Here is a 57,671-nt window from a genome sequence, read left to right as displayed (position 1 = left end):
CAGGCTGCACCCAGATGACTGGGCCAAAGTGCATCTGTAAAGAAGGTACAGTATCTAGGCGGCTTTTGGTATCTACGAAGAAAGTTGCTTCGGCAATGTTACTAGTTGGGGCAATTTGCAAATCTTGAGTCGCTTGGTAAGCTACATGAACTTGGGGATGATCTTGAAGATTTTGACCGACACCAGGCAAATCAATGACTACAGGAATGTCAAATGCACGCAGATGTTCAGCTGGGCCAATTCCAGAGAGCATCAGCAGTTTTGGTGAATCGAACGCGCCAGCAGAAAGAATGACTTCTTGATTTACGCGAACTTGGTGTAGCGTTCCGTTGTGCAGATACTCCACCCCAACTGTGCGTGTCTCCTCAAATAGTAAACTAGTTGCGATCGCATGAGTGGTGACAGTCAAATTGGGGCGATTGAGAATAGGTACTAAAAAAGCTGCTGCTGTACTGTGTCGCTTGCCGTCTTTAATATTTAACTGGGGCAATCCTACACCCTGCTGTTCTGCACCATTGAAATCAGGATTATGCCTGTAACCCAATGCTACTGCGGCTTTAATAAAGCGATCGCACACCACATTTGGAGCCACGGCATCGGTCACACTCAGGAGTCCCCCGACTTCATGAAATTCATTTGCTCCATGCTGCTGATTCTCAGATTTCTTGAAGTATGGCAATACATCCTCGTAGCTCCAGCCTGGATTGCCTAACTCTTGCCAGTGGTCATAATCGCGGCGATTACCTCGCATATAAACCATGCCGTTGATGGAACTGGTACCACCTAGAACTTTACCACGTGGAGAAAATAGTTTACGTCCGTTGAGGTGCGGTTCTGGTTCTGTGAAATATGCCCAGTCTACTTCGCTACCTATTAAGTTTGGAAACTCTACAGGAACCTGAATCTCTGGTTTGGTGTCAGGGCCACCAGCTTCGAGTAATAATACAGTTGTTTCACTATCTTCTGTGAGGCGGTTGGCGACAACACAGCCTGCCGAGCCTGCACCAATTACAATATAATCATATTCAGTCATGAGCTTCTTAATTAATTGCAAAATTTCTAGAAAAATACTGTTGTCATCTCTGCTCTAAACTTGAGTCATTTGGATTGGCTGACCAAGTACCTGTTCCACAATCTGAGGCTGAATGGATTGCAAATATTGAGTTGCAAGTACAGGAGTCTTACAAGGATAATGTTGTCAGCGCTGACTGTGTATCAACTTGTAATGGATTTGTCGATTGATTAATTAGGGTAACTTCTCCCTGTGCATTTCTATTCACCAAGTAGTTAATTCCTCGATAGCTCAATTTATAAGTTGTTGGTGGTAAAGGAGCTTCCGCAGACTTGGCATTGGGATCAACACGATAAGTAACCCCACGATAAATCAGATTATAAGCTGCTCCAACACTAGGTGTTGATTGAAAAGGTTTTTCTATTGTTCTGCCAGCAATTTTTGAGGAATCTAATTCGTAGCCCAGACCGCGATAGTAAAGTTTCATATTTTGCCTCGTGGATTGTGAATAAAGATGTGGTTATTTGTGTAATCAAAGGTATCAATTAAGAGTTAGTACTTTAGATTTTTGCTAGCTGCATGATAATCAAACTGTCTAACTTACTAACAAAATTACTAAAATGCATAATTTTGTACCTTTAGAAGGTAGAAATAAACTTAGGATACTAAAGCGAAGTCCATGCAATACTGAGATATTAGCTGTTCGCTTTCGTTCCATATTCTCAGAATAGATAGATTTAATTAGAAATGCATCGTTAAGTTAGGAAACTAGTTTTCCAATTTTGGAAATTTACTAAGGCGGATTTACCGCAGGGTAGCAAGTGGCGTGCAACTAGCGTGGGCTAGGGGAGATATAAGTTTCAGGCTTCAGTGCGAACTGCCACCAGAGTTATTGCCATAAGCACTCCCGCCGCCAGGGCGATTCAGTATGAGCCAATTCGCGCCAATGCCCTCAGTGCCTTAGCTTCTGGTCTATTACAAATGCCGCTGGCCAAACTTTTCCCGCTTTGGCAAGATACCCTTGATGAGTTATCTTTTCGCACTCGCCCTAACTTTCTACAAGATATTAAAGCATTGTTTCCAGTTATATTTGCATTAGGTGGTGAAGTTGCAACGGCAGAACTTGCCCGTGCGATCGCAGATGTAGCGCGATGGTGGAAATAATTCGTAATTCGTAATACACTGCGAGAAGGCTTGTAAACCAAGCGATCGCTCCTCGTCTTCTAAAAAACTAATTGGCAAGTGATCGCTCAAATTTATCTTTCATGAAACGCAAAGTGCGATCGCCTACGCAGCCCGTGTTATCGTAAGAAATATTTGGAATTCACAATTACCAAAGCCAATGGCTATTACTGTCAACGTTGCTGAAGCAACCGCCAAATTTACTGAACTTCTCAATCAAGTATTGCTAGGTGAAGAAGTTGTGATTGCTGAACAGGGGATTCCAATTGCACGTCTAGTCGCGCTCACAAATACTAATTCTCCTCGCATTCCGGGCTTAGATAAAGGTAAAGTATTTATTACATCAGATTTCAACGAGCCTTTACCAGAAGAAATCTTAAGTGATTTTGAAAGTTCTAACTTTGTTTCTTAATGAGAGCTTTACTGGATACCCATGCATTCATTTGGTGGGTAACAAACGACCCTCAATTATCTGCTAACGCTCGTAATGCGATCGCTGATTCAGGTAACATCCTATTTGTGAGCGTGGTAAGCGCTTGGGAAATTATCATCAAAAACAAATTAGGGAAACTGACTTTACCTGAACCTGTAGAACAATATATTCCCAGTCGTTTAGCGATCAATCGCTTTGAAAATTTACCTATTCAAATGAGTCATGTTTTGCAAGTTGGTAGTTTACCAAATATCCACCGAGATCCATTCGATCGGATTCTGATTGCCCAAAGCCAAGTAGAAAATTTGCCAATTGTGACAATTGACCAGCAAATCACACAGTATTCAGTGCAAATTATATGGTAAAGGCGATCGCACAGTTTCTTTTTCAAACTCTGATCGCTCAAATTTAGCTTTCATGAAACGCAAACTGCGATCGCCTACGCAGGTAATATCTACGCAAAATCAGCTTTCTTTACCAAAATCACCTCATCCATAGAGAACCTCATCGCATTTGTGACCAACCAGATCGGGTTGTCTATCAACGAGTACTCATCCATAGAGAACTCGATCGCATTCACAACCAACGAGATCGGGTTGTCTATCAATGAGTACTCATCCATAGAGAAGGCGATCGCATTCATGACCAACGAGATCGGGTTGTCTATCAATGAGTACTCATTCATCAAGAACCTCAACTCATTTGTAACCAACGAGTTAATTTTCTGCGTTAAGAGGCTGCACCAAGTGATGAGAAATTGCGCTGCTCCAAGTTGGGGAACTCCAAGGAGCGATCACTATATAGCAGTTCTTATTTGGGTGCAATACATTTTGACCTCTCTCCAAACCTCTCTCCTAAAAGGAGAGAGGCTTTGAATCTTACTCCCCTTCCCTATAAGGGAAGGGGCTGGGGGTTAGGTCTGTATTGCACTCAACAGAGAAGCGCTATCGATTACGCATAATTACAGAATTATATCCCTAAAATATTCTTAAAAAAAGCCAAATATTTGTGATTTTCCCTGAGCCGGAATACTGCTGTTTTAAGACAAGCTAACAGTAGTACCGCGAAGCGAAATTCAAAATTAAAAATAAAGTTGATTTTTTAACGCCGTGCTGTACAAAAAAAGTTCATGAGGAATAATCTATGACTCTACCCAAACGTTCATCTCGCATTCTCGAAAAAGCTCAACAGAGAGTTTCTGGAATGCAAACTATTGATCCGACTCTTGACTTTGGCAATTTTAATAGCTTGCAAAATATGCTACAACAAATTGAGCAATTACGCGCCAAGCTGAACACTCATAATACTGCTCTGGCTGTAATTGATGCTTCTAGAACTGATATTGAACAGCTAGAAAAAAGCTTGAGCGTGCTGTGTGAAAATATGCTGATGTCAGTTGCAGGCAGATACGGAAAAGACAGCGCCGAATATGTCAAAGCTGGTGGTGTGCGTAAGAGCGATCGCATCCGCAAAGGCATTAACACTCGGATAAAAACTGGTGCAGAGCAAACGGCTGTTAAGTCTGATGCAATTACATAGTATCATTCCATTTTGACGAAGAAGCGATCGCCCAATTAAAGCTAGTTATTGCCTACTATGGTCAAATGAACGAACCGATCAAGGTAAGACGGATGCGGATAAAACAGGCCCAACTCTAACCTTGTAGGCTAACTATCTTCTTAATTAACAGCCATGACGTTCTTTGCTGGGTTCTGGACTTCCATCAGTATCATCCATTAGCGTCTCGTAATTCAAGATTACTGATCGTCCAGAAAAGAGATATACATATTGCCAATGATCGCTGCTTGAGTGCGATCGTCACCTCCAACAACTGACCTTGTAAAGGATCTGCTCGCATATCTGCAACCGATTTGCGAACGGCGTTCAAAGCCTGATGGTAATAAAATACGTAAACTTGATGAGCATAGGCGTAGCCTGCTGTAGACATCGCTTTTTGGGAAAACTTTTTGGTTTACTGGTTATGCGATGTCTAATAGCAAGCCCTTTAGGTTCGGGGGTTTACAATCGAATGGCACTAAGTTAAGCACAAACTCTTGATATAACTGGATGAGAGGGTGTGGGGTGTAGGGTGTGGGGTGTGGGGAATTAAGAAGATGTTAAACTCCGCCGCGCAACTAAAATTTAATTGTCTTAAACACGAACCTGCAACCCTACCCCCAACAAAGAGCCCTGACAAGGTTTTACATGAGTCTTAGTGCCATTCGGTTTACAATCTACATCTCCGAAAAATAAAGAAGACCCCTCTCCAAACCTCTCCCCGAAGCGGAGAGAGGCTTTAAAATCCCCCTTCCCTTGTAGGGAAGGGGGCAGGCTGACAGGTGTAGGTTTATTACATAGATGTGAGTGTTTATTAACAGCTTGGAGAAAATAAAGTGTAGAACGAGTGTAGGTAAACAAGGGAGATGCTGAAGAACAAGTATCTCAAACAGTGGTCTTGTATAGTGTCAGAACACATGGTTCATTTATCGATACCTGAAGCAGTGGGACTGGCAACATGGAGTTTTGGCATGGTGATGACAAAATCGAGTAGCTTGACACAAGTATCAAGATTTATCGCCAGTATCAATCAGGAAAAACCAAATACAGTACGTCAACGCTTAAAAGAATGGTATCAAGAAGCCGAAGCTAAAAAAGGAGACAAGCGTTGTAGTCTTGATGTCAGCAGTTGTTTTGCACCATTGCTGTTGTGGGTAATGAGTTTACTACCAGCAGATATAAAGCAAGTAGCTCTGGCGCTTGATGCAACTAGTATTAGTAACAAGTTTACGGTCTTGTCAATCAATGTATTGCTTGCAGGGTGTGGAATCCCGATTGCATGGTGTATTGTTGCGGCAACTGAACCAGGTAGTTGGAAAGGGCATTGGCACAAACTCATTGAACTTCTCAAAGGTGTGATTCCCCAACAGTGGAATGTGATTGTTGCTTGCGACCGAGGACTGTATGCAGATTGGCTCTATGAACTGATTGTTAGCGCTGGCTGGCATCCATTTCTACGTATTAATCATCAAGGAACTTATCAAATACCACCAGACCGTAGTTGGCGACCTCTAACAGAAGTTGTTAAAACACCTAGACAATCTTGGTCTGGTCGAGTTGTAAGATTTAGAACTAACCCGCTTGAATGTACCCTATTGGCCCGTTGGGATATCGGCTACAAAGACCCTTGGTTAGTTTTAACCGACCTTGAACCAAGCCAAGCTGATGCTTTATGGTACGGTTTACGTCCCTCGACTGAATGCGCTTACCGCGATATTAAATCCGACGGTTGGCAATGGCACAACACCCGTTTGCTCTCACCACAACGTGCTGAACGTCTATGGTTGGCGATTGCTGTTTCCACATTATGGATGCTCATGCTTGGTGGCGAAGCTGAAAATCAATCTCCTCCCTCAAACTACCAACAACTCCCTAACAAGCATATCGTTTTTTCTAAACCAATAAACCCAAAACCACTACGCCAAATTTCTTGTTTCCTTCTGGGTTTTATTACTCTGATTGCTGATTTGCTTAACGGTTTCTCGATTCATCTTCCGAGGTGGAGTGCTTTCCCTCCCACCCCAGTTGATGCTTTCTATTACTCAAACTCCTCCTAATCGTAAAATACCTACACCTATAAGAAGGGGGCAGGGGGGTTAGGTCTGCATACAAAGAAAGCGGTCTCAAAATCTTTTCCAGAGATGTCTAATCGACATAAACCCCCTTCGCGGAGCGTCTCGTAGAGAAGACTGCGATCTCTTCAATGCTCTACATCTATGCAGTCGTTAAAGATAGTTGCTCTGCAACACGACCTACAGCTTTAATCAAATCGGCTGCCTTTTCGCCAATCATAATTGTGGGTGCGTTAGTGTTTCCCGTGGTGATGGTTGGCATAATTGAAGCATCCACGACACGCAACCCTTCAACTCCATATACCCGCAGTTCAGGATCTACTACTGAATCAGCATCTGTTCCCATTTTGCAAGTGCCGACTGGGTGCCATACAGCATCACACGTTTCTCTGACGTAAGCTTCAAGGGCTTCATCACTAGTTACATCAATACCGGGAGCAGCTTCCTCACCTCGGAAGTCATCAAATGCAGTTGATTGGAATATCTGACGGATAATTTTGATTCCTGCAACCAGCTTTTGCAAATCGGATTCACTTTGGAGATAATTCATCCGTATTACAACTGGGTCATGGGGTGAAGCAGAACAGAGGGTGAGATTTCCACGGCTGTCGGGATTAGTTATACAGGCTGTAGCTGCAAATCCAGGGCCTTCGCGGGCGTATGCAGGATGCGTCCACAAAACAGGGCCAGAGAAAAACTGCAAATCTGGTGCAACATCTAAACGACCTTCAGTATGCAAGAACAATCCAGCTTCGGCAATATTACTAGTTGGGGCAGGTTGCACATCCTGAGTTGCTTGGTGTGCAACGGCGACATTAAGATGATCTTGGAGGTTTTGACCAACGCCTGGCAAATCAACAACTACAGGAATACCTAGCGATCGCAGATGTTCTGCATTGCCAATCCCAGAGAGCATCAGTAGTTTGGGCGAATCAAACGCGCCAGCAGAAAGAATTACTTCCTGATTTATAAAGGTTTGGTGTATCGTTCCTTCGTGCAGATATTCCACTCCAACTGTGCGCGTTCCCTCAAACAATAACCGAGTAACTAATGCACCAGTGGTAACTGTTAAGTTGGGACGATCCAAAATGGGTACTAAAAATGCTGCTGCTGTACTGTGCCGTTTACCATCTTTAATAGTCAACTGGTAAAGTCCGGCTCCTTCCTGTTGTGCGCCATTAAAATCAGGATTGCGCTCATAACCAAGTTCTACTGCTGCTTCTACAAATTTATGTGATGTTACGGCAGGTGCTAAGGGATCTGTCACACTCAGCAATCCATCGACCCCGTGAAATTGAGATGCGCCATGCTGCTGGTTTTCAGATTTCTTGAAATATGGCAACACATCTTGGTAACTCCAGCCAGGATTGCCTAATTCTTGCCAGTGGTCATAATCATGCCGACTGCCTCGAATATAAATCATGGCGTTGATTGAACTGGTTCCACCCAAAGCTTTCCCGCGTGGACAATAGATTTTGCGGTTATTAATGTACGGTTCTTCTTCCGTAAAATATGCCCAGTCTACCCCAGTACCCCAGAGTTTTGTCCAGTCTAGAGGAACTTGATGCTCTGGTAAGGTAGGTGGATTGCCTGCTTCTAGTAATAATACGGTTGTTTTACCGTCTTCTGTGAGGCGATTGGCGACGACACAGCCCGCCGAACCTGCACCAATCACAATATAATCGTATTTAGTCATGAGATTTTTCTTGTTAATTGCAAAATTTGTAGAATAATACTGCTTTTAGCGATCGCTAATCATAAATCTGCTCTAAACTTGCGTCATTTGGATTGGCTGACCAAGCACCTGTTCCACAATCTGAGGCTGAATGGATTGCAAATACCCAGTTGCAAGTTCAGGGGGCAAAAACTCCAACATCAGCCAGTTCTCCACCCAAAACTCAATCACTTTAAACGCACCGCGGTCGCAAAGTGCAACTTGCCAACCCTCACGCCTACCGATTTGCTCAATCTGCTGTTGGCTAGCAGGGACAGAAATCGCGGCGTGAGTTGCTACAAAATCAGGTGAACTGGAAGTTTGGATAACTTTGCTCGGTTCTGTGTCGGAACCTGGAACACACACAGTTCCTAAAGGAAAGACTTCAATTCCAGTGCCATATTCATCAAACGCAAACACGGCGTAACTTCCGGGATTTGGAAAATTAAAGACTTTACCTTGACAAATTTCTGCTAGCACACTAGCAACGCGAAGGGGGTTTTGAGCGGCGATGGAAAAGTGATGAATCATCAGAATAACTCCATTAAGGGGCCCGTGCAAAAATAAGTTGGTCAGGCTTGGCACACGCCTATATAGGCGTGTGCCGCTTCCATGAGAGATTGTGAATGATTGATAAATATAAGCTGTAAAGCAACTTATGAGAGCGGGGGTGCTAATATATTCAATCAAGAAAGTTAGGCGATCGCTGAAAAAATTCTAGTTATTGGTTTTCGCCACCTTCATCGCCTTCCTCGCCTTCATCGCCTCCATCGCCTTCATCGCCTCCATCGCCTTCATCGCCTCCATCGCCTTCATCGCCTCCATCGCCTCCATCGCCTCCATCGCCTTCATCGCCTCCATCGCCTCCATCGCCTTCATCGCCTCCATCGCCTTCATCGCCTTCATCACCTTCCTCATTTGGATTGCCTTCCTCATTTGGATTGCCTTCCTCCTTTGGATTGCCTTCCCCATTTGGATCAGAATCAGGATTATCGCTCTCGCCAATAACCTTGTAATCGTATTCACCAACTAACATCTGTTTTCCATCCAAGTCTTTCGTGACTGGAAAAATCATTGTCGTTTCATATTCTTCACAGGAGACATCAAATTCGCCATTTCCCAACCTAAATTCCTTGCATACTTCCGTAGTGCCAGTTGATTTAAAAAATTGAGGTGTGAATGTCGCTACCGCTTTTTTCCCTGGTGGAACATTAACACTCATAGTCACTTCAGAGGTAATGGTTTCTCCTACAGAAATGCCCACATTCATTGACAGGTTGTTAATTAAATTTAATGGGATGTCTACCCCTCCCCCAATACTCACCTCTACTGAACGCGATACTGATTTGGTAATTGCTATTGAGCCTCCCGATGACCCTCCGTCAACAGAACCATTGCTTATCTGGATAGGTTCACCGTTATAGATTGGGCCACGCGATTTTTCCTGATACTTAGCCGAAATAATTCTTGGGTTTGCCATGACTTTTGCTCCTTTGATTCAATGTAAATTTGATTCTTACCCGACTAGTCTTACTCGTATTTGAGTGTTTTAATTTGTTGTTCTGTTTGAGAGTTTTAACTCTATCTGTCACATCCCAATTCTTAAATAGCAGACAGATATAGATGGAAAGTTATATTAGGTTAATGTTGTCAAATTGGCAGTGTGCTGACCTGTAATGAGTTTGCTGATTGAGTCATTACGGTAACTTTTCCTTTTGCATTTCTATTTACCAAGTAATTAATTCCTCGATAGCTCAATTTATAAGTTGCTGGTGGTAAGGTAACTTCAGCAGACTTGGCATTGGGATCAACACGATAAGTAGCCCCACGGTAAATCAGATTGTAAGCTGAGCCAACACTAGGTGCTGGTTGAAAAGGCTTTTCTGTTGTTCTGTTTGCAATTTTTGAAGAGTCTAATTCGTAGCTAAGACCGCGATAGGAAAGTTTCATATTTCGCCTCGTGAATTGTGAATAAAGATGTGGTTGTTTTTGTAACGACTTGAGAACTATTAGTGATTAGAAAATCCTTCGATGTAATTTCGTAAGGTTTAGTAGACAAAATATTTGTCTACATCCACCAATAAGTGCAGCTTTTCGTTGTTAGAGGTCTCTTGTTGATTTCTTGTGATTGGCAATCATCTAGTTTGCTTGTCAAATCTGTTTTATTTAATACATTAGGCAAATATACAGATAGACTAGTATTTGAGCTTGAAATATTGATATCTTCATGCTTTGACAATTTACTTTTTTTGAATTGTTTAGTGCCTTGATAAAACAATTGAATAGATGACACAATAGATGATTTATTAGAATTACTCAGGTTAAACAGCATAAGTTTTCTCCTTAAAATAGAAATGGCTATAGATTGATAACTGACCTAGAGATAGAAATAAACTAAAGTATCAAGTTAGATACTAAGGTGAAGTCCATGCAACACTGGCGTACTAGCTGTTCGCTTTCGTTGCATAATCTCAGAATAGATAGATTTAATTAGAAATACATCGTTAAGCCAGGAAACTAGTTTTCCAATTTTGGAAATTTACTAAGGCTTATCTGCAAACTGTTTTATTGAAAAAATGTCAACTAGTCACGGCGTTAACAAAGCAGTAGCGAGGTACAAGCATCAGAGCTTTCCGTATACATTGTGTTAACGGTGGAAAGAACACTGCTCTGGTACTCGAGGCTAGGAAAACATTCTTAAATTTATCTGTAGGTATAATCGAATGTCATGCTTGAAAACGTGAAACCTCGCGCTTGGCTATCTTGTTGGGAGTAGGGTTGCAGGTTCGTGTTTAAGAAAATTAAACTTTAGTTGCGTCAAGGAGTTCAACATTTTCTTGATTTCCCACACCCTACACCCCACACCCCACACCCTCTCATCCAGTTATCTCAAGGGTTTACGCTTAACTTAGTGCCATTCGGGTATAATCCCCAATCCTTTTTACTTGCTGCTTTAAGCAAACTCATCCTGTAAAATTCACTGGTATAGTTTCCCTTATGCCATCATGCAACGCTTGCCATACCGTATTCGTCGCGTTTGGGTAGTTCTCTTCGTCACAACACTAACCTTATGCTTGTGGTTAGCGCATCCTTCCTTAACAATTGGGCATAAAGGAATATTAGAAAAAGCAACAGCCCAATCAATAACTTTAGCGCAGTCAGTACAGCAAGGACTTGAATTATACCAAGCAGGCAATATTCAAGGGGCAATTAAGTCTTGGCAAACAGCCCTCTCTAATCAACAGCGTGGCAGTGATGATGCAGAGAATATAAGTATCAGGACATATCTTGCTAGAGCATACCAACAGGTAGGTCAAATAGCTGAAGCGATCGCTCAATTAAAGCAAGTTATTGCCTACTATCGTCAAACAAACGAGCCGATAAAAGTAGGACGGATGCTGACAGAACAGGCTCAACTCTACAGTAGCTTGGGACAGCAGCGACGCGCAGTTAGCATTTTGTGCGGTCAAAAGCAAAGCAATGCAGCTTGTAGCCAAGATAGTGCCATAGAAATTGCCCGTAACCACTCAGATCAACTGGGGGAAATTGCCGCTTGGGGTAGTCTGGGAAATGCTCATCGTCTCCAAGGCGAGTATGAACAAGCTATTTCTAATTTTGAACGTAGCAATGAAATTGCCAAGCGCCTCGATAATCAAACTTATCTAGTGTCTAACCTGAATGGTTTAGCTAATACCCACGCTACTCTTGCAAACCGCAATCAGCGCCGTGCCGAATTTGCCTCGGAGGTAGGTGATAAAAAAGCTGCCCAAAAATTTCAGCAATACACTGTTGGTTATGATAACCAAGCTGTACAGTATTTTGAGCAAAGCCTCAATCTAGCGCGTAGTCAAAACGACAAAGTAAACGAACTGCGATCGCTATTAGGTCTAATTAGGCTTTATTACCACCAACGTAGTCAAAACCAAGCGGTAGTTAACAATACATTACAACAAGCACTAGTTGTGTTGGAACAATTACCCGACTCCCGCGAAAAAGTCTACGCAGAAATTCAACTCGCTAATCTTTTACAACTCGTCAGTCAAAAAGGTGAGATGGTAAGTAATGACCCAGCAACTCAATGTTTAGATTCACAATTATCACCTAAATCTTTTGAGTTGCTCAATAAAGCTTTGTCCGCAGCTCAAAAAATACAAGATTGGGAAGCAGAATCCTTTGCTAAAGGTAGAATAGGACACGTTTATGAATGTCGTCACGACTATCAACAGGCTATAAATTTTACCCAACAAGCACTTGTTAGCACAGTTACTAACGAAAGCCTTTACTTGTGGACGTGGCAAGCAGGACGCCTACTTAAAACCACAGGTCGAGGCAGAGAAGCGATTAATTTTTATGAAAAGTCTGTTGACAGCCTCAAAAGCATTCGCAATAACCTGAGCCTGCAACAGCGAGATTTACAGTTTGATTTTCGAGACAATGTTGAACCAGTTTATCGCCAATTGCTAGAGTTACGCCTAGAAGAAAGCCAGCATCTTGTTGGAGAATCAAATATTGAAAATAACTTAGACTCAGTGCTTCCAATAGTAGATGAGTTAAGGTTAGCAGAACTGCAAAATTATTTAGGAAATAATTGCGATTTAGCACTTATTCAGAAACCAGTGCCACTAGTAGGGAAAAACACTGCCGTCTTGAGTTCGATTATCTTAAAAGACCGTCTTGCAATCATTCTCACGTTATCTGATAGTAATCAAAAACTTAAATCAAAGCTTTCTTGGCTACCTGTTAAAAGTCAAGAAGTCAAAGATATTATTAATGATTTACGAGTCAAACTAGAAAAACGCTCTGACTTGGAAAATAGTTATCAAACCAGAGCTAAACAAGTATATGACTGGTTTATTCGTCCTTTCATTAGTGAATTAGAAAAAGAAAGAATTGAAACTTTAGTGTTTATTCAAGACGGAATTCTTCGGAGTATCCCAATAGCTGCACTGTTTGATGGTAAAAAATTCTTGATTGAAAAATATGCGATCGCCTTTGCTCCAGCATTAACTTTGACAAATCCTCAACAGTCCAACCCCAAAAAGTTACAGGTATTGGCTTTCGGTTTGACACAACCAGCTACCATCGAAACAGATACTGGGTCAAAGTTTTTTGAGCCGCTTACACAAGTGCAATCCGAGCTGAAAATGATTACAACGAGCCTACCTAAAAGCAAGGGTTTACTGAATCAAGAGTTTACACGTGAGCGATTGCAACAAGAGTTGAAAGAAAATACTTATCCAATAATTCATCTAGCGACTCACGGAAAGTTTGGTATTGATGATAGAGAAACGTTTTTAGTAACTGGAAAGAAAGTTGTAGCAAATCGTCAAAAATCACTTACTAATGAGACTTACAATGAAAAATTGACACTAAACGACCTTTACCAACTTATCAATAGCACTCGCACTCAAAAACAACCGATTGAGTTACTCACTTTGACAGCCTGTGAAACAGCAGTAGGTAGCGATCGCGAAACTTTAGGTTTGGCTGGTATCGCTATTCAAGCTGGATCTAAAAGCGCCATCGCAACTCTTTGGAAAGTTGATGATGCAGCAACGGCAAAACTGATAGCCAAATTTTATCAAAGCTGGCACAGCGGCATGAGTAAAGCCAAAGCATTACAGGCGGCTCAAGTAGCTTGGCTACAAACGCATCACCAGCAACTTGAAAGTCACCCTGGATATTGGTCACCATTCATTCTCATTGGTAACTGGCTTTGATCCCCACAGCTATAAAACTTTCTTCCTCACTAACGTTGCAATTGATGGATTTTACTATTCGTTAGTGCTGCTTTAGTTTGTTCTCTTAATTCTGTTTTAGTTCCAGTTGCTACCTGTTCCAGAAGAGATTTTCTTAATTCTATTAGAGTTGGCTTATCTTCTGAAGTTAAAGCAATTTCTAAAGTGTTGTACCATAAATCAGCTTCATTGTAGAGATTTGCTTTGGTTAAAACATCATTGCTCCGGGAGAGTTGCTTTTTCAAATTCGCTGGAACTGGAACGGCTTTCATCGCAGCGATCGCAAACGGATTTCCTGAAGGACGATTAGCATCACAAACCAATTCAACTTGCCAAAGATATCTTCGATTAGCTAACAATTCTAGACTAGGAAGAGATAAAACCATGATTCCTGGGGAGCTTTTAAAATTTTCATCTTTAATCTCTTTTATTAACCTAGATTGTTTATTAGCCTGGTCGTACTCATAAAGGCGAAATTCCATTTGCCAGGAGCTACTATCTTTCGCATACCAAGCGAATGTAGGGCTATTTGCCAAAGTTTTACCGTAACTTTGAGGGGGTGCAAGTAATATAATATTTGGAATACTACTTAACAATGCCTCACTTTCAGTCTCACATCCTCTAGAACCGCCTGAAGTTCCTGTAGTCTGGGGTGGAGGATCGTCAGAATTATTGTTATTCCCCTCAGCTAAGGCTGTTGTAGACATCAATAACAACAAGCTCAAGGCAATGTATGTACTAGACCTGTTCTTCAAATATTTTTGCAAAGGGCGTATTATCTTAACCATGTTCTCTAATAATTTGTTGGTACGAGTCTTAAGAAAATATCTGGTTTAATAGCCTACATTTTGCAAGGAAAATTGCAAAATACTGCATTTTTAATCCATGACAGTTTTACCACTTAAAATTAGCCTACAGGATATTGATTACTATGAAACACACGGCATTTTGGTGCTTTCGGTGATGCAGACAAACTTATTGGTATGCTCGGCTTCTCATGCGAGAGCCGTTTGAAGCGTGTTCACATTAGTGTTCACAAAGTATTTACCTGCTGTTTTGTTTTCACTCCATACCCACTTGCTTGAACATCCCCATTAATTTCCGCTTCCGGGCATGGGTTTGCATCAAATTATCCCGATAGCTTAACCACTCAACCTTCCTCCCAGACTCCAAGTAGGCGGCACGTGCCTTTTTCACCCACTCAACCGCCAAGTCATAGTATTCTGCTTTACCGGCATTCATAATTTTTTCAGCACGGCGACAGGCGTTAGCAATCACCCAACCTGGATTGTGAATAATTGCAGCATTCATAACTCGATGTATTAATTCTGAGTGATAGGAACTGAGTTGATTGACGACCGCGATCGCATCATCAATTAGTCCCTCATACAAGAAAATATCCACCTTCGCTGATTCTGTTCCCCAAACACTATGGGCGCGGATAATTCTTAACAAACTTGTTTTCCAACTTTCCCAATTATCCCCAGCCAACTCTTCTATCTTCTGGTAGTCAGCCAAAGAGGGACTGGCTCGAAAAGCCGCCTCAATTGCTTGTAAAGTTGCTGTATCGTCACCCAACCCCTCAGCTAAATGACTTGTCCAACTTCCTAAGTCATACTGACAATTTCCCGGTAACTTTAAACCTAACTGAGCAATATGTAATGCTTGCTGTAACGCTCCCTGTTCCCGAAGTGTTTTCGCCAGGGCAAAGGCTTCTTCCATAGATTTCATCTGGCTTTGAGCAGCATCAATTGCATCTTCTACCCTGCCTAACCGCCCCAGCATTGTGAGATAATACTGAGTCTGCTCTTCTGCTTGTGCCAAATACAAGTATTCTTGGTAACGTTCCTGACGTTCGAGAATTTTCAGGCGAATTAGTGCTAAATCATCTGCGTAGTCTGGTGCTTCTTCCTGCCAGATTCTCGTTTCGCTAATATTACCTGCGAGAACTTTCACTAGTGGCGGGTAATCCCAACCCTGCTGTAAAGCCTCTAGACTCATCGTAAAATCAGCATTCCACTCATCTTGCCATGCTTCCAAATTCACCTGGACATCGACTTTTTCCTCTGGGGAAAGTTCGGCGGTGAGAATTGCTTCACACCAAGCATTATTTAATTCGCAGACAAGATCATCATTTTCAGCACCGTACTCAGCAACATCGTCCCAATTTTCTGCACAAGTAGAGGTTATTGCTTCCAAAATAGCGATCGCATTCTCACTCTCTCCCCGTTCGCTAAAATCTACGGCAGCTTGCACCAAATTCAGTACTTCTTCAGTAATCGGATCTTCTTCATACCCCTCTTCTAAGTAGCGCACCGCATCGTGGAGAATTTGTCGCACTTGTCGGCGAAAGGGAGCCGGATCAATAGTACTCTGGCGTGCAGATTTTGTAGCTTTTGGCTTGGCAGCAGGATTTGTGATTAAGCAGACATGGCGATCAATCACCTCAATCAGTGGCGGATATTCTGCGACTAACTCTTGCAGCAGCCTTTGGGTTTGGATCATATCCAAACAATTAAGTAATTGTTCTAGGGTAGGACGTTGCTCAACTGCCTCAGACTGACGCGCTAAGACAAGCATCGTTGCCACAACGTGTTTGCACCATCCGTTAAAATCATAAGCACAGGTGCAGTTTGCCTTAATCAAACCCTCACCATCAACACTCAAATTGACACGGTAGGGTTTGGCTTGACTACCTGCTACTTCTGCCTGAAGCAGACGGCCACGTTGGGTAACGGTAATGACAGCACCTGCTTCATAGTAAGCCTCACCCCGCTGGAAAGACTTAGCGTTAGCATGACGGCGGATAGTAAACTCACTGATATTGGGAATAGACATCGGGCGATCGCTTGCGTAAATCCTCTGTCTGGATGAATTCTAAATCCAGCTTAGTGTTAAGCTAACGCTCTGTAAAGAAATTGGGGACTGGGCGGAGGGGCAGGGGGCAGGGGGCAGGGGAGCAGGGAGCAGGGGAGCAGGGAGCAGGGGAGATACTTCTTGAAAGCTCGACGTTGACCTTCTGACCCATAAAATTGACCTTTTGAACCTCAATCTTCATGCTTCCCCCTGCTCCCTGCCCCCTGCCCCCACTCCCCTCTTCCCTCTCGGCTGACTGTGAATGATAATTGGAGTTAGAAACAGCAAAAATTTAAAAAGGTTGCACTGAGTTGCTGGTGAAGTTGAGAATATATAGACGAAGCACACGGGGAAACTAACGTGAGTCATGGTTTTGATTACGATTTAGTGATTATAGGCGCTGGTGTAGGCGGACATGGCGCTGCCCTACACGCTGTAAGTTCCGGTCTGAAGACAGCAATTATCGAAGCTGCTGATATGGGGGGAACCTGCGTTAATCGGGGCTGCATTCCTTCTAAGGCACTGTTGGCAGCATCTGGACGTGTGCGGGAGTTACGCAATGCCCACCACCTGAAGTCGCTGGGAATTCAAATTGGTAGTGTAGAGTTTGATCGTGAAGCGATCGCTAATCATGCTGGCAATTTAGTAGCGAAAATTCAAGGCGACTTAACCAATAGCCTCAAACGTCTAGGAGTAGATATCATCAGAGGTTGGGGAAAAGTTGCTGGGACACAAAAAGTCACAGTCACTGGAGATGGTGGTGAAAAAACCATCACAGCCAAAGACATCATTCTTTCGCCTGGTTCAATTCCCTTTGTTCCTCCAGGAATTGAAGTAGACGGCAAAACTGTTTTTACCAGTGACCAAGGGGTGAAGTTAGAGACACTACCAAAGTGGGTAGCAATTATTGGCAGTGGTTATATCGGCTTGGAATTTTCTGATATTTACTCAGCTTTGGGTTGTGAAATCACTATGATTGAAGCCCTAGATCAGTTAATGCCAGGATTTGACCGCGATATTGCCAAACTCGCCGAACGGGTGCTGATTACTCCCCGCGATATTGAAACCAAAGTGGGGATATATGCCAAAAAAGTCATCCCTGGTTCGCCTGTGGTGATTGAACTGGCAGATTTCAAAACCAAAGAAGATATAGATGTCATCGAGGTAGACGCTTGCTTAGTTGCGACAGGCCGCATCCCCGCGACACAAAATCTTGGTTTGGAGTCTGTAGGTGTCGAACTCGATAGGCGAAACTTTATCCCCGTTGACGACCGAATGGCGGTGCTGTCAGCAGGTGAAGTAGTGCCGCATCTGTGGGCAATTGGCGACGCCAATGGCAAGATGATGCTGGCGCACGCAGCTTCGGCACAAGGCATCATCGCGGTGGAAAATATCGTAGGTAGAGAGCGTGTTGTAGACTATCGCAGCATCCCCGCAGCGGCGTTTACCCACCCAGAAGTCAGCTATGTAGGTTTAACGGAAACCGCCGCCAAAGATTTGGGACAAGCTGAGGGATTTGAAATTGGTACAAGCAGGAGTTACTACAAAGGTAATTCCAAAGCGTTGGCAGAAAATGAAGCCGACGGTATTGCTAAGGTAGTGTATCGCAAAGACACAGGTGAAGTTTTGGGCGTCCACATTTTTGGACTGCACGCCTCAGACTTAATCCACGAAGCGTCAGCAGCGATCGCTAACCGTCAATCTGTCGAAAACCTCGCACATCTAGTTCACGCTCACCCAACACTTTCAGAAGTGCTGGATGAAGCTTACAAACGAGCGATCGTAAATTAGGGATTAGGGATTGGGTATTAGGTATTGGGAAGAATTCAGTCCCCATTCCCCATTCCCCAGTCCCTATTCCCCAATCCCCAGTCCCCAGTCCTCAGTCCCCAGTCCCCATCATGCAAATCCGTCGTCGTCCACCTAATCCTGCTATTGACGTGTCCGTATTACGTTATCAGGTTGCAGTGCCTGATGCAGCGCCAACCAACATCTTAGAAGAAATTGTCTGGCAAAAAGAAGTAGAAGTTGACCAAATGCGGGAAAGAGTCCCTTTGCTGCAATTGCGGAAACAGGCACTCTCCGCACCGCCAACTCGTGATTTTGTCGCCGCTTTAAAACAAGGCAAAACAAAACCAGCGTTAATTGCAGAAGTCAAAAAAGCTTCACCTAGTAAAGGAATTTTACGGGAAGATTTTGACCCAGTTGCGATCGCTTTGTCTTATCAAGAAGGTGGTGCTAGTTGTCTTTCGGTACTCACAGATGTTAAATTTTTTCAAGGTAGCTTTGATAACTTAGCCTTAGTTCGCGACGCTGTAGATTTGCCGCTGCTGTGTAAAGATTTTATCATCTATCCTTACCAGATGTACTTAGCACGTGTTAAGGGTGCAGATGCCATTTTGTTGATTGCGGCTATACTCAGCGATCAAGATTTGCAGTACTTCATCAAAATTGCTCATAACTTGAAAATGGCAGCTTTAATTGAAGTCCACAGTTTGGCAGAACTTGACCGTGTGTTAGCCTTAGATGGTGTCTCCCTAGTGGGAATTAATAATCGAAACTTGGAAGATTTTTCTGTTGACTTGCAAACTACTTGTCAACTGCTAGCGACCAGGGGTAGCCAATTGCAAGACCGAAAAATCCTAGTAGTTAGCGAGTCAGGGCTACACAATCCAGATGACTTGAGTTTGGTGGAGAAAGCCGGTGCATCTGCTGTACTCATTGGCGAATCTTTGGTAAAACAACCAAATCCAAATTTAGCGATCGCTCAGTTATTGCCGAAGCGTTTCTGAAAAAAATTCCCTGCTCCTTCAAAGCAGGGTAATCGCACAAAGTGCAGTTGACCAACTATAATTTTCTCAAAAAATACGATTTGTAAAGATGAACATCATAGAAAGCACCTATCTACAGTCTTTTTAATGTGTCTTGATTACGAATTACGTCAGCAAATCATCCAGCGTCATTAGAAATTACGAATTAGTATTAGGCCGTCGCTAAACTCTTTGCTAAATCTTTATCTCCAGGTAAATTAAAGCAGTAAGCAACTAGTTATTTATTGTGTAACAATTCATTTATTAGCAAGAGATATACTCAAACTAATACAACATCCTCAATTTGAAATCATAATTAAACTTCATGGAGCAAATTCCTCTTCCTTCGCCTGTCCACTACGAACTCATACTCCAACTGTTAGAAAGACAAACTATGTTAGCAGTTAACGACAATCCTGATTTACGACGTCAAGTAAATCAGTTAATTATCACTCTCCGCAAAGCTGCTGTACAACAAAAGCGACTAGAAGAAGTTTGCCAGTTTTGCTCTGTCACAGTAGACCATCGTTGGTCAATAAATCATCATAATAGTAGCAAAGTTATTGTTCCTGATTAATCCAGAAAGTTTAATATTTTAAATTTGAGTTTGACACCCTGATTAAGTTCTCTAGTTCCAGCAGCTATTGTTTTGAACATTCAATCTTATAAGTATACGGATAGATAGGATAGCTGTGCTATCCTACCCACAAATATCTGTACTTCACCGAATTGAAAACTCTTATATAAGTAAAGTCTGAAAACAAAGGATTAATAATAAATGACTAATAATCAAAAGAGCGACTTAATTGATCAAGTCGCTCTTTTGATGAGTATGTAATAAGTAGAAAGCACAGACTTAATTTTATTATCTATCAACCTTTGTATAAAGTAGAGTAGATTGGACATACTTTAATTCTCCTAATGAACTACTCATGAACCTGCCCTTACTTTAATTTGCATCTAGTAGTTAATAGCTAAGAAGCTAACACGATTGCGCTTGCTTATTTTTAATTTTAAAGACGCGTACTGCAAAGTAGGACTCGTTTGACGTTAGGTGTTTAGTTTAAAGGTTCTTATGCCCAATAGACACGAACGGCTTCGCGTAGAGTTAGGGTAGGCTAGGGTGAGTGGCGACTTGTTTAAAGGTATTTTTAATTGCATACCTATACTGTCTCCAGCCAATCATAAATTTGTTCTAACTGGTCTAGAGTAATTAACCCATACTGCCAAAGAATCATTGGTAAAGGGCCTGGATCTTGCTCTCGATGCCGAAGTGCAACCGCTAGCGATGCAGCAGAAATTGCCAAATCTTCTTGTAAAAAATGAATCAACCGAGAATATGTTGATGGTGACATTTGGATCTCACCTCCTTGTGTAGAGTGTATTGTCATATATCAGTTCACCAGTTTTCATTAGTCAGTAGCCAGTATTTTATTTGTCACTGCGCTGTTATTAGATATAAACTCCAGCCAGCACAGTTTTTTCATCTGCCTTGAAGAGTGTGTTCTCGCAAGGGCTTAATAGATAAAAATTTTAGTGCGCTTTCTGTGTTTGGTTCTTAAGCAGCATTTTTCCCTGGTCAAATTGGCTTTACCTTTTTTACTACAGTGTTTTATTTAATTACACCTGTGGTAACAAAGATTCCATAGCCCATACTCCCCTATGGCGACTATTTACACGTACGCCCAAAGAAATATTTTTGCGGCTGAATCTTAAAGCCGTAATTTTAGCTTCAAGTCAGTAGGATTTTATATTATTACCACAGTTTTTAAATAGTAGCCTCATAAATGACCGTTTTACCACAGTGCGTGCTATTTTTTACAGAAAAAACATCTATTTAGGTTATACAGGTTGTATATGAGAAACTACTCAAATCTTATTTTTGTGAGGCACTAGAGTTTAAAAACTCAATTTTGACAGTATCTCCAACTTTTAGTTTCAATTCAGCGGCTCGTCCAGACCGAAGTTCAATCACCGTATCGATGGGTGTATTAGGCCCATAAGTAGGACAAGGCTCATTGTTACAGGGAGGTGCAGAAGCCTGAATATACTTAATTTTTCCTTTTTGTAGAAATACCATATCCAAAGCTACAGGTACATTCTTCATCCAGAAACTAACTGGTTGGGCTGAAGGAAACTGAAACAGCATCCCTCGGTCACTGGGTAAAGCTGGTCGATACATCAATCCTTTCTGTTGCTGTTCCCCTGTTCGCGCTACTTCTAAGTTAATCGTTGTACGGTTGGGAACAATAGCTTTAGCAGAAATCGGTAGTTTCTGCCCCAAACTCTCTGATGTTGGAGTTTCCGAACCAGACGTTGAGGTAGGAGTTTTAGCTGTTGTCGGCACAGAACACCCCATCAGCACAATACTCAGTAACATCGAGAGCAAACCTAGCCAACGAGTCATAATGGTTTTTGATTTTGTAATTTAGATTTCAATTTTACAAAATTTGAACCAGATAGCGTACGGATTTTAGCTGGTGATATTGTTGTATAAATTACTCAATAGTATTGAGTTATAAGGATATGTAACTTGAATACCGAATTGCTTACTAGGATTCTCTTAACACATACCCTACACCTCGCACCGTCTGGATTAGGCGCTTTTGACCTTCATCTTCGATTTTCAAGCGTAGGTAGCGAATATATACTTCAATTACGTTCGATTCCCCCATAAAGTCGTAACCCCAAACATTTTCAAGAATTTGTTCGCGAGTTAAAACCTCACGTGGATGTTCCATTAAGAATTTTAATAGTTCAAATTCCTTCATTGTCAAGTCAATTGCTCGTCCGTTGTGTATAGCCCGGCGAGTTGCTATATCTAAGACAAGATCCGCAAAGCGTAATTGCTCTGTGGTATCGACATCAGGTTTTAAGTAGAGACGAATCAACTTCAAAAAGTCTTCTGAGCGGTAAGGCTTGAGGATGTAATCATCAGCTCCAGCTTCTAGACAAGCTACACGGTCATCAACTGTATCCCTTGCCATTAATATCAGCACAGGCGATCGCATACCAGTGCTTCTGATATTTTTGCATAATGTGAGTCCTGATTCGCCTGCGAGCATTCGGTCTAAAACAATTAAAGCAGGTTGGCGATCGCGGCAGTATTGCATACCAATCGTCGCATCATGGGCCAAAATCGAGTCATAGCCTGCTTCTTGCAAATCGAAAGCCAGCTGATTTGCCAAGCTTTCATCAGTTTCAACCACTAAAACGCAGGGACTTTGAGCAACTGTCATAACAATTTGGGATATTGGATTTTGGAGCGTACGGACATTCTCACGAAAGTCTGTACATTAGCTAGAAATGCAGTTACGAGTTTTTAGTGATGGAGCAATCCTGGCTTAGTACACTGCATAAGATGTTTTAGCACTTTCAGGTATCAACCATCGCATTCACGAGATGCAATTTTAATAACTAATTCCAAATACCATTCCTACACAAGTAATTCTGGAAGGAAATCGCCAAATTGGCAGGAGTGGGAGAGTAGGGAGTAGGGGAGAATAATTAATGACTTTGACCCTTGACCGAATGGCACTAAGACTCATGTAAAACCTCGTCAGGGCTCTTTGTTGGGGGTAGGGTTGCAGGTTCGTGTTTAAGACAATTAAATTTTAGCTGCGCCGCGGAGTTCAACATCTTCTTAATTCCCCACACCCTACACCCTACACCCTACACCCCACACCCAAAAGCCAGTTATATCAAGGGTTTGTGCTTAACTTAGTGCCATTCGACCCTTGACCCTTGACACTTGACTCCTACGGCAATTCTACTGAAGTCGGTTTAGCAATATGTGGTAAGCCCCAACCTAACTTTTCTCGCAGAATTCGGAAAAATTCTGGTGATTGTAGGCGAATAAATCGGGCGCTATATTGCGATCGCTCTAAATATACCCGATCTTCTGGCAGGACATAGCAACCCCCATTGCCATCTACCACCATCACTAGGCGAGGAATATTGACTGGATAGATGTTGACTGGTTCAGTATCTGGAAATACCAACGCCCTGGAAGCTAGGGAATGCGGACAGATAGGTACTAGCTGCAAGACGGGTACGCCAGGGGTAACTACTGGCCCACCAGCACTAAGTGAATAAGCTGTAGAACCAGTTGGAGTAGAAACAATTACACCATCCGCCGCAATATCTACTGGTGCATGACGCCCTATGGCAATTTCAAAATGGCACATAGAAGTCAATGGTTCTCGATGCAGCACCATTTCATTCAAGCAGAGGGCTTCCCACAGCACCGATTCTCCTCGAAATACTTTGACGGTGAGCATCGCTCGTTCTTCAATTTCATACTTACCCGACATTACCTGTTCTATTGCCTGCGGTAATTGGTTTAGGTAAGCTTCTGTCAAAAATCCCATATGACCAGTGTTCACCGCTAACAACGGTATACCACAGGGTGCGACCTGACGCGACGCTGCTAAAACAGTGCCATCCCCCCCTAACACGATTGCAAATTCCATGTCTGGGTCAAAACCAGGGGGCATCAGACCGTCAATTGGGGTGTGGCATACAGGACTCTCAGGGTTAGAGTAGCCCAATATTCCACCGATACTCGAAGTTACACATACATTCCAACCGGCAGCGGTTAGCTTGTCTTTCAATTCGATAGCGATACGACTCGCTATCGGTTTAACGTCATTGTATATAATGCCTGCTTTCGGCACATTCAAATATCCAAAGTTTAGGCGATGCTCTGTCTTATGTAATCCTTACACATTTTGACAATGTAGTCATTAATCTCAAGTCAAAAGTCAAAAGTCCAGAGTCCTAAGTCAAAATATTGACTCTTGACTATTGACTCTTAACTCTTGACTATTGACTATTACTATTAACTTTTTTGAAAGGAGTCTTCTTCGATTTCTGCTTTTTGGTTTTATTTTTCTCATAATCTAACTCTTTGAGCTTCTTCATAATTCGGCTGAAGTACTCTTGTAGATAGCTTTCTACGGTTGCAGTTTGTTGTTGGTCTAATCCAAAGACTGTGTATACCTCATCCATTGAGGCATTTAACGGCCTACCACTGGCCAGTACTTCTGTAAACGCCAGTCTGTCTGCTACGTTCCATCCCCACTGAAAGAACCGCATGAAGCGCTGCACGGCACGTAGTAAATTTATTGGCATCCGCGTTACTCTAGCTTCTTTGCCAGATAAACGTTCGCACAAGCTAATGATTTCTTCTGCACTCCACGCACGAGTACCCACTACAGGGAAAGCTTGGTTTTCTGTTGCTGGCACACTCAAGGCGCGGATAGCAAACTTAGCAATATCTTGAGTGTCCATGTAGGCGATAGGAGAAGAATCACCAGTCACCCAAACTGGCTGATTCTCTAAAATGGGAATCCCGTATTGACCGATTAACCCTTGCATAAAGCCAGCTAACCGTAAAATGGTGTAATTTAAGCCAGATTCAGCTAGGAAGAGTTCTGTACACCGCTTAATTTCCATCAATGGCACTTCTGGGTATTTTTCAGCATCCAGAATCGAAAAGAAAATAAAACGCTCTACTCCCGCTGCTTTTGCGGCTTGAATCAATGCTACTTTGCCATCCCAATCGACCTGTCTAATACTCAAAGAATCTGTAGGACGAGATGTTGCAGCATCAATGACTGCGGTTACACCTTCTAATGCTTCCGCTAGAGTTTGGGGATAACGCAAATTTCCCCCTACGAGTTCTGCCCCCCATTCTTTGAGAAAAGCTGCTTTTTTGCTGCTCCGCACAAGACAGCGTACTTTATACCCCTCATCGATAGCACGACGAGCCACTTGTCTTCCTAAGGTGCCAGTGGCACCGACGATTAATAATGTCATGAGGGTTGTTATAAATCTTAATGTTTTATGAAAAGAATCTTATCAGAATAGTCTATGCAAACAAAAGTTTACATCTTTTTTAAGAAAGCGACTGAGATGAAACTTACGAAAAAAGCTTTGTCCGGTTGCCGGACAAGCTATTTTTCGAGAAAGGTAAAGTTTCTCACCTCTCAAAATGCAGATTGCTAGGAGGATTATTCTTCTCCACCTTGTATTTTTAGTAACAAAGCGCCTAAACCCCAGCCCACAAAGATTAAACCGAAGGACAACAGACCTGCATTCAAAATTTCGCCGCCCATTGGTGTGATTCTCCTTTGCAAATTAGTTTGTGTAAACATAGGTCTACCAAAGCTTTTTAATAGTTGCTGTAGGATTAGACCTGTGTAAATAATTCTAAACTAGTTTAGCAAGTAATCCCTACTGGTTTGGCGGGGAACGGGTAAGAGTGGGAGAGTGGGGGAGTGGGAGATCCGTAAAACTTGATGAAAATGAAGAAGAGAGTTTATGTATGAAATTAATCAAGCTAATTTAGTAAACTTTTGTCAAGAAAATCGCCCGCGTTTAGCGCTGACGCTGGGAGATCCGGCAGGAATTGGGCCGGAGGTGATTTTAAAAGCTTTAGCAGATCCAGAAGTTAGTCAAATTTGTGATGTAACAGTGGTGGGTAACCGCAATTTACTGGTACAGACTTATCACAAACTAAATTTAATTGGAAATTTAGCTCCTTTGGCAAATCCAGAGCAGTTGTCAGTTATTGATGTGCCGTTGGATGAGGAGATTGCAACTCAAATTATCACAGGAGTTGGTAATGCAGCGAGTGGTGCGGCTAGCTTTGCTTATATGGAATATGCGATCGCTCATACACTGGCCGGAAAATTTGACGCTATTGTTACAGGCCCCATCGCTAAATCTGCCTGGAAAGCCGCAGGTTACAATTATCCAGGGCAAACGGAACTTTTGGCACAAAAGTCAGGTGTTGACCGCTTTGGGATGTTATTTGTCGCGCGATCGCCCTACACTGGTTGGATACTTCGCGCTTTACTTGTTACCACACATATTCCATTACGTCAAGTAGCTGATACACTAACACCGCAGTTACTGACAAAGAAACTTGATTTGCTGGTGGAGTGTTTGCAAAGAGATTTTGGAATAGAGAAAGCGAAGATTGCGATCGCAGGTTTAAATCCCCACAGTGGCGAACAGGGACAACTGGGAAATGAAGAACAAGATTGGTTAATTCCCTGGATAGAGCAAGAGCGGCAAAATCGCCCACAATTACAGCTAGATGGCCCGATACCACCAGATACGATGTGGGTTAAACCTGGTCAAGCTTGGTACGGAAATTCTGTGACACAAAATCCGGCTGATGCTTACCTAGCACTTTATCACGACCAAGGTTTAATTCCTGTGAAATTAATGGCCTTTGACCGAGCAGTTAATACTTCTATCGGTCTGCCTTTCGTGCGGACTTCGCCAGATCATGGAACAGCTTTTGATATTGCGGGTAAGGGAATTGCCGATGCTACAAGTATGGAAGCAGCGATATATTTAGCGGCTGAATTGGTTAGTCAAAGGTTTGCGGCGAAGAAGGATAAATGCTGAAAAACTTCATGTTTTCTAATTCCTCATTTTACATGAGTTCTTATTATTATGCTTCCCTAAGCCAATTAGATATCTATATCTAAGAAACTTGTGTAAAAGACTATGGAAGCGCAACCAAGGGAAATCAAAAATTATCTCACAACAAATGGGAGAAGTCCTTTTGATGAGTGGTTTAATTCGCTACGAGATAAAAAAATAAAGGCTAAAATTAGAGCAAGGCTTGACGAGTTGAAGATGGTAATTTAGGAGACTATAAGTCGCTTGGAGATGGTGTTTTTGAACTCAGAATTAACTATGGTTCTGGTTACCGCCTGTACTTTGCACAAGAAGGGAAAACAATTATTCTTCTTTTATGTGGTGGCGATAAAAATACTCAAGAATACGATATCAATCAAGCTAAAGAATATTGGCAAGATTATAGGAATAGAGACGATGCCTAAAAGTGCAAGTTATCACACAGAACTAATTGAAGGCCTCAAAGATCCATTAGAAGCAGCATTTTATATTGAAGCCGTTCTAGAAGAGGGTGACCCTAGAATGTTAAGTAAAGCCCTCAAAAATGTAATTGAGGCGCAGGGCGGAATTGAACAGCTTTCAGCACAAGTTAAGCAACGCTACGAAAAACTTGATCAGATGCTATTGGAAAAAGGAGAAATTGAATTTTATTGTCTGAGTAGTTTACTAGATGTATTGGGTTTGCAGCTAGCAGTGACAGTTAAGTCAGCTTGAGGTTGTACTTCTGTAACTTCTGCTGCCATTCTAAAATAACTATCTGAGGCTTAAGCAAACACACAGTTACCGAATCAGTTTGGTATTAATATCTCCAATTAATCCAGGGTTATCTAGTCAAGCCTCAGTAAAAGTATTTAGGTAACTCAGGTATCTAGCTCAACTTTTAAGCGATAAAATTAATTATCAGATTTCTGAGCTAATGTTTTTATAAACTACTCCTAATATTTTGAGTTCACGCTTTGGTGTTTTCAGGTGGTTCAAACTTGTAACCATAGCCCCGCACAGTTTTAATAAACTCTGGTACACTCGAATCAACTTCCATCTTCTTGCGAAGTTGACCAATATGTACGTCAACTACTCGCCCATCTCCTACATAGTCGCAACCCCAAATTTTTTGGATTAACTGTGGGCGGCTCCAAGCTTGACCTGGATGGCTTGCTAAAAAATGTAAAATATTAAACTCTAAGGCTGTTAAAGTTAGAGGCTTATCGTTAAGTGTTACCTCTCGACCTTCTGGGTTAATTGCTAGCTGCTTGAAAACAATTCGTTGTGTTGGAGAAGGGTTGATATAACGTATACGCCTCAAAAGGGCTTCTACTCGGACTTCCACTTCCGCAAGACTAAATGGTTTAGTCATAAAATCATCAGCACCTGCGGCGAGAATCCTAATTTTATCAGCTTCGTCAGTCCGGCTGGTCAGCATCATCACTAAAACATTAGTGCGGCTCTGCATTTCCTGGCAAAGACTATAACCATTCACATCTGGCAAATTCCAATCCAGAATTACTAAGGCTGGGTTGAATTGTTCAAACAAAGACAGGGCAGTCTTACCGTCTGCTGCTGACTCTATTTGATATTTTCGACTTAAAAAACGATAAACAAGATTTCGGACGCCGAAATCGTCATCGACGATCATAATCTTGGGACTAGTAGCAGGAACTATAACCATAGTGCAGCCTATTATTGATTTGGCAATTTGCTGTTACGACAGTTTCGTTTTATGTATTTGTGTTGAGAGTGTATTTACCCCCTCTTATCTGAGTACGATGGCGCTGAATCTTAAGCCTTTCGGAGACTAAGGCGGCAAGAACAGCTATACCCACAGGCTTTACGCGAACGCGCAGTGCTATTAGCATTCGCGTCTCCTTTAGGAGAAGGTAACCGCTACTGTAGTACTTGTGTACACCTAATTTTCCATGAAGTTTAGGAAAAGTTCAGCCATCATCATGCTTAAAGAATGTATGAGTATTGTATAAGTTTAGTATGTTTTTAGAATAAATGGTATTATTGTATACAAATATACTTAAAAAGAGCAGAGAAGAGTATCAATAAAATCGTAAATAGTTCGAGATTCACGGACACGACAGCGATCGCTACATAAAGATGGTATGTGCTACCTTGATCTACTCTACGGGAAGTTACTTAAACGACATCTACAACTCGGGAAATGCTTAACGTCTGCAACCATACTCCACTTCCCAAAACGCTGCCTAGATTAATTCCATTTTTAAAAAGGCTGACAAACTAAACCATATCGAATTTAGATTATAGACGTATTACCCTACTTTCCTTTACTTAATAGATATATCCGGAAGGAGTATACGAGAATCTACGGGAATGTATTTACGGGTAGCTACACTCTTAAACAGATAGAATACTACAAATTTCAGCCTGAGACTATGACAAGCCAAGGACTGAGAGCAACACCAGAAGGCATCAGGGCAGCAAAAACAGCGTTAACTGATAAAACTTGGAGCCAGCACAAGTTAGCAGGAGCTTTAGGCATCACACGCCAACCAGTTTCCAAATTTTTCGCAGGTGAGCCAGTTTCTCGCACTTGTTTTGTGCAAATTTGCCAACAACTAGGTTTATCTTGGCAAAAGGTTGCTGGTTTACCTGAAGATATAGTGTCTGAAGCAACCGCTAAAATACAGCTTAATAGAGTTGACCTGGATACGCTGGTGCGGGATGTACGCCAAAAGCGCCAAGACAAAATTCAAGACCAGTGCGGCACTTTGCAAATGCTAGACATTGCCCATACAGTTCAACTGCTGGATATTTACACCGACACCAAAGTTTTAGAGGAGGTAACCAGTCAGCAATGGCGAGAAATTTCTGACCTGTTGAAAGACTTCACATCTGAATTAAACTTCAACCAACTTGGAGAATGCAAGAGGCAGAAAAGATTACCTGGATTAGAGCCTGTATCACGCAACTCTAAGCTAATGGTGCTGGGTAAGCCAGGATCGGGTAAGACTACATTTTTGCAACATCTAGCGATAGAATGCAACAAAGGCGAGTTTGAACCAAACCGCATAGTAATTTTTATCAGTCTGAAAGAATTTGTTGAAGATACCAAAGGTAACAGCGAATTCAATCTGTTGAACTACATCAGCCAAGAATTTCTTAATTGTGGTGTTGAGCAGAAATTAACTACAATCCTGCTTACTCAGGGTAAACTGCTGATTTTATTAGATGGTTTAGATGAAGTACTATCAGAAAACACAGATAAGGTAGTTATAGAAATTCGCAGGTTTACTCAGACTTTTTACAAGAATAAGTTTGTTATTACCTGTAGAATTGCTACTCAAAAATACAGATTTCCAGGATTTACTGAAGTTGAATTAGCAGACTTTCACCAAGAGCAAGTTGAAGTTTATGTTAAAAACTGGTTTGTTGCAGTTGCTCTTAAATCCAAAGAAGATGCGGAAGCCATAGGGAATTTATTTATTAATCAACTAAATCTCCCAGAAAATCACCGCATTCGAGAATTGGCAATCACACCCATACTGCTCCATTTAATTTGTTTAGTATTTCATGTGAAGGAGGAATTTCCTTCTAATCCAGCTAAGCTATATGAGCAAGCACTGAATATTTTGTTATTTAGATGGGATGAAGTTAGAGGTATTAAACGCGATCGCATCGGTTATAACTTGACTTTGGCAAGTAAAAAAAATCTACTTGCTCACCTTGCCACTATTCATTTTGAGCAAGGAGATTACTTTTTTGAACAAGAAAAAGTTCAGCAAATTATTGCTGATTTTTTATACACATTACCAGATATTAATACAAATGTTACCGAATTGCAGATAAACAGCGAAGCAGTGCTAAAAGCAATTGAGGTACAAGATGGTTTATTAGTAGAAAGGTCACAGAGAATATATTCATTTTCTCATTTGACATTTTATGAATATTTCACAGCTAAAAAAATTGTTGAGAGTTCTCAATCTCAAACTTGGAGTAATTTAATCAGCCATATAACTGAAAAACGCTGGCGGGAAGTATTTTTGCTTACTGCTAGTATGTCACCCAATGCTGATAAATTGCTACAGTTAATGAAGCAAAAGATTGATTCACAAGTAGCTTTTGATGATAAAATACAGACTTTTCTAACTTGGTTGCAGCAAAAATCTAGTTCTGTTTCTACTCGCTACAAAGCAGTAGCTGTTCGTGCTTTTTACCTAGTTTGCGATCGCGCCTTTGCCCATACTCCTAGTTATGACCTTGAGTTCGCTCTTGTTGGTAATATAGCTTTTGATCTTGATCTCGCACTTGATGAATTTTTGTCAAGTACTTTAGGATGTGTAAACGAGCTTGATTTTGCCTTTGAACATATCTCTAACGACGCTATTGCTATAGACCATGTCTATGCACTTGCCATTGCTTTTTACAAAGCTGTTGACCTTGTTGTTGAACCTGAATTTAAGGAAATGCTGCAAAAGCTTAAACAGCAACTGCCCTATATAAATAGCGAACAAGAAAAACTTAGAAAGTGGTGGCAAGCTAAAGGTAAAGCTTGGCGTGAACAATTAAGAAATGTGCTGATTAAGTATCGCAATATTGGTTATAATTGGCAGTTCAATGAACAGCAAAAAGAATTACTTCAGCAATATTACAATGCCAATAAATTGCTGGTAGATTGCTTAAATAGCGCTGTTTACGTAACTCCGGTAGTGCGACAGGAAATAGAAGAAACATTATTGCTCGCTATTGCCGATATTGAGAGCATCAGTAGCTATTGTTGTACTAACGAGGATTAAACAATCAATACAATAATCCTTATTAATGCAGATAGTTAAATTTATTTATAATAAAATTTTGCATATAAATAAATTAAAAAATAAATATTTTGTAGGCTAAATTAGCTATATTTTAGCTCGGATAGTAAGCAAAAATAATTAAATAAGCCAGTCTATCTTAAGAAAGAGTTTGAGAATATTCATACCAGAGAAAGATAAGTTTAATTTGTATATTTAGCTAAATTGCTGTTAATGCCGTCAGCAAGGAAGGAATAGTTATGGATAAAAAGTTAGAAAACTTAGTAGGTGGGATCATTCCTCAACAGCCTCCAATAGAAGCACAATCTGATGTTCATGTGCTTAAATCTCGTCTAGAATGGGGCGAGCCAGCTTTTACAATACTAGATGTACGCGATCGCCAAACTTATAACGAAGGCCACATCCTGGGAGCAATGCCAATGCCAGTAGATGAATTGGTAGAGCGTGCAGTTCCTTCTGTAGATAAAAGCCGTGATATTTACATTTACGGTGTAAATGAAGAACAAACAGCCCAAGCTGTACAATTACTTCGTTCTAACGGGTTTGAACACGTATCTGAACTAAAAGGCGGTCTTGCTGCATGGAAGGCAATTGGAGGCCCGACAGAAGGCATTATCGAATCAAGAACCCCCGCAGGTGCAGATGAGTACAATGTCGTATCACGGGTACAAGATCATTTAGAAACCCAGCGAAAAGAGACTCCTACAGTTTCTCGCTCTGAAATACAAAATCGTTCAGAAACTGAGCAAAAATAGGAATTAGTAACTCAACAAAATAGCCTTCATGATGCATTACGCACTTTCCAATCCTTGTTAAGTGCGTAATTAACCAATGCTATTTTGTTAATTGGTTTGGGCTGTTATGCAGAAAACAAGGTTAAAATTCTATGTAGCTGAAGAGTGCCTTTTTGCCATTGTTAATTATGCCCCACCTATAATAGGGATTGGAACCATAAATATTTCTACTTACAATGCAAATCTGGATAAAATTTTTATTAGACGTGAAACGCAATCTCAAGCTATGGAAAGGCTAACGAGAAATGAAAGCAGCTTACAAACCTAGATGCTGCGGCTAAAATTAAAGCTAAATTTGAGCAAACTATAAATAAAAAGTATCATATAAAACAAAATTTTTTGCGCTTACCCCAACCGAGAAAACTTTTTGAGCTACGGAACATTGATAGAATTTATTCAAAGCCTTGTGGAATCTTCTCTTCGTAAACTTCCTCTGCTTGTAGAAATTACTATCAACTTCTCAACTCACATCATGAACCGTTTTACCTCCGTTTTTCTTGCTGGGTTTATAGCATCTGTTTCAGCTTTGGGCATATCTCAAAAAGCTGATGCTAATGCATTAGTATCTTCTTTTCAAGAGCGAGATAGTTACAGCTATCATCGCGATCATGACCGTCACCACAGCCGTGACAATGACCGCCGTCGTTATGGACGTGATGATGACCGCCGTTATAACCGGGATAATGACCGCCGTTATGACCGTATTCGCTACGATCGCGACAATGACCGCCGTTATAACCGGGATAATGACCGCCGCTATGACCGTATTCGCTACGATCGCGACAATGACCGCCGTTATAACCGGGATAATGACCGCCGCTATGACCGTATTCGCTACGATCGCGACAATGACCGCCGTTATGACCGTATTCGCTATGATCGCGACAATGACCGCCGCTATGACCGTATTCGCTACAATCGCGACAATGACCGCCGTTATAACCGGGATAATGACCGCCGCTATGACCGAAATCGCGACTGACATCGTGATTAATCGCTGCGCTTTTTAATTAAGCTCGGTTCATCCATAACCGAGCATTGATTTTAATTAGCGGTAGCACTTGGACAACCGCGATCGCGTCTCTCGCAGGACAAGCCAAGGGAATCGCCTTTTCCACTTAATTTAAGGGGCATAAGAATCAGAGGGGAAGAACTTGCAATCACTTCCCCTCTGTTCCGAATGGCACTAAGTTAAGCGTAAACCCCTTATATAACTGGCTTTTGGGTGTGGGGTGTGGGGTGTGGGGTTGCAGGTTTGGGAAATCAAGAAAATGTTGAACTCCTTGACGCAACTAAAGTTTAATTGTCTTAAACACCACACCCTACACCCTACCCCCAACACCCTGCCAAGCGCGAGATTTCACGTTTTCTTAGTGACATTCCCCTCTGTTCCTTCATTTCTCAGAAAAATAACATTATGCCTAGTTTCTACTTAGTACTGATAGCAGATAAAATTTTACTATAAGGGACTTCCAAACATATAGACCTAATTTTAATTATTAGCTGCTACAGGCAAGAATCCACCTGCTTGCATTTTCCATAATCTGTAGTAAGCACCATGACGTGCCAGTAATTTGGTGTGAGTACCATCTTCGACAATGCGACCTTGATCAAATACTAAAATCCGGTCTAAATGGGCAATAGTAGACAGTCTATGAGCCACGACAATTACCGTTTTCCCATTCATCGCCAAGTCTAGAGTATCTTGGATAGCTTTTTCAGTAATTGAATCGAGGCTGGAGGTAGCTTCATCCAAGATGAGGATTGGCGCATCTTTGAGGATAACTCGCGCGATCGCAATCCGTTGTCTTTGTCCTCCAGAGAGTTTAACACCGCGTTCCCCCACCAGAGAATCATAACCTTCTTGGATCTGGCTGATAAAATCATGAGCATAAGCCTTGCGTGCCGCCTCGATTACTTCCTCATCGGTTGCATCTATACGTCCGTAACGAATATTTTCCATCAATGTGCGATGAAACAGAGACGGATCTTGAGGAATTAAGCTGATCTGGGCGTGGAGGGCATCCTGAGTCATATCTTGAATATCGACTCCATCAATGAGAATCTGTCCCGACTGTCGGTCAAACAGACGTAAAATCAGATTCACAAAGGTAGATTTTCCAGAGCCTGAGAAGCCTACCAGTCCGACACGCTCTCCCGGTTGGATGGTGATAGAGAGATTTTCAAATACTTTCTTGTCAGGCGAATAACTGAAATTGACTTGCCGAAACTCAATTTTACCTTGAGTGATGGAGTGGGCGATCGCTTGATCCCGATCAATCAACTCATGGGGTTGAATAATTGTGAACACACCATTGGCAACATTGCCAATATGTTCAAAAAATTCCAGAAAGCGTCGGCTTAAATTACGAGCTTCGCTGATGATTAACAACGACAGGCTAGTTGCTACAACAAAGTCAGCGGTAGCGATTATTCCTTGGCTCCAGAGAGAAAGTGAGTAATACAGAGTGCCGATTTTCAGAACAGCGGCTGCGATGAACTGAAACCAGCGAATTCGCTCCGAGTACCAGTTGGACTTCCTCACCTGTTTGAGTTCGTGCCTTAATTGCTCATTCAAATAATGTCGTTCAAAACCCAGGCGAGCAAACAGTCGGCTACTGCTGAGATTTGTGACCGCATCTACAATGATGCCAGTTGTCTCGCTTCTGGCGGCTGCGGCTTTCCGTGAGTAAATTCGGCAGCGAGTTGCCAGCCAGAAGGAAATACTGATGAAGAGAACTGCCCACACGCCCACGAATGCAGCAAGCGGAGGATAGGCACGATACAGTAAAATCGTAGCAACGATATACACGATAATTACTGACATAAATTCTGTAATCATCATTTGCATCGTCTGGGTCACACCCAGAGAGGTTTCGCTGATACGATGTGCCAACGCCCCAGAAAAACTACTGCTCAGGTAGCGATGGGAATGATGCTGCAAGTAGGCATATAGAGAGCGGACGATGTGCTGTCTATGGAGCGGATGTAAGATAGTCTGCAAGAGTCCAGCTGATCGCCCAAATACTACTTCACCCACACTCAAAGCAGTGAACAGCATCAGGGGTTGGCTGATAGCATCAAAAATATGCTTATTGTTGCCAGTTGATCGCGTCACGCTGCGGATGATCTCGCCAATGGCATAGGGCAACATAATGCCAGAGGTTGCGTGCAGTGCCTCCAAAATGACCATTAGTAGATACCACCAGCGAAACTGGTTCACAAAATAACAAATAAACCTGAAGGTCGTATCAGGTAAGTTTGGCGCATTAGCAGCACGTTGAAAAGATTTGGAAAGTCTCAGCTTTTTCGTCATGAAAATCTATCTTGTAGTAATCAACGGTTCTGACAAATAAAAATGGACGGCTGATCTAGCCGCCCTATGGCGTTAGAGGCTTCTTACTGCAACTCGTTCAAAATCGCTCATCAATCTTTTTTGCTGAAATAGTGCTAATTACGAATTTACTAAACCATAAGTTCTGGTGGCGTGATTGCAGCATAGAGATCAGGTGGAAGTAACGCATCTTTAATGTTAATTTTCTTGGGTATGACACCCGCTGCAAAGAATAAATCTGCTACACGCTGTTGTTCCGCTATCAGTGCGGGGCTTAGACCTCTGCGTCCGGCAAAAGTGCGTCGAGACATTACCTTGGCAGCTACATCTTCATCAAGCTTTTGTTCTGTGATCATCAATTTTTTCACTTCATCTCGATGCACATCTGCCCATTTATCAAGAGCTTGAAGTTCCTCAATAATAATTTTGAGTAAGCCCGTATTTTCTTCAGCAAACTTCCTGTCAGCAATATAATATCCACCAGGAGAATCTAAGCCAACAGAATCTCTGAGGACGCGAATTCGACCCATCTTTTGGGCGATCGCATAGTGCGGATCTCCTGTCATCCAAATCGGAATTCTCCCTTCTAAAAAAGCACCCCGCGCCTCGATGGTCGGCATACTTCTGATTTTAATATCTTTGATAGTTAAGCCAATTGACTGTAACGCTCTAAGAATAAAATAGTGTGATGCTGAGCCTTTTTGAAAATATACTTCTTGTCCCTTGATTTCCTCAAACTTTTTCAGAGGAGATTCTGGCGGTACAGCAATAACACTACTTGTTCCTGTAGTTGCAGTTCTTTGTGTACCTACGACATAAACAAGCTGTGAGCCAGCGACTTGTGCAAAAATTGGTGGCGTTTCTCCTACAGAACCCACATCAATTTTGCCCGCTGCCATTCCTTCCATGAGTTGAGGCCCTTGGACAAATTGCGCCCATTCTACCTTGATGCCCAATGGTTCTAAGCGTTTTTCTAAAACTTGCCGATTTCGGACAAGATCCCCTGCACTCTGATATCCCATGCGGAGTACCTTCGCTTTTATCCCCAAGGAACTCGTACTATTTGCTACATTCTGTTGGCTTTGTTGGGTACAACTTCCCAACAGATATGCCGTAGAAAAACCGCCAAGACTAGATGTAGCAAAATTGAGAAAACGACGGCGTTTAATCATAGCTGTTTAATCGATGGAATATTTTTGATTTGAATGTTTATAATTTGTAATTCGTCATCGCCAGAGAAACTAGCGCAGTGAATCTCCCCTGCGGTATTCGGCGGTGATGTCGTCTAGCTTTTGTTTCAAACTTTCGTCAAGTTTTACTTCCAAAGCCTTGAAGGTGTCAGCTAGTTGTTCTGGGCAGCTAGCACCAATAATCGGATTAGCCAAAACCCAAGCCACTGCTAGAGTAGTAAGCGACTATCCAGCCAGATCCGCTACTGTACGTAGTTCCTCGACAGTATTGAACTCGCGATCGCCTCGAAGTCGCACTGCCTCATCTGAAAAATCCACACTAATTACTGTAAAACCTTGTTGTACAAGACGTAATACGTCGTTTCCTGTCCCGCAACCAAGATCAAGCACGGTTTTAATGTTGGCGGACTTGAGTAAGGGAAGATGAACATTCGTCCATTGGGTTCCCCAATCTAAATCAGTGCCAACATCCCTACATTTAGCAAAGAATTTTAGATGGTGCGTAAGACATAAAGCATTAAACAACTAAAGGGGTGTTCCGACGGCTCAATGAAACCAACCACTGTTGCAGTTTCGAGTTACTGTACACTTCATCGGCAATAAAATGATCGCCTTCAGGCAATACAGTAAAATCTACTGTTCCCCCCAGTCCGCGCAAGGTAGCAACAATCTGCTCTGTATCCTCAATCGGCAGTTTTTCGTCCTTGCCACCTTGGAATATTTGAATGGGAATTTCTTTAAGTGCAGCTAGTTGAGTTGCTTCTAAGGTCTTGGGTACACGACCAGACACTGCTACTAGACCGGCGAAGCGACCAGGGTGAGAAGCAGCGATATGCCATGCCCCTGCTGTACCTAAACTGAACCCAGATAAAATGACACGGGACGGATCGATGGGCTGGGAGGCAATAAGGTTATCTAACAAAGCAATTACATCAGATTCTCTATCTACCCAGGTTTGTCCTTCAGGAAGTTGGGGGGCTGCAAAGACATAAGGTAACGGGTTTGACTCATCCACGAAACGAGGTAAACCCCATTTCAGCAGCACATTTAAATCATTACCGCGATCGCGCGCCCCATGCAAAAACAACACTAGAGGTGCAGGTTTTCTCGTCTCTTCAGAAACAGGCGAGAAAAGATAAGGCAATAAACCAGAGCGGTGTTCAATAGGCATAGTTGTAATTCCTCAAGTGTATGTTTAATTTAAGAATTGGGGACTAGAAATCGAATCTTCTACACCCAAGCGTATTAACGGTTTGCAGTTATCAAGCCGAAGATTCGATTTCAATCTGATGGATATTCAGTTGTGTCCTATTTTTGTGCTGCACCAACAGGAATAGGTTCACCAAGAACTTTGGCGAATCTTTGCAAATAGAAGTCCACAGAATTTTCTACTGCTTGAATTGAGGAGCGATCGCGTACCAGATTCCACCATGTCTGCAAACGAGGTGTTTCTACTGGTAGTGTGAATTTGCGGAAGTTTTCTAAGAGCGGTAAACGTTCAAACCAAGGATAGAAGCTGATATCAACAAGGCTAAACTGATCTCCTAATAAGTAATTACCTTTGCCTAATCCTTCTTGCTCAATATATAAAAGTGTTTCTGTGAACTCTTTTCGCCCTTGTTCTTGTTCTTGGCTATCTTTACCACGCAGAAATTTGTTAAAAGCTGGGACAAACCGAGTATTGGCGTAGTCTATCCAGATGCGAGTGATCGCCTTAGCTGCGGGATCACGGGGTAACAAAGGTGGTTCTGGAAAAACTTCATCTAGATATTCATTGATGATAGCGGACTCGTAAATTTCAATATCTCCATGTTTAATAGCTGGAACTTTGCCATAGCGCGAAATCTGCGTGTACCCATCTGGTTTGTTCTGTAAGTCAATTTCTATCGGGGTGAAGTCAATTCCTTTTTCCAGTAAGACTACACGAGTACGTTGAGAGAAGGTAGAGGCTTTGGCGAAGTACAGTTGTATGTTGCTCATGAAATCTTTTCCTTGTAATCGTCGTGAATGCAGGCTATTCGGGATTGCACAACTCAAACTAAAGCAATAAGACAGAAGCTATATGTGTTGATTAGTGCAGTTAAATAATTGACTGGTAGGTATCTATGTCAGTTAGATAATATATTACAGTTTGTTGGTCGATTTAGTGTAGTTTCAATATTATACGGTCTTCCTAAAAATATGTATACCTAATTATTAGTGTAACTAAATAAATATCTACACATAATCAGGCTAGTCAAAAAGAGGTATCATATGCACTCGAAAGCTGGCTCTGATGGATAGATCCGTCTTGGCTTGTTAGTACGCGCAGGTAATACCACGTTTGAGCCTGGCTTTCACTCTGCTTTTTGTTTGCCAGCAGTGCCAAGAACCCTGTGAAAAATACTGCGTACCACAAGCAAGCACCCAAGAAAGCAGTAGTCCCGCACAACAAACGAAAGCCCAGAGCTATGAACTACAAGAGTGCCAAACGTATAGTGGGGTAGAGTAATACAGCAGATTTCAAGTTGATGAAGTACACAATATAGGTCTCATGGTTACTGAGCGACTTGCCCTGAGTTGTGCCGAGCATCTCGACTTCGCTTGATGGAACCGGAGCCGAGGTAGCGTAGTCGTACCCCTTCGGGGAAGCAAGCTACGCGTAGCGTCCCGTAGGGAAGGGAGTCGAAGTAAAATCGAGGTGCAGCAAATCATGAAATGGGCAAAAGTACTTACCAAATTGGCTAAGTTTGCCAAGTTCTTGCTGAAGACAACCCGAAGCTGAGGGGTAAGAACTAACTTTGACTACTTTCATTATTTCTTCAATTGTTTTAAATAAGCAGCAACCTATCATAATGCTGTTATATCTTTGTTAAGAATAGTTACATTTTCTTAACAGAAGGAAATATTTCTGATGGTAGCCTCACTTAATAAGAATGCACCACATCAGGTTGTGATCGTTGGTGGTGGCTTTGGTGGACTGTATACAGCAAAAGCTCTCAAGACAGCAAATGTAAACGTTACTCTCATAGATAAACGTAATTTTCACCTATTTCAACCGCTTTTATATCAAGTTGCCACAGGTACGCTATCACCTGCTGATATTTCTGCACCATTGCGATCTGTATTCAGCAAAAGCAAGAATACAAAAGTGTTGTTGGGAGAAGTAAATGATATTGATCCAAAAGCGCAACAAGTTATTCTGGGTGATGAAGTAGTACCTTATGACACATTGATTGTCGCCACAGGTGTTAACCATTCCTATTTTGGTAAAGATAACTGGAAAGAATTTGCTCCTGGCTTGAAAACTGTTGAAGATGCCATAGAAATGCGTCGCCAGATATTTTCGGCATTTGAAGCGGCAGAAAAAGAAACCGATCCCGAAAAACGCCGTGCTTTGTTGACTTTTGTGATTGTCGGGGGTGGGCCCACCGGTGTAGAATTATCGGGAGCGATCGCAGAGTTGGCATACCAAACTCTCACAGAAGATTTCCGCAGCATCAACACCTCAGAAGCGAGAATTTTACTATTGCAAGGTGGCGATCGCATCCTCCCACACATTTCACCAGAATTATCGAAAGTAGCAGCAGAATCTTTGCAAAAGTTGGGTGTGGCTGTCTACACCAACACCAGAGTGACAAATATTGAAGGTAACATCGTTACTTTCAAGCAAGGCGATGAATTGACAGAAATTACCTCAAAAACTATCTTGTGGGCAGCAGGTGTTCAAGGTTCGCCTATGGGGAAAGCCCTAGCAAAAAGTACAGGTGTAGAGTGCGATCGCTCAGGACGTGTGATTGTAGAACCAGACTTGTCTATTAAGGGTTATAAAAACATTTTTGTCGTGGGAGATTTAGGCAACTTTTCTCATCAAAATGGTAAACCTTTGCCTGGTGTTGCACCTGTAGCCAAACAACAAGGAGAGTATGTAGCTAAACTTATTAAACGCAGGCTTCAAGGTGATACTTTGCCACAATTTCGTTACAATGACGTAGGTACTTTGGCGATGATTGGGCAAAATCTAGCTGTTGTAGATTTAGGCTTAGTCAAACTCAAAGGTTTCATTGCTTGGGCTTTTTGGCTAGTAATTCACATCTACTTCTTAATCGAGTTTGACACTAAATTAGTAGTAGCAATTCAGTGGGCGTGGAATTATATCACTCGTAATCGTCGTTCTAGATTGATTACAGGTCGAGAAGGTTTTGTAGAAGCAAAAACTGTTAATAATAGCGTGCAACAGCCTTCTGGGACACCTCTGTAACTTCAGGGATCAATGATACAAGGCGTTGACGATAAAACTCATGCTGTAGACCCGACATTCAGCACTGCTAACTCCGACCAATACCCTAACCCTAAATCCTCCCCGTGCAGAGATCCGCGATAGTACTCACAAGCTAGGCGATTGCAGATAACAGGATATCCGGCTTCGTGGCATTTCTGGATGAGGCTTAAAACCAAGGGTGGATATGTGGATGTGTTGTTTTTCCCCCTTGGATAAGGCTCAATGATGGTCTTTGGGAAGCACCAATTCTTCCACGCGCTCCCACACCAGTTCAAAAACTTTCAGAACACCATCACTCATAGTGGGTGGCGTTTTCAGCGTGACTCGATTCCCATTCAACGTGAAAGTACGGGTCAAATTTGTACCTACCCGATTGGGAATAGATGCTACTTCTATATAGTGAGTCACTATGTTCCCATTCAATATGTACGTTCCTGCATAAGCATTGAATGTAGAAAATGCTTCTGCGCGTTCTTCCACGGTTACAGAATGAATTTCTCTGCTCAGGGGTGAGTTAATATTGCTGCTAAGTGGTGAGCGATCGCTCCTTGAGAACATCACCATCATTCGACCTTCAGGCGTATAGGTGATATAACCTGTGGGGTTAGTTCCATACACATCGAGATCAACATTTCCATCAGGACTACTAACGTTTATAGAGATTAGTTTCCAAACACCAAGCAAAGGATTATTCTGAGTAGACGACAGACTCGACATGATTAACTCCAAAACAAGCAGTACAGATTGTTTGCCCTTATTATCCTTAACTTAAAGCAGTTACGGTTCGGGGAGAGCCAATAAGGAATTTCTACCGCCTCAACGGAGTACGTAAGCATATAGACTCGAATGGCACGCTTGAAAAGCTAAAATCCATGAATCAGGCTCTTTGTTGGGGGTAGGGTGTGGGGTGTAGTTAGAAAATAAGAAAAATAGAATGGAAGTGCAAGCATTAATAAACTTCTTGATCACCACACCCCACACCCCACACCCCACACCCAAAAGCCTTATAAATAATAGGTTTGCCGTTATCTTAGTGCCATTCCATATAGACTCGCAAGTTTTACTCAGACGCGATCGCATCGCAAACTAATGCCCCCAACGCCTACGCCGCTAAGGAAGCAAAAACTGCACTTCACGACAGATAGTGTTACTGGCTAATCTGTTGATGCTCTTGCAAATAGTTAATTAAAACTTTTAAAGAGCTTAAAGTCTAACTATCAGCAACTTTACAAATAATCATAATATGTGTTGAATATTTATCATAACTAGAGTGAACAATTTGTAATCCTGCTTTTTCTAGTTCTTGTATAAGTTCAGGCATCTCATATTTGTGATGTCTCCAAATAGTAATCTCTTCATCTTTCAAAATTTCAATATTCTTATTTATTCCTAATTTGCTAAAACTTACAGTGTAATTTTGATTAAATTTTATATTAGCAGTTATGCTATCTGTTTTAAAATCATACTTTCTCACAAGTTCACAATCTTCAGACCTAATTCCAACCTTGTTTTTAATCCATGCATATAGTTCTTCCACATGATATTTACAGCCACCTCGAACTCTTCCATCCCATTTAGAGTTAGAACCAGTTTCGTTAGTAAACACGAGAAAGTCATTTTTCTCCATGCTATTTCTGAAATTTTTCAGTACTTTCGTTCTATCATGATGATTTCCAATTGTCACACCTAAATGTAAAAAGATATTGGCTATCTCGTTGTTCTCAGCAGAAGTTGAGTTTAGCAAAATCTCTACAGGAATAGAACTAGCTTCTATATCTACTGTGTAACTGTCAAACGCAATTAATGGAAACCATTTAATAAAGTTGGCTTTTGACAAAATCAGGAGTTCATTGCTAATATCTAATGCGATGTATTTATTAATTTTCTTTAACTTATATAGTTGAGAAATAAATTTTTTTACCGGATACGAATTACCTGAGCCTACATCTACAATATTGACTTTAGTACAATTTTGATAATTGCCGTTAATATATACAAAGTTCTTTTTTAACAAATCAATTTCTACATTAGATGTTCGATACCATTTAGGAATAATATATTTTTGATAAAAATTATTCCAGATTTTTGCACCTCTACCTTTATAAGAATATTTTAAAGGAAATTCTCTTCTAAGTTCTAATACCTGAATTAGCTCTAACACTTCTTGTTTAGAAAAAATTGAGTAAAACTCAGAACTTGGCTCTACTATACGACTTATAGGATTTGAGATATCTGAAGAAAATTGTGAATTGCTATGAGATTTTTTAGCCATTATTGTTTGGTTTTGCCAGGTAATTGAGTTGATTATAGCGGTTATTAGCCTAGTGAAGTACAGTAACAACAGTGAGTATACAATTATAAATATCATTCAAAGAGACTTGGTTAAAAGCAGCTTCAATGGCTTGTGCTAAAGAAGGATAACTCCTAGCGCCAAGAGAACGTAGTATGTTTTTCACCTTTGACCAACAATGTTCAATGGGGGAAAAATCAGGAGAATACGGTGGTAAATAAATCAATTTAGCTCCGGCAGCCTCAATTAATTTTTCAATATCTCCGCCTTTATGAATTGAGCAATTGTCCATGATGGCATAATTACCTTTTTCAAGGAATGGGACTAATTTTTGCGAAATATAAGCCTCAAATGTTAGACCATCAGTTGCACCTAAAATGCTATATTGGCTAATTGCACCGATCATTGAGACATTTTTACTATGTTTTTGAGGTCTTGAACCATGCGCTCTTTTACCTTTAGGGGAACGAGCAGAATGTCTGAGCAAAGATAGATTGCGATACGCTTCGTCGAGGAATATCATCTTGGACGCAGGTGTTAAGCGAATTTGCAGCCAGAACTGGAATCTTAATAATTGCACTCTTTCAGTTTCTTTTTCTGTGGCGTGCAATGTTTTTTTTAAGCTGATTTCCATCTTCTGTAACAATTTAACGCTGGGGCAACAGCCCTTTTCAGTGCAGTCAGCCTTACCAATGATCCTTTGAATGCTAGGACTCCGACCCTAGTTAATGTGACTTTTGATGGTACACCTGTCCCTGAACCCATGACAACTATAGGTACTTTGGCTGCGGGTGCTTTTGGTGTTGCATTAAATAGAAAAAAGCTAGCTCTTACTAAGTAAAGCTTAGATGAACATCAGAGAAGCAGGTCTGTTGCAAAAGCTAACTGCATAGATACACAAGCAATACAACTCTTATGCAGGAAATTTCTAACGCCTATATGAGGGTTGTTAACAAAGTTTTTCGCCGCTCACTCTCCAAAAAGACAGCACCCAAATTAGGTGCAGCTATATTTATGCCTCCGTTCGTTCCGGTGTTCGTAGGAAAACAAGAATTAGCGACATTCAGTAGTGTTGTCGGAGTGCAAGTAACATCAGGGGCAAATAGTGAGTAGCCATAGATTTTTTGTCTTGGTGATACGAGTTCGTCGGTGCGAATTAAAATACCTCCTAAAACTTGGTTCGATGGAATAGTGAGTGCAGGTTTGATGGGAATTCCACGATTATTATTGGCAGCATTGTTCAGGAAATTTGAAGCTTCGACACTTAAGAGCGGGACACTCCGCGAGCTACTGGCGGTAGTTGAGCGCAGTCGAAACTCAGTGCATCGCTCCTGAATTCTGACTTCTGAATTCTTTTTCAATTAAGTATATAAAGTTTTGTCTGGGCATTCAAGATTTCTGGGCAAAAGTATTGAAGTAATTGTATATTTTATTTTTTAAAAGTTCCTGATTTCAACCATATGGTTTGGGTAAAAAACTCTTTTTTACATAGTACTATTCTCAGTAGAGTTAAATAGTTTAACAATTATCAAAACACTAATTGCTGCGAGTGCCAAACTGATCGCAAAAACTCCTTGATAACCAACCTCCTTGGCAATTACACCACTGATCGAAGCAGTACCAATACTACTGAAAATACCTACTGAACTTTGGATCGTATAATCAGTACCAGGTGTTTCTAACTTGCTTTTGTCCATCATAATCGTGAAGGTGGTAGTGTTCATAATCCCAATAGTAAAAAATGCACTGATTGCAACTAAATAAAGAATAGGCAGACTAGTAAAGCCGAATGTCGGCAGTAGATAAGTTGATGTGGTAACTGCCCATAAAATGCTAAATACAACTAGTGATCGCTTTCTTCCCCAAGAAGCGATTAGAAAACCTGCAACAATTCCACCAAGGGATGAAGCAACAGCACTTACTACTCCTAGTAACGAGCCAATGTCTGATAAAGACAACCCGATGTCTACTAGTAAGGGACGATACATAGTCGCGGCCATATGAGTGCTTGCTGAATATAATAGTAAAATTAGCAGCCAAGAGCGCATTCCTGGATGACGACAAAAATTGATAAAATTCTGGAAGTAGTAAACAAAAAATCGAGGCTGAATAGCAACATTAACAACCTCGTTAATTGTAGACGTGGACAAAGTTGATAATCTTCCAAATTGCTCATCAACTACTTGCCCTTTGTTGGGTAAGTTTTCTTTGTGCCAAAAGACTGGTATTAGGGCTAAAACCATAATTAACGCTAAAGCTTGTAGACTGGCAGTCCACCCCCAATAGTTAAATAAAATTAACATTCCTCCCCCACCGATCGCTGCACCAATAGAACCACCTACACTTTGCACCGCGTTTCCTAAACCTCTCTCACTCGGCTTGAGTAAACCTATAGCTAAAGCATCAGTAGCAACATCTAAACTCGCACAAAACAAACTGATTAAAGTTATACAAATCAGTATGGTAGTAAGGTTTTGTTCCACACTCAGCCAGCCACAAATAGCAGTTACACAGGCAATCAGAAGCTGAAAACAGATAATCCAGAACTTGTAATGTCCCCAACGAGTGAAACCATAACGGTCAATAAAGGGAGACCAAAGAAAGCTCAGGGCGATCGGTAAAGCCAGCAATTGCAGCAAACCAATTGCTTCTAAAGAAAGTCCTTTTTGGCGCATGAACACGGGTAAAGTTTGGTACAAGAACCAAAATGGTATGAATTGTGACACATACAAGCTACCAAGTAACCCTTGTTTCTTCAGGTTTTTGATGTTAAGCACAACAGACAAATTCCTGTAATTATTAAATGCAATTGTGGGCTCGGAGAGGATAAGCTAACTGCCATTCATTTTTCCAGACCGCTTGTAGTAAGGGCTTTAACCCTAGTTTTATGCAACTTTAATGCTCAATTAGCTTAGGAGTTAAAATTGTACCGAAACTGAGCCAATCACGGAAAAAGGTTCAGCAGGATAGATACCGCTAGTTCTGCTAAAAGGTACACCAGTTATATAGTCAACATCAAAAATATTCTTGAAGTTGAGACCGAAGCGCCAATTGTCTCGGCGATAAAAAATGGCTGCATTAGTCAGAAAATAACTATCTAGTCCAAAGCTGTTTTCTAGGTCACCTTCACGTTCTCCGATATAATTCAAGCCCACACCAAAACCTAAGCCTTGCAAATTACCACTTTGAATTTCATAGGTTGTCCATAAACTAGCGCTATGTCTCGGAACTCCTGAAAGCCTGTTTCCAACCGGAATGTTATTATCTGCTGTGACTTCTGCATCTGTATATGCGTAGGCGGCGATAATATTCCATCCTGGGAGAATTTGTCCGCTAACGTCTAGTTCAATACCTCGGCTACGTTGTTCACCTGTGGCCACAGAAATGCCTAGCCCTGGAAAATTGAGGTCTGGTGTCGCAACGTTTTGTTTGGTAATGTCAAAGTAAGATAATGTCGCAGAAAGTTTACCTTGTAGTAGTTCAGTTTTGACTCCGACTTCGTACCCTTCACCTTGTTCTGGTTGTAGAGGATTGCCATTAACATCGAAGCTATCAATATTAGGATTAAATGATTGTGAATAGCTGGCGTAAAGAGATACTTCTTTCAATGGTTGATAAACAATCCCGACACGCGGAGTCCAAGCATCGTTGAATTGACTGGTGTCACCGCCTGGATAGAACAGGGATGCTCGGTTTGTGATTTGTTGCTCTACGGTTTCGTAGCGTATCCCAGCCAGTAATTTGAGATTGTCAAAGAAGGCTAGCTCATCTTGCAGATAAATACCTAATCTATCTGTTATGGATTCCCTATCTATGAGCAAAACATCTAAAGCAGTCCGAGGAGTAGCTCCATAAACAGGGTTGAAGATATCTAATTGTGATGGAGTGAAGAAATTAGACTGAGAAAAAGTACTAGAGTTAGTGCGATTCAAATCCAGACCAAATAATAGGGTGTGTTTGATGCCACCTGTAGCAAATTTACCGACTACATTTGACTGTAATGAGTAATCATCGGAATAAAAATCATCAAGTGCATAAACACGATCAACAATACCTGTAGTTTCATCAAAGCCAGTGGGGATGGTCAATTTATCGCTGTAAACTCTAGTTGTGGCGTAGCGAAACCCGCTGCGTAATGTCCAGTTATCACTAAAACGATGCTCTAATGAGTATCCAGTACTAACAAATGTCCGCTCAATATAGTCGTCTGGTTCATTAATGATGCGATCGCGCTTAACATCAACTACGCGATCGCCTGAAGCAACTAAACCAGCATCAAATGGTCGCCTACGGTTGGAATACTGCACATCAATGGTGAAATCTGTATTTTCACCCAATTTCCAAGCCAAAACAGGTGCAACGAAGAATTGCTCAAAGTTTTGGTCAAAACCTCGAAAACTTTCATTATTCAGATACGAAAAATTCAGTCTATACAACACACTAGGGTCGTCACTCAAAGGGCCAGATAGGTCAATCCGTGGCCTAATCAAACCATAGTTGCCAAACTGAACTTCTGCTTCGTAAAAAGGTTCTGCTAAGGGCTTTTTAGTAACAGCGTTAATGATCCCACCTGGTTGAATCTCTCCATATAAGATAGAAGCTGGGCCTTTGAGGATTTCGACGCGTTCTAAGTTGGCTGTTTCTGGAACCTCTGCAAAGCCATATTGTCTGAACCCATCTATCAATATCGGCGCGTCATCAAAACCTCGAATTGTATATCTCGCTTCTGAGCTAGTATCAAAACCACCAGCAATTACGTTACTAATGTTGTTTAGTGCTTCATCCAGTCTGATGACTTGTTGATCTTCAATCACCCTCCGCGGAATCACCTGAATCGACTGCGGTATATCTCGGAGCGGGGTGTCAGTTCTCGTACCAGTGGTAGCGTTTAATGCGTTGTAGTCATCATCGCGATCCCCTGTTACTACTAGTTCTATTGGCTGATCAGCCTCAGCTGATGGTGGTTGGGGTTGAGTTTGACTTTCTGGTTGTTCTGGTGGTGCTGGTTCTGTTACTGGTTGTCGTTCTGGCTGTGTTGGCGGTACAGATGCAGTCGTCATCAAGCCAAAAATCAAACCTTCATCGCTATCAAACAATTCAACTTGCGGTAAACTCCCTTCACCCCTTACCGTCACCAAGATAGTATTGGCGTTTTGGTTATTAACCGTAATTTCTGCAATTCCTGCTACTGGTTTTTCTTGGCGGAATGTTTCACCACTAGGTAGACGCAGTTGAGCATTGCTAATCTCTGCAATGTATGTATTACCTTCACTTTTCGGCTTAACTTGTAACTGCTCACCCAAAGGAGTTTGTAAAATTATCTCCACACCTTGAGCAGTGGAATTAACTTGAACTCCAGTAACTGGTACAGCCTGTTGCGAATCTAATTGGCTGAGTACAGATGGTTGCTTTAATTGCGAAATATCCCGTTTTTCGCGCAGTTCTGAGCGTTGGCTGATTTCCGCTCCTTGGGCGGGATTTGCTATCAACGCAGCAACTGAGACTGTGAACAACAAGCTTTGCACGAATTGCTCTGGTTTCATTATTTTCCTCATAATCCATCGTGTCAGGCAATTTTTGTTAATGACACGACTTTCTCAATTTATTGAAAGTTATTATTAGTTATTTTGCAAGCTAAATAATTTAACTACAAAATGATTTTACAGAATTACAGTATCACTATTGATAATCTATATCAACTTTAACTTTACTTAATATTTAAAGGTATTAAATACATGAAATAAATAAAGAAATTTTAGTTATAAATTATACAAAAATTTTATTGCTTTAAATTCAACAGCCCTATAAAATATGGCTTACACATATTTTTAACTAGTAAAATTAAAGACAGTTAAAATTTAAATATTCAAATATTGCTTACTCGGTGAAAGCTTTTAGTGATTATTTATACAATGTGCTGTTTTGCCCAATTAATAAATAATACTTATCATTTTTAATATAATTAATAAGTTTATTATATAATATAAAGCTTGCTAAATGCAATAATTTCCTATTAAAGTGAGTTAAAACTAATTGAAAATTACTTGCAATACAGTCTATCAAAACTGCAAGTTGTTCGATATCAGGCGACACCAAAGCTTATTCTCATAGAAATAAGGACAAGAACAAAGTAAATTGGCTTGATAAGAGTCAAATACGCTGGTGGTGAAGCTTAATAGTTCACGGTGTGCATCTCAGTTCCCAAGGTGTAATATGTGTCAACAAATAGACAGCCGACAAGAAAATTCATCTAGTTGTTCTCCAGTTGAGTCTGGAGTTGAGTCTGGCTGCCAGAATACTTGTAGTGTGATGGATACTTTGAAATCAATACTTCTTAGCCTCGGTATTCCAGAAGAGTCGATTAGTGAAGACACCTTACTGCACAGAGATTTGCAACTTGATTCTGTAGAAGCAGTAGAAATAGCCTTGGGATTGAAACGGACACTGGGAGTGAATATGAAGCTAGAATCTCGGCAGGATATGACGTTAGCCCAAATCTGCAATACAGTCAAGTATGCGATCGCCCAAAGCACCACCAGCCCGACATAAAATGTGCAACCAATTATGGTAGACCAATATATTAGAGGGTTAGGTTTAGATATCACACCCATTAACAGAATTGCCCAACTCGTTGATAGATATGACAGTGAAACCCTAAATCTGTTATTTACTGTTAACGAAATCGACCACTGCCAATCAGCTAACAACAGCCACCAATATTATGCTGTCTGCTTTGCCACAAAAGAAGCTGTAGGCAAAGCCCTAGGCACTGGATTAGTCGGTATTGACTGGAATGAAATTGAAGCCGAAATCATATCTCACAACATAATTATTCATCTATACGGTAAAGCAAGGCTTCAAGCAAAAAGACGTGAGATTCAAAAGTGGTTGGCTAATTGGTGCAATTGGGATCAACACGTATTGGTTCATGTTCTTGCTCTGTAAAGGATCAGAAAGAGACATAGAGCAGCAAAAAAGGCTAATAACTAATGACCTTTGACTATGATTTCTGAACAGTTACCCGATATATTTAACGTTGCTGCTTACTTTATAGAAAGCAACTTAGTACAAGGCAGAAGCGACAAAATCGCCTTTTATTATCAGAACGAAACATATACTTATGCCCAAGTCAGCAATTTAACCCAACGTAGTGCCAAACTACTCGCCAATCTTGGTGTAGAAGCAGAAAATCGCATAGCAATTTTGTTGCCAGATTCCCCAGAGTTTGTTTTTGCCTTTTGGGGCGCAATTTGGCTAGGAGCCGTGCCAGTTCCGATTAATACGACTTGTAGCCTTGATGATATTCAATATATCCTGCAAGATTCTCGTGCCAAAGTCTTATTAACTACCCAAGAGTGGGAAGAAAAACTAACTCCCATCCAATCACAATTCTTACGTCATGTGCTGTTAAAAGATGGAGAACCTTCTTATCTTTCTCTACTCGCTCAACAAGATGAACTGTTAGCTTGCGCCGAGACTTCAGCCGATGAACCAGCTTTCTGGCTTTATACATCTGGTAGTACAGGCCGCCCCAAAGGAGTGATTCACCTGCATCAAAGTATGGTGGTTTGTGCAGAAAAGTATGGTAAAGCAACTTTAGGTTTGCGCCAAGATGACATCACCTATTCAGTTGCCAAAATGTCCTTTGCCTATGGCTTGGGGAATACCCTATATATGCCAATGGCAGTAGGTGCAGCTAGTGTGTTATCTGATGCTAGTAATGCCTTTGATATCATTGCAGATATTCAGCGTTATCGACCAACAATTTTGTTTGGCATACCCAGCGTTTATGCTGGTATTCTGGCTCTCCATGAAATCGCACCTCTAGATGTGTCTTCTTTGCGGTTGTGTGTATCGGCGGCTGAACAATTACCCAAAACTATTTGGCAGCAGTGGCTTGAAACATACAACCATGAAATTTGTGAAGGAATTGGAACTACTGAGTTTTTACATATATTTCTCTCCAATCAAATAGGAAAGTGCAAACCAGGAAGTTCTGGCCGCCCTATTCCTGGTTATGATGTCCAAATTATTGACGACAATGGTCTTATTTGCTCTCCTGGTGAGATTGGGAATCTCCAAGTCACAGGAGAAAGTCTAATGTTGGCGTATTGGAGGCGACTGCAACAAACCCGCAAAGCGATTTATGGCGACACAATGCGAACTGGAGATAAGTATTTGCGGGATGCTGAGGGATATTTCTGGTTTATGGGACGCAATGACGACCTTTTTAAAGTCAATGGTCAATGGATATCACCAATGGAAATTGAGGATATATTGCATCAACATCCCCAAATTCTGGAGGTGGCTGTTGTACCTGAGTCTAGTAATGAAGAACAGTTAACTCAGATTGTGGCTTATATCAGTCTCAAGCCAGGACAAGCATCTTCACCAGAAATAAAAACAAATATTCGTAAATTCGCCAAACAACAATTGCCACATTTTAAGGCTCCTAAAAAAGTTTACTTTGTAGAAAAATTACCGCGTACTTCAACCGGAAAAATTCACCGTAGATTATTAAGTAAGAATCCAGCTTTAATTGCAACTACAAGTTTGTAAAGAACTTCCAAATAGAGGAAACGTGATGGTAACAGAGTTTCAGACAGCAATTAAATATAAGAGTAAATTTGTCCCTGGTCAGAAAAACCCTATTGTGGCGTTGCATAATTTTTTGCAAGCTGGTATTTTTAATAATTATGTTCTTTATGAAGGTAAAAATGAAGTTCGGATTGCTGGCAATGAGTTAGCTAAAGTATCAGTTTATCAAGACTCAGTTTCTCTTAAAAGCGTAGAGAAGTCTTACTCAGAGATAGCTACTGAGCCTTTTAAACAAGTAGAAAAAATGTTGGCGGCATTGCCTATTGAAGATTGGACAGCTTATGGTTATGTCGCTTTTGATATGGCTCGGTTCTATTCTGCATATTCCAAATCAATCCAGCAAGAGAGCCTATATTTTTTAATTCCAGAGATTGAACTGATATTTACAAATGAGGGAGTCTGCATCAGAAGTACTAAGTCTATAGAACAAGTTCAAGAAATATTACTTTTAGATAGTCAATTGCCAGATTACCAACCTGCCAATTTGACAGTAGATTTTGGCGATCGCGCAAATTACCAGCAGAAAATTACCCAGTTAATCGAGGCAATTCAAAAAGACGAGTTACAAAAAGCAATTATCTCCCGCCCTGTGAAAATTCCTGGTAATTTAGATGTATTAGGAACATATATAGTCGGAGCTAGAGTTAATAATTCCGCACGTTCCTATTGTTTAAATATCGGAGATGTCCGAGCAGTTGGTTTTAGTCCTGAAACCCTGATGGAAGTTTATGAAGATGGTTTCATTGTGACTAATCCTCTAGCAGGAACTCGACCTCGCAGTCAAAGCCAAAAAGAAGACACATACCTAACTCATGAACTATTTACTGATGCCAAAGAAGTGAAAGAACACGCACTTTCTATTTGGTTAGCACAAAGTGAAATTGCTTCGCTTTGTTTAGCAGGTAGTACTCAGGTCTTCAATTTCATGGAGGTGAAAAAATATCGGTGCGTGCAACATCTGTCATCTAGAGTTGGTGGACAACTACAACCAGGAAAAACCTTGTGGGATGCTTTAAAAATTTTGTTTCCAGGGATTACAGTTTCTGGAATTGATAAACAACAAGCCCTTAAATGGATTGACCGTTTAGAAGACGAACCAAGAGGTATTTATGCTGGCGGTATTGGCTGGGTAAATAGTAGGGGTACAGGAGATTTAGCGATCGCCATTCGCTCTGTTTATCAGTACGGTAATAATATTTACTTAAATGCTGGTGCTGGCATTGTTAGTGAATCAGTACCAGAAAAAGAGTATGCCGAGTCTGTCAACAAGATGAATACTATGTTGACCAATCTAGTTTTACAATCTGAAGGAAAATGATGGCATTACCCTGCATAGATACACTGGCTGTTGTACCTGAAACTATAAATATCAACGGTTGTACCATAGAAATAGTTGCAACTGTTGATATTGAAACACTCATAAAACAAGCAGGGGAAGATTTTGAAATGCAATACTTCACAGCTAGTGAGCGAAGTATTGCTAACTCTGGTATTCAGCACATCCAGTATTTGGCAGGTCGTTTCTGTGCCAAAAAAGCAGTCCTGAAAGCCTTGGGGATGGAATTAAACCAAAAGATTTGTTGGCTAGATATTGAAGTGCAACAACTACCCACAGGTGAACCATCAGTAGTATTGCATGGCAAATGTCAGCAAGTGGCTAACCGCCTGGGGATTACCAAGTGGTTGTTGAGCATCAGCCATGTATCTTCCTACGCTACAGCAAGTGCGATCGCTCTTTTGAGGTGAATGGCACGCTTGATAACGGCAAACCTATTATTTATAAGGCTTTTGGGTGTAGGGTGTGGGGTGTGGGGTGTAGTGATCAAGAAATTTATTAATGTTCGCACTTTCATTCTATTTTTCTTAATTCTGACTACACCCTACCCCCTACACCCTGTCCTAGTAAGGATTTTAGCTTTTCTTAGTGCCATTCTTTTTGAGGTAATGCACATCTTTTTTTATCTCACGCATACTGCCAAGGGCGGAACTCGCAAAGACGCAAAGATAAGATTATGATCAATGATTCAATCGGTATTCGCTCACTTGCAGTCAGCTTCGGTAGCATCATCCGCACTAACGAGTATTGGCTGAAGAAGTTTCCCGAATTAATTCAGCCTCAAAAGGCTAAAAGAGTAAGGCTGCCTCAGTCTAGCGAATCTACTTCTAGTCAAAACGTCCTAGATATTTGGTCACAAGCTGTAGCACCGTATTTATCAGACCCATTTCGGGGTAATGTAGAACGTCGGATAGTTAATCCCGATGAATCTTCCCTAACCCTAGAATATCGTGCAGCGAAAGATGCTCTGGACGCTGCACAACTCTCTCCCCAAGAAGTCGATTTGATGATTGTGGCTTCCCTGTTTCCCGAACACGTGGGACATGGCAATGCTGTTTACCTTGGTCAGCAATTAGGATTGCATTGTCCTGCTTGGAATTTAGAATCAACCTGCTCTAGCGCCTTAGTAGCACTACAAAACGCTCACGCACTCATACAGATAGGCGCATACCGCAACGCCTTAGTAGTTGTATCTCACATTGGGTCTAAAACAGTAGACGAAGAAGATACTCTTTCATGGTCAATGGGTGATGGTGCTGGAGCCTTCGTAGTGGACGCACTTAAACCAAACCAAGGAATCTTGGGTACTAAAATCATTAACACTGCTGCAACCTGTGGTGCTTATGTACATGAACTAGTGACAAATGCCCAAGGTCAGCCGTGCATACGCACTCGCACAGGTGAGAACGTTAGTACACTAGCAGAAACATCAGTAGATTTCGTTCGTACCTGCTGCGAAAGTGCTGCTACTGCTGCTGGCATAACTTTGGCTGAAATCGACTTCTTTGCTTTCAATACGCCTACTGCTTGGTATGCCAATGTCTGTAAACAAGCATTAGGCATTAGTGCAGAACAAACCATCAATCTTTATCCTCGATACGCAAATATTGGGCCAGTGCTTCCCATCGCTAACCTATATCATGCTGCCCATGAGTGTAAAATCAGGGAAAATAGCTTAGTTTTAGTTTATACTAAGGGTGCATCAGCCACTGCTGCGGCAACAGTCATGCGCTGGGGTGATGTAGCACTTGGTTCAGTTCCTACCCCTCCTGTCAGCCTTCCCCAAGAGCCAGTAAAGATTCATTTAACAGAAGTACAGAAAATTAGTATTTCAAGAGAGAAACTTTTGGCTGCTTGTCCACAAGAACAACGGCAAATGCTTGAAACCTACCTCTTGGGATGGCTAAGTCATTCACTACAACTTACTGTGTCGCAAATAAATCAACAGCAACCTTTAGCTTTATTACTCGATTCTCTTATTGGTTTCTTATTTAAAACCCAAATCGAAAATGATTTGAAAGTGCAAGTACCCATAGAAAAATTCTTTGGTGAAAATAATTTAAATCATCTAATTGAACTGTTGCTTAATCAGTTAGCTGTTACCAACCTTATAACATCTAACTCAATAGTTGTTACTGACATCGAAGAAAGAGAAAAATTAAGTCTTTAAGCTTTAGGATTTACAGAAAATCCCTTCACAACTCTCATTATTCACTACTGCGACGCGAGACAAAATATTTATCCACAAAGTTTAGCCCTTAAATTAACTAAAACATAAATACTTATGGATTTATATGCACTATTAACCAACCTTGCCAATCAAGGCGTAAAACTATCTGCTAATGGCAACTTACTAGATATTGATGCGCCGAAGGGAGTAATCACACCAGAATTACATAACTCACTAACTAAACATAAACTAGAACTACTGGCATTACTCAACCAGAACGCCACAAGTACTACCTCTTTACCAAAAATTTTGCCAGCACCAGAGCTGCGCTACGAGCCTTTCCCACTCACAGATATGCAGTATGCCTTTTGGGTAGGTCGCAGTGGAGTCCTTGAACTGGGGAATGTTGCTAACCACGGTTATTACGAGATTGAATGTAAGTATTTACATTTAGAAAAGTTGAATTGGGCGCTGCAAAAAATCATAGAGCGTCACGATATGCTCAGGGCTATAGTCTTACCCAATGGACAACAGCAAGTTTTAGAGCAAGTACCTTTCTATACTATTGAAGTTTTAGATTTAAGAGGAAAATCTGAAGACACTGTGACTGCTGAGATTGAAGCGGTGCGTCAGCGGATGTCTCATCAGGTAATCCCAAGCGATCGCTGGCCTTTATTTGAGTTTAGAGTCACACGCTTACAAGAAGACTGCTTTAGGTTACACGTAAGTTTCGATTTGCAAATATTTGATGCTTGGAGTCTATTTCGGTTATTTGACGAATGGTTTCAAATCTACCAGCATCCAGATCAGCCATTACCGCCCTTAGAAATTTCCTTCCGTGATTATGTTTTGGCAGAGCAAAGCATAGAAAAAACAGAATTATATAAGCGATCGCAAGAATATTGGTTCAATCGCCTTGATGACCTACCCCCAGCCCCAGATTTACCACTAGCCAAAAATCCTAAAGAAGTTAAACAACACGAAAACAAGCGTTACGAAGGACGCTTAGAACCAACTGTTTGGCAACACTTAAAGCAGCGTGCTGCTAGTGCTGGCTTAACTCCCTCTGGTGTATTACTGGCTGCTTTTGCCGAAATCTTGAGTTTTTGGAGCAAAAGTCCCCGATTTACGCTTAATCTCGCCTTATTTAATCGTTTACCGTTGCACCCTCAAGTTAACGATATTTTAGGGGACTTTACTTCAGTCACACTATTAGCTGTAGACAATTCTAATCCTGAATCATTTACACAGCGATCGCACCGCCTTCAACAGCAACTATTTCAAGACTTAGAACATCGCTATATTAGTGGTGTGCGCGTCATTCGAGAACTTGCCCGTAAACAGGGTACAGCTCCCAGTGCCATGCCAGTCATATTTACCAGTACACTGGGCTTTGGTTCTCTAGGGCAAAAAACCTTAACCTTCAGTCATTTTGGTGAGTTAGTTTATGGTATTAGTCAAGCATCCCAAGCTTGGATGGATATTCAAGTCTGGGAAGAAAAGGAAACTTTAACCTTCAACTGGGATGTGGTTGAAGAACTTTTCCCAGAAGGTTTAATTGGGGATATGTTTGCAGCTTATTGTCATTTGCTCAAACAATTAGCAACTTCTGAATCAGCTTGGATTGAGACCACGAGGCAACTCATTCCTCCCGCCCAATTAGTACAACGCAATGATATCAATGCGACAGCTGCGCCAACTCCTGACGAAATGCTGCACACAATGTTTGCAAAACAAGTTCAGCAACGTCTAACAGAACCCGCGGTCATTTCCCCCCGGCGCACCCTAACTTATCAAGATTTGTATGTACTTTCTCATCAGCTAGGTCATCGGCTGCGGCGACTGGGAGCTACTCCTAACCAATTGATCGGCGTAGTCATGGATAAGGGATGGGAGCAAATTGTTGCTGTCATGGGTATTTTGGCTTCCGGTGCAGCTTATGTTCCCATAGATCCTGGATTGCCACAACAGCGAAGAGAATATCTACTAGAAAACAGTGAAGTCAAGATTGTTCTGACCCAATCTTGGTTAAATAGACTTGTCCGAAAATTCCAAAGCCAGACTGTTCAAAGCTTTGGGGCAAAACTTTGATATCTTCGTAAATACGTAATT

General features: G+C 41.4%; 54 protein-coding genes and 1 pseudogene (1 of these 55 running past the window's edge). 24 read left to right on the top strand and 31 right to left on the bottom strand.

All coding sequences use genetic code 11. The annotated features are described in order from the left end of the window. Both WKK05_RS15235 and WKK05_RS15230 read right to left on the bottom strand, forming a co-directional pair. Positions 1–1,033, bottom strand: partial view of a GMC family oxidoreductase N-terminal domain-containing protein gene (locus WKK05_RS15235; RefSeq protein WP_341530468.1) — the 5' portion only. Its footprint begins 527 nt before the window's first position; 1,033 of the gene's 1,560 nt are visible here — the first part of the coding sequence; it begins with the start codon at positions 1,031–1,033; its stop codon lies beyond the left edge, outside the window. A gap of 148 nt (positions 1,034–1,181) precedes the next feature. Beyond that, positions 1,182–1,499 carry a DUF4278 domain-containing protein gene (locus tag WKK05_RS15230; RefSeq protein WP_341530467.1) on the bottom strand — a complete coding sequence of 106 codons (318 nt, stop codon included), beginning with the start codon at positions 1,497–1,499 and terminating at the stop codon, positions 1,182–1,184. Positions 1,500–1,882: 383 nt separating this feature from the next. Here WKK05_RS15230 and WKK05_RS15225 point away from each other — a divergent pair, with 383 nt between their 5' ends. The 4 genes from WKK05_RS15225 to WKK05_RS15210 all read left to right on the top strand — a co-directional run bounded on the left by WKK05_RS15225 (position 1,883) and on the right by WKK05_RS15210 (position 3,125). Continuing rightward, the gene (locus tag WKK05_RS15225; protein ID WP_341530466.1) at positions 1,883–2,176 is read left to right on the top strand and encodes a hypothetical protein; all 294 of its coding nucleotides are present in this window, start codon (positions 1,883–1,885) and stop codon (positions 2,174–2,176) included. Between the two features lie 178 nt (positions 2,177–2,354). Further along, positions 2,355–2,606: a type II toxin-antitoxin system Phd/YefM family antitoxin gene (locus WKK05_RS15220; protein ID WP_341530465.1), complete on the top strand. Its 252-nt coding sequence runs from the start codon at positions 2,355–2,357 to the stop codon at positions 2,604–2,606. After that, entirely contained in the window at positions 2,606–2,992 is a 387-nt protein-coding gene (locus WKK05_RS15215; RefSeq protein ID WP_341530464.1) for a type II toxin-antitoxin system VapC family toxin, read from the top strand. Before WKK05_RS15220 ends, WKK05_RS15215 begins: the two co-directional genes overlap by 1 nt. Then, positions 2,949–3,125 (top strand): hypothetical protein, encoded by a 177-nt coding sequence (locus WKK05_RS15210; RefSeq protein WP_341531305.1) that lies wholly within the window; start codon positions 2,949–2,951, stop codon positions 3,123–3,125. The genes WKK05_RS15215 and WKK05_RS15210 overlap by 44 nt, the downstream gene beginning before the upstream one ends. On the opposite strand, the gene WKK05_RS15205 is transcribed toward WKK05_RS15210, so the two are convergent. Further along, complete coding sequence (locus WKK05_RS15205; RefSeq protein WP_341530463.1) at positions 3,082–3,312, bottom strand: hypothetical protein; 231 nt, start codon at positions 3,310–3,312, stop codon at positions 3,082–3,084. The genes WKK05_RS15210 and WKK05_RS15205 overlap by 44 nt on opposite strands. A gap of 458 nt (positions 3,313–3,770) precedes the next feature. On the opposite strand from WKK05_RS15205, the gene WKK05_RS15200 reads away from it, so the two are divergent. Then, positions 3,771–4,166 carry a hypothetical protein gene (locus tag WKK05_RS15200; RefSeq protein WP_341530462.1) on the top strand — a complete coding sequence of 132 codons (396 nt, stop codon included), beginning with the start codon at positions 3,771–3,773 and terminating at the stop codon, positions 4,164–4,166. 190 nt (positions 4,167–4,356) lie between these two features. Here the strand turns inward: WKK05_RS15200 and WKK05_RS15195 are convergent, their stop codons facing one another. Beyond that, positions 4,357–4,575 (bottom strand): hypothetical protein, encoded by a 219-nt coding sequence (locus tag WKK05_RS15195; RefSeq protein ID WP_341530461.1) that lies wholly within the window; start codon positions 4,573–4,575, stop codon positions 4,357–4,359. A 475-nt stretch (positions 4,576–5,050) separates the two neighbouring features. On the opposite strand from WKK05_RS15195, the gene WKK05_RS15190 reads away from it, so the two are divergent. Further along, the gene (locus WKK05_RS15190; RefSeq protein WP_341530460.1) at positions 5,051–6,241 is read left to right on the top strand and encodes a transposase; all 1,191 of its coding nucleotides are present in this window, start codon (positions 5,051–5,053) and stop codon (positions 6,239–6,241) included. A gap of 157 nt (positions 6,242–6,398) precedes the next feature. Here WKK05_RS15190 and WKK05_RS15185 read toward each other — a convergent pair whose 3' ends face one another. From WKK05_RS15185 to WKK05_RS15170, 4 genes are all read right to left on the bottom strand, one after another. Continuing rightward, complete coding sequence (locus WKK05_RS15185) at positions 6,399–7,952, bottom strand: GMC family oxidoreductase N-terminal domain-containing protein (RefSeq protein ID WP_341530459.1); 1,554 nt, start codon at positions 7,950–7,952, stop codon at positions 6,399–6,401. A 72-nt stretch (positions 7,953–8,024) separates the two neighbouring features. Next, entirely contained in the window at positions 8,025–8,501 is a 477-nt protein-coding gene (locus WKK05_RS15180) for a hypothetical protein (RefSeq protein ID WP_341530458.1), read from the bottom strand. A gap of 190 nt (positions 8,502–8,691) precedes the next feature. Beyond that, a complete protein-coding gene (locus tag WKK05_RS15175) occupies positions 8,692–9,450 on the bottom strand; it encodes a hypothetical protein (protein ID WP_341530457.1) in 759 nt (252 codons plus the stop codon). Positions 9,451–9,620: 170 nt separating this feature from the next. Continuing rightward, complete coding sequence (locus WKK05_RS15170) at positions 9,621–9,920, bottom strand: DUF4278 domain-containing protein (RefSeq protein WP_341530456.1); 300 nt, start codon at positions 9,918–9,920, stop codon at positions 9,621–9,623. Between the two features lie 1,055 nt (positions 9,921–10,975). Here WKK05_RS15170 and WKK05_RS15165 point away from each other — a divergent pair. Beyond that, entirely contained in the window at positions 10,976–13,690 is a 2,715-nt protein-coding gene (locus WKK05_RS15165; RefSeq protein WP_341530455.1) for a CHAT domain-containing protein, read from the top strand. Between the two features lie 29 nt (positions 13,691–13,719). Here WKK05_RS15165 and WKK05_RS15160 read toward each other — a convergent pair whose 3' ends face one another. Then, positions 13,720–14,496 carry a DUF928 domain-containing protein gene (locus WKK05_RS15160; protein ID WP_341530454.1) on the bottom strand — a complete coding sequence of 259 codons (777 nt, stop codon included), beginning with the start codon at positions 14,494–14,496 and terminating at the stop codon, positions 13,720–13,722. A gap of 274 nt (positions 14,497–14,770) precedes the next feature. Then, positions 14,771–16,546 carry an SWIM zinc finger family protein gene (locus WKK05_RS15155; RefSeq protein WP_341530453.1) on the bottom strand — a complete coding sequence of 592 codons (1,776 nt, stop codon included), beginning with the start codon at positions 16,544–16,546 and terminating at the stop codon, positions 14,771–14,773. A gap of 378 nt (positions 16,547–16,924) precedes the next feature. Between WKK05_RS15155 and lpdA the strand changes: the two genes are divergently transcribed. From lpdA to WKK05_RS15140, 3 genes are all read left to right on the top strand, one after another. Further along, positions 16,925–18,355: a dihydrolipoyl dehydrogenase gene (gene lpdA, locus WKK05_RS15150; protein WP_341530452.1), complete on the top strand. Its 1,431-nt coding sequence runs from the start codon at positions 16,925–16,927 to the stop codon at positions 18,353–18,355. Between the two features lie 110 nt (positions 18,356–18,465). Further along, positions 18,466–19,356: an indole-3-glycerol phosphate synthase TrpC gene (gene trpC, locus WKK05_RS15145; protein WP_341530451.1), complete on the top strand. Its 891-nt coding sequence runs from the start codon at positions 18,466–18,468 to the stop codon at positions 19,354–19,356. A gap of 343 nt (positions 19,357–19,699) precedes the next feature. Beyond that, complete coding sequence (locus WKK05_RS15140) at positions 19,700–19,951, top strand: DUF5340 domain-containing protein (RefSeq protein ID WP_341530450.1); 252 nt, start codon at positions 19,700–19,702, stop codon at positions 19,949–19,951. Positions 19,952–20,537: 586 nt separating this feature from the next. Here WKK05_RS15140 and WKK05_RS15135 read toward each other — a convergent pair. The 6 genes from WKK05_RS15135 to WKK05_RS15110 all read right to left on the bottom strand — a co-directional run bounded on the left by WKK05_RS15135 (position 20,538) and on the right by WKK05_RS15110 (position 25,493). Beyond that, entirely contained in the window at positions 20,538–20,765 is a 228-nt protein-coding gene (locus tag WKK05_RS15135) for a DUF2949 domain-containing protein (RefSeq protein WP_341530449.1), read from the bottom strand. A gap of 485 nt (positions 20,766–21,250) precedes the next feature. Next, positions 21,251–21,781: a DUF192 domain-containing protein gene (locus WKK05_RS15130; RefSeq protein ID WP_341530448.1), complete on the bottom strand. Its 531-nt coding sequence runs from the start codon at positions 21,779–21,781 to the stop codon at positions 21,251–21,253. A 145-nt stretch (positions 21,782–21,926) separates the two neighbouring features. Next, a complete protein-coding gene (locus WKK05_RS15125) occupies positions 21,927–22,613 on the bottom strand; it encodes a response regulator transcription factor NblR (RefSeq protein WP_341530447.1) in 687 nt (228 codons plus the stop codon). Positions 22,614–23,132: 519 nt separating this feature from the next. Continuing rightward, entirely contained in the window at positions 23,133–24,050 is a 918-nt protein-coding gene (locus WKK05_RS15120; protein WP_341530446.1) for an NAD(+) kinase, read from the bottom strand. A gap of 148 nt (positions 24,051–24,198) precedes the next feature. Continuing rightward, positions 24,199–25,194: an SDR family oxidoreductase gene (locus tag WKK05_RS15115; RefSeq protein ID WP_341530445.1), complete on the bottom strand. Its 996-nt coding sequence runs from the start codon at positions 25,192–25,194 to the stop codon at positions 24,199–24,201. A 194-nt stretch (positions 25,195–25,388) separates the two neighbouring features. After that, positions 25,389–25,493 carry a PetM family cytochrome b6-f complex subunit 7 gene (locus tag WKK05_RS15110; RefSeq protein ID WP_341531094.1) on the bottom strand — a complete coding sequence of 35 codons (105 nt, stop codon included), beginning with the start codon at positions 25,491–25,493 and terminating at the stop codon, positions 25,389–25,391. Between the two features lie 205 nt (positions 25,494–25,698). Between WKK05_RS15110 and pdxA the strand changes: the two genes are divergently transcribed. The 3 genes and pseudogenes from pdxA to WKK05_RS15095 all read left to right on the top strand — a co-directional run bounded on the left by pdxA (position 25,699) and on the right by WKK05_RS15095 (position 27,525). Beyond that, positions 25,699–26,796, top strand: coding sequence for a 4-hydroxythreonine-4-phosphate dehydrogenase PdxA (gene pdxA, locus WKK05_RS15105; RefSeq protein ID WP_341530444.1), 1,098 nt, complete (start codon positions 25,699–25,701; stop codon positions 26,794–26,796). A 102-nt stretch (positions 26,797–26,898) separates the two neighbouring features. Beyond that, positions 26,899–27,236, top strand: a pseudogene (locus WKK05_RS15100) (type II toxin-antitoxin system RelE/ParE family toxin). Then, the gene (locus WKK05_RS15095) at positions 27,229–27,525 is read left to right on the top strand and encodes a hypothetical protein (RefSeq protein WP_341530443.1); all 297 of its coding nucleotides are present in this window, start codon (positions 27,229–27,231) and stop codon (positions 27,523–27,525) included. The pseudogene WKK05_RS15100 and the gene WKK05_RS15095 overlap by 8 nt, the downstream one beginning before the upstream one ends. 235 nt (positions 27,526–27,760) lie before the next feature. On the opposite strand, the gene WKK05_RS15090 is transcribed toward WKK05_RS15095, so the two are convergent. Next, positions 27,761–28,477 carry a response regulator transcription factor gene (locus tag WKK05_RS15090; RefSeq protein ID WP_341530442.1) on the bottom strand — a complete coding sequence of 239 codons (717 nt, stop codon included), beginning with the start codon at positions 28,475–28,477 and terminating at the stop codon, positions 27,761–27,763. A 730-nt stretch (positions 28,478–29,207) separates the two neighbouring features. Here WKK05_RS15090 and WKK05_RS15085 point away from each other — a divergent pair. The 3 genes from WKK05_RS15085 to WKK05_RS15075 all read left to right on the top strand — a co-directional run bounded on the left by WKK05_RS15085 (position 29,208) and on the right by WKK05_RS15075 (position 33,362). Next, a complete protein-coding gene (locus tag WKK05_RS15085; RefSeq protein ID WP_341530441.1) occupies positions 29,208–31,568 on the top strand; it encodes an NACHT domain-containing NTPase in 2,361 nt (786 codons plus the stop codon). Between the two features lie 257 nt (positions 31,569–31,825). Then, entirely contained in the window at positions 31,826–32,341 is a 516-nt protein-coding gene (locus tag WKK05_RS15080; RefSeq protein ID WP_341530440.1) for a rhodanese-like domain-containing protein, read from the top strand. A gap of 406 nt (positions 32,342–32,747) precedes the next feature. Continuing rightward, a complete protein-coding gene (locus WKK05_RS15075; protein ID WP_341530439.1) occupies positions 32,748–33,362 on the top strand; it encodes a hypothetical protein in 615 nt (204 codons plus the stop codon). A gap of 510 nt (positions 33,363–33,872) precedes the next feature. Here WKK05_RS15075 and WKK05_RS15070 read toward each other — a convergent pair. From WKK05_RS15070 to WKK05_RS15040, 7 genes are all read right to left on the bottom strand, one after another. Continuing rightward, positions 33,873–35,696 carry an ABC transporter ATP-binding protein gene (locus WKK05_RS15070; RefSeq protein WP_341530438.1) on the bottom strand — a complete coding sequence of 608 codons (1,824 nt, stop codon included), beginning with the start codon at positions 35,694–35,696 and terminating at the stop codon, positions 33,873–33,875. A 149-nt stretch (positions 35,697–35,845) separates the two neighbouring features. Continuing rightward, the gene (locus tag WKK05_RS15065) at positions 35,846–36,886 is read right to left on the bottom strand and encodes an aliphatic sulfonate ABC transporter substrate-binding protein (RefSeq protein ID WP_341530437.1); all 1,041 of its coding nucleotides are present in this window, start codon (positions 36,884–36,886) and stop codon (positions 35,846–35,848) included. Between the two features lie 69 nt (positions 36,887–36,955). Further along, positions 36,956–37,111, bottom strand: coding sequence for a hypothetical protein (locus tag WKK05_RS15060; protein WP_341530436.1), 156 nt, complete (start codon positions 37,109–37,111; stop codon positions 36,956–36,958). 18 nt (positions 37,112–37,129) lie between these two features. Next, positions 37,130–37,429 carry a class I SAM-dependent methyltransferase gene (locus WKK05_RS15055; RefSeq protein ID WP_341530435.1) on the bottom strand — a complete coding sequence of 100 codons (300 nt, stop codon included), beginning with the start codon at positions 37,427–37,429 and terminating at the stop codon, positions 37,130–37,132. Next, positions 37,422–38,075: a dienelactone hydrolase family protein gene (locus WKK05_RS15050; protein WP_341530434.1), complete on the bottom strand. Its 654-nt coding sequence runs from the start codon at positions 38,073–38,075 to the stop codon at positions 37,422–37,424. The genes WKK05_RS15055 and WKK05_RS15050 overlap by 8 nt, the downstream gene beginning before the upstream one ends. Before the next feature lie 137 nt (positions 38,076–38,212). Then, a complete protein-coding gene (locus WKK05_RS15045) occupies positions 38,213–38,884 on the bottom strand; it encodes a glutathione S-transferase family protein (protein WP_341530433.1) in 672 nt (223 codons plus the stop codon). A gap of 655 nt (positions 38,885–39,539) precedes the next feature. Then, entirely contained in the window at positions 39,540–39,698 is a 159-nt protein-coding gene (locus WKK05_RS15040) for a hypothetical protein (RefSeq protein ID WP_341530432.1), read from the bottom strand. Positions 39,699–39,797: 99 nt separating this feature from the next. Here WKK05_RS15040 and WKK05_RS15035 point away from each other — a divergent pair, with 99 nt between their 5' ends. Further along, the gene (locus tag WKK05_RS15035; protein ID WP_341530431.1) at positions 39,798–41,144 is read left to right on the top strand and encodes an NAD(P)/FAD-dependent oxidoreductase; all 1,347 of its coding nucleotides are present in this window, start codon (positions 39,798–39,800) and stop codon (positions 41,142–41,144) included. Positions 41,145–41,182: 38 nt separating this feature from the next. On the opposite strand, the gene WKK05_RS15030 is transcribed toward WKK05_RS15035, so the two are convergent. The 7 genes from WKK05_RS15030 to WKK05_RS15000 all read right to left on the bottom strand — a co-directional run bounded on the left by WKK05_RS15030 (position 41,183) and on the right by WKK05_RS15000 (position 48,998). Next, the gene (locus WKK05_RS15030) at positions 41,183–41,341 is read right to left on the bottom strand and encodes a hypothetical protein (RefSeq protein WP_341530430.1); all 159 of its coding nucleotides are present in this window, start codon (positions 41,339–41,341) and stop codon (positions 41,183–41,185) included. Between the two features lie 43 nt (positions 41,342–41,384). Further along, positions 41,385–41,882, bottom strand: a complete 498-nt coding sequence (locus WKK05_RS15025) for a lipocalin-like domain-containing protein (protein WP_341530429.1) — start codon at positions 41,880–41,882, stop codon at positions 41,385–41,387. A 493-nt stretch (positions 41,883–42,375) separates the two neighbouring features. Next, positions 42,376–43,437 (bottom strand): L-histidine N(alpha)-methyltransferase, encoded by a 1,062-nt coding sequence (locus tag WKK05_RS15020; protein WP_341530428.1) that lies wholly within the window; start codon positions 43,435–43,437, stop codon positions 42,376–42,378. A gap of 49 nt (positions 43,438–43,486) precedes the next feature. Continuing rightward, entirely contained in the window at positions 43,487–44,089 is a 603-nt protein-coding gene (locus tag WKK05_RS15015; RefSeq protein WP_341530427.1) for a transposase, read from the bottom strand. 301 nt (positions 44,090–44,390) lie between these two features. Then, on the bottom strand, positions 44,391–44,816 hold the full coding sequence (locus WKK05_RS15010; protein ID WP_341530426.1) for a hypothetical protein: 426 nt from the start codon (positions 44,814–44,816) through the stop codon (positions 44,391–44,393). A 123-nt stretch (positions 44,817–44,939) separates the two neighbouring features. Further along, a complete protein-coding gene (locus WKK05_RS15005) occupies positions 44,940–46,232 on the bottom strand; it encodes an MFS transporter (RefSeq protein WP_341530425.1) in 1,293 nt (430 codons plus the stop codon). A 141-nt stretch (positions 46,233–46,373) separates the two neighbouring features. Then, positions 46,374–48,998 carry a TonB-dependent siderophore receptor gene (locus tag WKK05_RS15000; RefSeq protein ID WP_341530424.1) on the bottom strand — a complete coding sequence of 875 codons (2,625 nt, stop codon included), beginning with the start codon at positions 48,996–48,998 and terminating at the stop codon, positions 46,374–46,376. 670 nt (positions 48,999–49,668) lie between these two features. Between WKK05_RS15000 and WKK05_RS14995 the strand changes: the two genes are divergently transcribed. The 7 genes from WKK05_RS14995 to WKK05_RS14965 all read left to right on the top strand — a co-directional run bounded on the left by WKK05_RS14995 (position 49,669) and on the right by WKK05_RS14965 (position 57,650). Continuing rightward, entirely contained in the window at positions 49,669–50,004 is a 336-nt protein-coding gene (locus WKK05_RS14995; RefSeq protein ID WP_341530423.1) for an acyl carrier protein, read from the top strand. A gap of 15 nt (positions 50,005–50,019) precedes the next feature. Further along, positions 50,020–50,400, top strand: a complete 381-nt coding sequence (locus WKK05_RS14990; protein WP_341530422.1) for a 4'-phosphopantetheinyl transferase superfamily protein — start codon at positions 50,020–50,022, stop codon at positions 50,398–50,400. Positions 50,401–50,457: 57 nt separating this feature from the next. Next, a complete protein-coding gene (locus WKK05_RS14985) occupies positions 50,458–52,014 on the top strand; it encodes a benzoate-CoA ligase family protein (protein ID WP_341531093.1) in 1,557 nt (518 codons plus the stop codon). 25 nt (positions 52,015–52,039) lie between these two features. After that, entirely contained in the window at positions 52,040–53,371 is a 1,332-nt protein-coding gene (locus tag WKK05_RS14980; protein WP_341530421.1) for an anthranilate synthase component I family protein, read from the top strand. Continuing rightward, the gene (acpS, locus tag WKK05_RS14975; RefSeq protein WP_341530420.1) at positions 53,368–53,799 is read left to right on the top strand and encodes a holo-ACP synthase; all 432 of its coding nucleotides are present in this window, start codon (positions 53,368–53,370) and stop codon (positions 53,797–53,799) included. Before WKK05_RS14980 ends, acpS begins: the two co-directional genes overlap by 4 nt. A gap of 266 nt (positions 53,800–54,065) precedes the next feature. Further along, a complete protein-coding gene (locus WKK05_RS14970) occupies positions 54,066–55,559 on the top strand; it encodes a 3-oxoacyl-ACP synthase III family protein (protein ID WP_341530419.1) in 1,494 nt (497 codons plus the stop codon). Positions 55,560–55,673: 114 nt separating this feature from the next. Continuing rightward, the gene (locus tag WKK05_RS14965; RefSeq protein ID WP_341530418.1) at positions 55,674–57,650 is read left to right on the top strand and encodes a condensation domain-containing protein; all 1,977 of its coding nucleotides are present in this window, start codon (positions 55,674–55,676) and stop codon (positions 57,648–57,650) included. Positions 57,651–57,671 lie beyond the last annotated feature (21 nt).

It is taken from the genome of Nostoc sp. UHCC 0302, from assembly GCF_038096175.1.
GTDB lineage: Bacteria > Cyanobacteriota > Cyanobacteriia > Cyanobacteriales > Nostocaceae > UHCC-0302.
The sequence above is the reverse complement of the archived record's forward strand: the minus strand, read 5'-3'. Positions and strand labels throughout refer to the sequence as shown.

What these genes read in the sequence shown, in the direction of transcription:
- trpC (WP_341530451.1), top strand. Translation starts at nt 18,466, where the DNA reads ATGCAAATCCGTCGTCGTCCACCTAATCCTGCTATTGACGTGTCCGTA.
- WKK05_RS15045 (WP_341530433.1), bottom strand. Translation starts at nt 38,884, where the DNA reads ATGAGCAACATACAACTGTACTTCGCCAAAGCCTCTACCTTCTCTCAA.
- WKK05_RS15215 (WP_341530464.1), top strand. Translation starts at nt 2,606, where the DNA reads ATGAGAGCTTTACTGGATACCCATGCATTCATTTGGTGGGTAACAAAC.
- WKK05_RS15200 (WP_341530462.1), top strand. Translation starts at nt 3,771, where the DNA reads ATGACTCTACCCAAACGTTCATCTCGCATTCTCGAAAAAGCTCAACAG.
- WKK05_RS15230 (WP_341530467.1), bottom strand. Translation starts at nt 1,499, where the DNA reads ATGAAACTTTACTATCGCGGTCTGGGCTACGAATTAGATTCCTCAAAA.
- WKK05_RS14970 (WP_341530419.1), top strand. Translation starts at nt 54,066, where the DNA reads ATGATCAATGATTCAATCGGTATTCGCTCACTTGCAGTCAGCTTCGGT.
- WKK05_RS14990 (WP_341530422.1), top strand. Translation starts at nt 50,020, where the DNA reads ATGGTAGACCAATATATTAGAGGGTTAGGTTTAGATATCACACCCATT.
- WKK05_RS15140 (WP_341530450.1), top strand. Translation starts at nt 19,700, where the DNA reads ATGGAGCAAATTCCTCTTCCTTCGCCTGTCCACTACGAACTCATACTC.
- WKK05_RS15190 (WP_341530460.1), top strand. Translation starts at nt 5,051, where the DNA reads ATGCTGAAGAACAAGTATCTCAAACAGTGGTCTTGTATAGTGTCAGAA.
- WKK05_RS15065 (WP_341530437.1), bottom strand. Translation starts at nt 36,886, where the DNA reads ATGATTAAACGCCGTCGTTTTCTCAATTTTGCTACATCTAGTCTTGGC.
- WKK05_RS15110 (WP_341531094.1), bottom strand. Translation starts at nt 25,493, where the DNA reads ATGGGCGGCGAAATTTTGAATGCAGGTCTGTTGTCCTTCGGTTTAATC.
- WKK05_RS14980 (WP_341530421.1), top strand. Translation starts at nt 52,040, where the DNA reads ATGGTAACAGAGTTTCAGACAGCAATTAAATATAAGAGTAAATTTGTC.
- WKK05_RS14995 (WP_341530423.1), top strand. Translation starts at nt 49,669, where the DNA reads ATGTGTCAACAAATAGACAGCCGACAAGAAAATTCATCTAGTTGTTCT.
- WKK05_RS15130 (WP_341530448.1), bottom strand. Translation starts at nt 21,781, where the DNA reads ATGACTCGTTGGCTAGGTTTGCTCTCGATGTTACTGAGTATTGTGCTG.
- pdxA (WP_341530444.1), top strand. Translation starts at nt 25,699, where the DNA reads ATGTATGAAATTAATCAAGCTAATTTAGTAAACTTTTGTCAAGAAAAT.
- WKK05_RS15135 (WP_341530449.1), bottom strand. Translation starts at nt 20,765, where the DNA reads ATGACAATACACTCTACACAAGGAGGTGAGATCCAAATGTCACCATCA.
- WKK05_RS15015 (WP_341530427.1), bottom strand. Translation starts at nt 44,089, where the DNA reads ATGGAAATCAGCTTAAAAAAAACATTGCACGCCACAGAAAAAGAAACT.
- WKK05_RS15080 (WP_341530440.1), top strand. Translation starts at nt 31,826, where the DNA reads ATGGATAAAAAGTTAGAAAACTTAGTAGGTGGGATCATTCCTCAACAG.
- WKK05_RS15085 (WP_341530441.1), top strand. Translation starts at nt 29,208, where the DNA reads ATGACAAGCCAAGGACTGAGAGCAACACCAGAAGGCATCAGGGCAGCA.
- WKK05_RS14965 (WP_341530418.1), top strand. Translation starts at nt 55,674, where the DNA reads ATGGATTTATATGCACTATTAACCAACCTTGCCAATCAAGGCGTAAAA.
- WKK05_RS14985 (WP_341531093.1), top strand. Translation starts at nt 50,458, where the DNA reads ATGATTTCTGAACAGTTACCCGATATATTTAACGTTGCTGCTTACTTT.
- WKK05_RS15185 (WP_341530459.1), bottom strand. Translation starts at nt 7,952, where the DNA reads ATGACTAAATACGATTATATTGTGATTGGTGCAGGTTCGGCGGGCTGT.
- WKK05_RS15205 (WP_341530463.1), bottom strand. Translation starts at nt 3,312, where the DNA reads ATGAATGAGTACTCATTGATAGACAACCCGATCTCGTTGGTCATGAAT.
- WKK05_RS15020 (WP_341530428.1), bottom strand. Translation starts at nt 43,437, where the DNA reads ATGGCTAAAAAATCTCATAGCAATTCACAATTTTCTTCAGATATCTCA.
- acpS (WP_341530420.1), top strand. Translation starts at nt 53,368, where the DNA reads ATGATGGCATTACCCTGCATAGATACACTGGCTGTTGTACCTGAAACT.
- WKK05_RS15050 (WP_341530434.1), bottom strand. Translation starts at nt 38,075, where the DNA reads ATGCCTATTGAACACCGCTCTGGTTTATTGCCTTATCTTTTCTCGCCT.
- WKK05_RS15035 (WP_341530431.1), top strand. Translation starts at nt 39,798, where the DNA reads ATGGTAGCCTCACTTAATAAGAATGCACCACATCAGGTTGTGATCGTT.
- WKK05_RS15155 (WP_341530453.1), bottom strand. Translation starts at nt 16,546, where the DNA reads ATGTCTATTCCCAATATCAGTGAGTTTACTATCCGCCGTCATGCTAAC.
- WKK05_RS15160 (WP_341530454.1), bottom strand. Translation starts at nt 14,496, where the DNA reads ATGGTTAAGATAATACGCCCTTTGCAAAAATATTTGAAGAACAGGTCT.
- WKK05_RS15025 (WP_341530429.1), bottom strand. Translation starts at nt 41,882, where the DNA reads ATGTCGAGTCTGTCGTCTACTCAGAATAATCCTTTGCTTGGTGTTTGG.
- WKK05_RS15095 (WP_341530443.1), top strand. Translation starts at nt 27,229, where the DNA reads ATGCCTAAAAGTGCAAGTTATCACACAGAACTAATTGAAGGCCTCAAA.
- WKK05_RS15070 (WP_341530438.1), bottom strand. Translation starts at nt 35,696, where the DNA reads ATGACGAAAAAGCTGAGACTTTCCAAATCTTTTCAACGTGCTGCTAAT.
- WKK05_RS15195 (WP_341530461.1), bottom strand. Translation starts at nt 4,575, where the DNA reads ATGTCTACAGCAGGCTACGCCTATGCTCATCAAGTTTACGTATTTTAT.
- WKK05_RS15040 (WP_341530432.1), bottom strand. Translation starts at nt 39,698, where the DNA reads ATGAAAGTAGTCAAAGTTAGTTCTTACCCCTCAGCTTCGGGTTGTCTT.
- WKK05_RS15175 (WP_341530457.1), bottom strand. Translation starts at nt 9,450, where the DNA reads ATGGCAAACCCAAGAATTATTTCGGCTAAGTATCAGGAAAAATCGCGT.
- WKK05_RS15220 (WP_341530465.1), top strand. Translation starts at nt 2,355, where the DNA reads ATGGCTATTACTGTCAACGTTGCTGAAGCAACCGCCAAATTTACTGAA.
- WKK05_RS15115 (WP_341530445.1), bottom strand. Translation starts at nt 25,194, where the DNA reads ATGACATTATTAATCGTCGGTGCCACTGGCACCTTAGGAAGACAAGTG.
- WKK05_RS15125 (WP_341530447.1), bottom strand. Translation starts at nt 22,613, where the DNA reads ATGACAGTTGCTCAAAGTCCCTGCGTTTTAGTGGTTGAAACTGATGAA.
- WKK05_RS15165 (WP_341530455.1), top strand. Translation starts at nt 10,976, where the DNA reads ATGCAACGCTTGCCATACCGTATTCGTCGCGTTTGGGTAGTTCTCTTC.
- WKK05_RS15090 (WP_341530442.1), bottom strand. Translation starts at nt 28,477, where the DNA reads ATGGTTATAGTTCCTGCTACTAGTCCCAAGATTATGATCGTCGATGAC.
- WKK05_RS15170 (WP_341530456.1), bottom strand. Translation starts at nt 9,920, where the DNA reads ATGAAACTTTCCTATCGCGGTCTTAGCTACGAATTAGACTCTTCAAAA.
- WKK05_RS15180 (WP_341530458.1), bottom strand. Translation starts at nt 8,501, where the DNA reads ATGATTCATCACTTTTCCATCGCCGCTCAAAACCCCCTTCGCGTTGCT.
- WKK05_RS15000 (WP_341530424.1), bottom strand. Translation starts at nt 48,998, where the DNA reads ATGAAACCAGAGCAATTCGTGCAAAGCTTGTTGTTCACAGTCTCAGTT.